Here is a 54,584-nt window from a genome sequence, read left to right on the forward strand (position 1 = left end):
AGCTGCGTTACTACCGCGCCACCGTGTTCGTGCCGCAGCCGGGACCCGACTCGGCCACCGCCAGGACACTCGCGGACGGTGTGTCGTATATCTGAGTGGCGCAAAAGGTCTCGAAGACCGCTACACTTTTCCATGTGCTGCTGCGGCGGCACGAGCATGGTGGGTGTAGCTCAGTTGGCAGAGCGCCAGGTTGTGGTCCTGGATGTCGGGGGTTCAAGTCCCCTCACTCACCCCAGGTGAGATGTCAGACCAGAAGGCCCGATCACTCCGGTGATCGGGCCTTCTGCGTGACCGGGTGTCCTGAGGTGGAAGCGGGCCGACCTCGACAACCTCGCCGGACGGCTCTCGCGGCCGCCTCGCCTCACTCGTCGAGCAGGACTCAAGATCTTCGACTTCGACGTGCCGGCCACGCCGCGGCGGGCCCGCCGCACGAGCTGACAACGGGAGCGCTGCTCAAGGCGGCGATGGTGACCTCGGCGCCAACAGGATCTCCCGTCGACGAGCCGGCCGGGCCGCCTGCACGTCTTCGAGTCCGTGGGCGACACCCCGCTCGACTGACACGAGACCCGCGTCGGCTGTCGCGTCCTCCGGAGAGGCGGTGACGGGACAGGAGCCTTGCCCGTTGAGTTCAAACGGGCAAGGCTGCCGTCCCTTCGGTGGACAAGGAAAAAAATAACGTATCCGCCTGCTCGATTGCATGGTCATTCGTTACGAGCCTCGAGTATCTCTGGAAACGTCAACCAGTAGCTTTCCAGCGGCCAGGAACGCGTCGCCGCGGTCTCCCGTGAACGCCAAACCGATACTGAAACGCGCATTCACTTGACAATTATCCGCCTGCTGGCGACAAACGCCCCGCGTGTCGCATGTGAGGGTTGCGGGGTAAAATTTTTTCCGGCGAAGGATCGCGTGGCGAACCGATGACCAGGAAAAGACTGGCGCTGGCCGCCGTCTTGCTTTTCGGCTCCATGGGAAGGGGGGTACGGGAGCGAGAACGCCGGCAACCGGGCGGTGAATGCCGCGCTGGAAACGCTCGGAACACCTTGTTCATGGTGCGGCGGCGGAGCGAACGGCCCGAGTTTCGGAATAGGGCGCGGCGCCATGACAGTCGGCTTCGACTGCTCGGGACTCATACAATACGCGTGGGCACAGGCCGGGGTGCGCATCGAACGCACAGCGCGCGATCAGTGGCGAAAGAGATGGCCGGTCCCTGAGGGGCAGGTGCAACCGGGAGATCTCGTCTTCTATGACAGCAATTTCGTGTCACCGGGACCCGAGCACGTGGCATCGCCGCGTCGACGGGGAGCGGATCGTGCACGCGCCGTCCACGGGGGGGTTCGTGACCTAGGCGCCGCTGGACAGGCGCGGATACATGGGAGCGGTCCGCCCCGCTGGGATGGCTCCGACGACGTCCGAGGACGCTACCGGATAACCGGAGATCCCGAGCGGGACGGACACGCCGACATACCGTTTCAGGTGACGGTGAATCACTCCAGCGATGATCGTCATCTCCTGAAACGCCTGGGTCCGGCCCAGGCGCGTGCCGTTCTGAACGGCGCATCCAGCCTCGTGCCATGCTGAGCGCGATGGGCGGCCCGCTCTGGAGAAGCGGACCGCCCAACTGACACCCGAAAGAACTGCGCCAGGAGGGGGATTGCAATTCATTTCATTGGGACGGATAAGTGTCAGAACAATTTCGCGTCCAACGAGCAGCGAGACTAGTCGTTGGTGCAGTGGTTGATCTCGTTGCCCAGCGCGAGGATGTTGATCTGGTTGTCGTTCAGGATGGGAAGCAGGATGCCACCGAGGATACCGGCCGCGGCGGTGTTGGTCCTGTCGCACCGGCGGTGGTCGTCCTTCTCCGGCTTGGTGTAGTCCGCGAAAGCGGCGCTCGAGCCGGCGAAGACGGTGCTGGCGATCGCTGCACCGATGAAAATGCGACGAAGCATGATTGTGTCCTCCGTTGAGATGGCCTGCGGATTACCGCTGCCGTCAGTTGTTTCTGGCAGAGCACCAAAGCGCTCGGCAATCATAATGTGCTATTCGTCGCCGGCTTTCAAGCAGAGTCCCGTCCTCCCCGAACCAAAGGTCAGTATTCTTTCGGTAGTCCCACGGCCCCTTCCCCAAAACCCAGAACCAGAGAATTTGTGTATGACGAAACATTCCTTACCTGCACTCGATAAGGGACCGCTGTTTGTTTGGCCGCTCTTGGGCTGCGGGAAACGCGGACGCAAGAGAGCGTCGGCGGGACGCTGACCCCATACTGGTGCCGAATTGACTAATTGGAGCATCCCCGGCATCGCGCGGAAGCCCCGCGAGATGGAAATAGGCGGAATTATCATCAGAAATCGGGCGATAATCTGACGACGGGCCGGCGAATTTCGCCGCATCGCTCCACTAATGCGCCGCCACTGCCCGATGTGGAGCAGCCGCCCGCTCAGGTGCCGAGCCCTGAGGATGTGCACACCACGGGCAGACCTGGCCGCCGCGCCGAACGCGCAGCGCCGACCGCTCCTACCCCTGACTGAACGAGGCGACCGGCAACAAGCCGCTGCCGCGCTCGACACTGTCGGACATATTCACCAACGGCTGGCCGAGCCGCGAGACGCTGGAGACGCTCCTGAGAGGTCCCCCGAGCGATGGGCGGCCCGGCAACACGCCCGCGAGCGCGCCTCGACCGAGGTACCCCCGAGCCTTGCTGGACTAGACGAGTAAGTCCTAAGTCGTTTCGGCTGCGGGAACGACGAAGGGTGTTGATGATCCGTTTGTGACGACAGACCTCAACACCCTTCTCACCGCACTGTACGTGAAGATCGACGACTGGCTCGGCAAAGCGCCCCGCCTCGGCCGCCCACCCAAGCTGACCGACGCCGAACTGCTGACCTTAGCGGTCGCCCAAGTCCTGCTCGGGATCGGCTCCGAGGCCCGCTGGCTGCGGTTCGTCCCCCGGCACCTGCCCGGCGCCTTCCCCTACCTGCCCGGCCAATCCGGCTACAACAAACGGCTCCGCGCGGCCCTGCCCCTGCTCCAGCGCGCCATCCGGGCCCTGGCCCTCGACACCGATCTGTGGGCCGACCCGGTCTGGGTGGTCGACTCCACCCCGGTCGAATGCGGCCGCTCCCGCCCCACCACGCAGCGCTCGGACCTGGCCGGCTGGGCCGGCTACGGCTACTGCCGCTCCCACTCCCGCTGGTTTTGGGGTCTGCGGCTGCACCTGGTCTGCACCCCGGCCGGACTGCCGATCAGCTGGGCCCTGGCCACCCCGAAGATCGACGAACGGCAGGTGCTGATGGCCGTCTTGGACCACGACCCGCATCTGCTCGCCACCCGACCCGGGCTGCTGATCATCGCCGACAAGGGCTACGTCTCGGCCGAACTGGACCACTACCTGGCCGAACGGGGCGTGCGGCTGCTGCGGCCGTCCTACCGCAACCGCACACCCCGCCCGGGCGAGCAGCTCCTCAAACCCATCCGCCAGCTCATCGAATCGGTCAACGACACCCTCAAAGGCCAACTCGACCTGGAACTCCACGGCGGACGCAGCCCTGAGGGGGTCGGCGCGCGCATCGCCCAGCGCATCTTGGCGTTGACCGCCGCTATCTGGCACAACCGCGCTACCGGCCAGCCCGTCACCCGGTCACTGATCGCCTATGACCACTAACCCGACTTAGGACTTACTCGTCTAGCGCGCCGACCTGCCTCCAGGATCGATGACTCGTTCGAATAAGCGCCGGCGTCACATGCCCTCACTCACCCCATGACTAAGGGCCGGTCCTCAGGACCGGTCTTTCGCTTTTCTCTGGTGACTTTGGCCCCAAATCCGGACAATGCGAGTTATGCTCGCTGTCAACCGCTTACGCCGGAAGCACGGGGGCCAATCGGCGATCTGACCGACTTCGCTGTCCCGGAGGCCGGATGAGAGTCGACGACGCCGCACGCCTGAGCAAGCGTGAGGCCGAGGTGATGGACCTGATCGCGACCGGTCAGTCCAACGGCGAGATAGCACAACGGCTGTTTCTCAGCGAGAAGACAGTCAAGAACCACGTCAACCGGATCTACGCCAAGCTGGGCGCCGACTGTCGCATGACCGCGATCGGCCTCTGGCTCAACCGCGACTCCTGATCGTCAATTCGTCCTGCGCCCGCCTGCCGTACGGACCGAAGGGGCGGCAGGCGGGCGCGCGCCTCACAGCGGGCGCGAGAGGGCGCGTGACAGCGCCGCCAGGCCGAGCTCTAGGTCGGCGTCCTCGATGTTGAGCGCGGGACGCAGGCGGACCGAGCGCTGGCCGCACGGCAGCACGAGCACGTCCTCCTCCTCCCGCAGCCTGGTGATCAGCGCGGTCCGCCGCACGCCGTCGGGCAGGTCGAAGGCGCACATGAAGCCCCGGCCCCGCACGTTGGAGACCAGTTCGGGCCGTTCGGCCTGGATCTTGGCCAGGCCCTCGAGCAGCCGGACGCCCGCCCTGGCGACGCGCGGGATGAGCGCGTCGCGTTCGATGATCTCCATCAGGCCGGTCGAGCGGACCATGTCGACCAGCCCGCCACCCCACGTGGAGTTGATGCGGCCGCTGACCTCGAAGACGTTGTCGGGGACGAGATCGACGCGGCGCCCCGCCATGATGCCGCCGACCTGCACCTTCTTGGCGAAGGCCACGATGTCGGGGGCGAGGCCGAGCTGCTGGTAGGCCCATGGCGTGCCGGTGGTGCCGCCGCCCGTCTGCACCTCGTCCAGCACGAACAGCGCGTCGTGCTCGTGGCACAGGTCCTGCATCGCCCGCAGGAACTCGGCACGCATGTGGTTGTCGCCGCCCTCGCCCTGGATCGGCTCGGCGATGAAGCAGGCGATGTCGTGCGGATGCCGTTCGAACGCGGCCCTGGCCTGGGCGAGCGCGCGTTCCTCCGCGGCCTCCACGTCGCCGAAGTGGATCGCGGGCACCTCGATGCGCGGCCAGTCGAAGGCGGGGAAGCGCTCGGTCTTGAGCGGCTCGGTGTTGGTCAGCGAGAGCGTGTAACCGGAGCGGCCGTGGAAGGCCCTGGTGAGGTGCATGACACGGGTGCCGAGCGCGCCGGAGCGGCCCGCGGCCTCGTTGCGGCGGCTCTTCCAGTCGAAGGCCGTCTTGAGCGCGTTCTCCACCGCGAGCGCGCCGCCCTCGACGAAGAACAGGTGCGGCAGGGCGGGATCACCGAGGACGCGGGTGAAGGTCTCGACGAAGTCGGCCAGCTGCTCGGTGTACATGTCGGGGTTGGCGGGCTTGTTCAGCGCGACCCTGCCGAGCGGCTCCGGGTCGAGTGGCGGGTTCACGCCCAGCGGGGCGGAGGCGAAGAAGGTGTAGAAGTCCAGGTAGCGGCGGCCGGTGCGGGCGTCGACCAGCCAGGAGCCCTGGCTGCGGTCGAGATCGAGCACCAGCCGGTAGCCATCGACGAGCAGGTGGCGGGCGAGCCTTTCGAGTACGTCCATATCCTCTCCCCCTCGAGCCGGATCACGACATACGTTCCCCCGAACTCGGCGCATATGTAAATACTTTTCGCCAGAATCGCTGATTCACGCGAGCTTCTTCATCTCGACCGACAGCACGATGATCGCGATGCCGTAGATGACGGCGAAGACCCCGATCAGCCAGGTCAGGGCGAGGGCGCCGGGGGCGGGCCAGATGAGCAGCAGGATGCCGAAGACCACCGAGAGGAGACCGCCGATGATCAGCATCCACTCGTTGTCGATGACCTTGCGCAGCCGGATCCCCGCGAAGATCTCAGCGACCCCCGTGAAGATCGCCCAGAAGGCGATGACGTAGAGCAGGGCGAGCGTCGTGATGCCCGGCCAGACGAAGGCCACGATTCCCGCCAGGATGCCGAGCACGCCGGAGATGATGAGCCACGCCTTGGAGCCGGTGTCATGGCGGAAGGCGGCGCCCAGGGAGAAGATGCCGCTGACGATGGCGTAGGCACCGAAGAAGATGACGAGGACCCACAGGGTGATGCCGGGCCACACGATCGCGAGGATGCCGAAGATGACCGCGCAGATTCCCCGGATGAGGATGAGCCACCAGGTGCTCGCCAATTGCTCCATAACGGTCTGCTATCCGCAATCATGGCGCGGGCAGCCCTGTCCAGGGTCAAATGTCGGTGATCCGCACGCCGACCGTCCCGGTCGCTCCCCTGCGCAGGCGGCTGCCGAGCAGCACCAGCCTGCCCTGCAGGCCGTACTTCCGGCGCAGCAGCGCACGGACCTTCGCGGTCTGCGCCGCGGACAGGATCTCCGCGCGGCCCTTGACCGGCTCTCCCCTCACGTTGCCGCGCAGGTCGCAGGGGGCGACCGTCACCTCGGGGTTGGCGCGGATGCGCTTGATCTTGCCGGAGGTGGCGACGGTCCAGATCACGACGGCCGCGCCGTCCTGCGCCACCCACACGGGCGTGGCCACCGGCGTGCCGTCCCTGCGGTAGGTCGTCACGGAGACGTACTGCTCATGCCCGAGGTTCACACATGGGAGTAGACCACGATCGAGACCGCGATGTACTGCACGAGGTAGGCGGCGACGGTGAAGGCGTGGAAGACCTCGTGGAAGCCGAACCAGCGGGGCGAGGGGTCGGGCCTGCGCAGGCCGTACACGATCGCGCCCGCACTGTAGAGGACGCCGCCGACGGCCACCAGCGTCACCGCGACGATGCCCGCGCCCCGCAGCAGCTGCGGCATCACGAAGATCGCGGTCCAGCCGAGCGCCAGGTACAGCACGGTGTAGAGCCAGCGCGGCGCCGCCATCCAGAACACTCTGAACAGCACGCCCGCCAGCGCGCCGCCCCAGGTCACGCAGAGCACCGCGATCGTGGGCCACCCGTCGAGCGCGAGCAGCGCGAAGGGCGTGTAGGTGCCCGCGATGATCAGATAGATGTTGGCGTGGTCGAACCTGCGCAGCACCTCTGCCAGGCGCGGGCCCAGCGTGCCCCGGTGGTAGGTCGCCGAGATGCCGAAGAGCAGGCCGGAGGTGATCGCGTAGACGGCGGAGGCGAGCCGGGCCTGCGTGGTCGGACCCAGGGCGACCAGGACGAATCCGGCGACGAGGGCGACGGGCAGGGCTCCGGTGTGCAGCCAGCCGCGGAGCCGCGGCTTGGTGAAGGTGGCGACACTCGTCATGTAACCTACGGTAGCGTAGGTTACAGCGCGCCGAGGAAGCGGGCGGCTATGGGAAGCGCCACTTTCGCGCCGGATCCCCCGTGCTTGACGAAGACGCAGAATGCCAGGTCGCCCCGGTAGCCGACGAACCAGGCGTGTGGCGGGCCGTCGCCGACCTCGGCCGTTCCCGTCTTGCCCGCCACGTCGGCGCCGAGCCCCGCGCCCTTGGCGGTGCCGTCGGCGACGACCTGCCGCATCATCGTCCGCAGCTCGCCCGCCATGTGCTGGTCGAGCGCGATCTCGGCGGGCGGGGCTCCGTCGAGCTTCCTGGCCGCCTTCGCGGTGACGAACCTGGGCGCGCGCCAGGTGCCGCTGCCGACGGCGGCGGCGAGCGTGGCCATGCACAGCGGCGAGGCCCTGACCGAGCCCTGGCCAATCGCGTTCTCTCCCACCATGTCGGGGTTGGCGGTCGGCTCGATGGCCCCGCACAGCCCGCCCACCCCTGTGGGCAGCACCCGCCTGCCGAAGCCCCACTCCTTGGCCACCTCGTCCAGGCGCGTCGCGCCGAGCCTGGTGACCGCCTGCTCGGCGAAGGTCGTGTTGCAGGACACCGCGAAGGCGCCGCCCAGCGTCGAGGCCGTCACGCTGTCGTCGGCGTTCTCGAAGGTCCTGCCGTTCGGGATCGTGTAGGACGGTGGGCAGGCCACGCCGCTGGAGGCGGACAGCCCGGCCCGCACCAGGCCCGCCGCCGTGACCACCTTGAACGTCGAGCCCGGCGGAAAGAACCTGACGAAGGCCGCCATCTGCCCCATCCGGTCGGCCACGGCCAGAATCTCGCCGGTGCTCGCCTTGATCGCGACGATCGCCGCCTCTCTCGGAACCCCGTCCAGCGCCCTGGCCGCGGCCGCCTGCACCGGCCGCGACAGCGTGACACGCACCTGCTTGCCGGGCGGCGGCTGGAAGACGACCAGCGTCTTTTCCTTCCCGCCGGACGCGGCGGCTCTGATCGCCCAGCCGGTGTTCACCTCGCCGAGCCGCTCCTTGAGCTCGTCGAGGTACGGCTCGGCGGCGTTGTCGTGCGGTAATTTCGCCCCCGACCTGGTGACCAGTTCGATCCCCGAGACCTCGACCTCGTCCAGCGTGAGGGCGCCGCCGTCCTTCAGCGCGGGGTGCAGCGTCTCAGGGCCCCAGAGCACCTTCCAGGCCCCCTCATGGACGGCCAGCCGCAACGTCCCGGAGAACCCCCACGGCCCCATGCCGGTCAGCTGCCTGACGCCGGTGAACGGCAGCTCCGCCGTCTCCTCGCCGGTCACCTTGAGCGCGCCCGCCCGCAGGGTCAGCGCGTTCACCTTGAACTGCTCGGCGAAGTCGAGGTGCTGGTCGGCGAAGTCCTGGGGCGGATCGGCCACCAGCCGCTCCATCGAGGCGATGTCGCTGCGCTGCCATGCGGCGAAGTAGGCGCCGGCCGTCGCCCCGGCGCTCCCGCTCACCCCCGAGGCCGCCACGAAGGCGAACGCGCCCGCCCCCGCCACCACGACAAGGGCGACAAGGAGTCCAACCAGCCTTCGCCTACGCATACGGTTCTCCCAGGAACAAGTTCCACCTCGTCTTACCAGAAAGGAAGCCGGACGTGACACGTGGAGCGCGGGAGCCGATGCCCGGCCGCTATCCGGTGACCTTCGGCGAAGTCGAGCTGCTGAGGGATCTTGACCGGCAGCACGGATGGATGCTGTCCAAGGATGGTGTACCGCAGTCGTACGTGGATCTGGAAGATCCGACATATCTGGATTTTGAGTATGTGCGACTCATGGCCGACGTGATCGACGTCCTGCCGGACGGCCCGCTGAACTGCGTGCACATCGGCGGCGGCGCCTGCACCATCCCCCGCTACATCGCCGCCACCAGGCCGGGCTCCAGGCACATCGTCGTCGAGCCCGACGCGGCGCTGGTCGAGCTCGTGCGCTCCCAGCTCGACCTCCGCTCGGTGCCCAAGCTCAAGGTGCGCCTCCAGGGCGGCCTCGAGGCCACCGCCGGCATCTGGGACGACTCCACCGACCTGTTCGTGCTCGACGCCTTCTCCGGCGCGACGATGCCCGTCGAGCTGGCCACCGCCGAATACATGGCCGACATCGCCCGGGTGCTGCGCGCCACGGGCACGCTGCTGATCAACCTGGCCGACGGCAAGGGGCTGGCCTTCGCCAGGCGGCTGGTGGCCACCGTCCGCGGGACGTTCAAGCACGTCGCGCTGCTGGCCGATCCCGGCATCATGCGCGGCAGGAGGTTCGGCAACCTGATCGTCGCCGCCTCGCCGTCCGAGCTGCCCGTCGACCTGCTCACCCGCCGCGCCGCGGGCGGCCTCACCCAGGCCCGCTGCGTGCACGGCGAAGCCCTGACCAACTTCGTGGCTGGCGCCCCTCCGATCCACCAGGGCGACGCCGTTCTCGCGCCCGCACCTCCCCCTGAGATCTTCGGCGCGGAATAGTTGAAATATAAACTTGGTTGCAGCGGACGAGTCCTCCAGGGAAGGAGCCCGACATGCCCGCCGTAACCGTAGAGAACCCGCTGACCCTGCCCCGCCTGCCGCAGTCCGACGGCACCGTGCCTGAGCGCAGGGTGCTCACGGTCGCCAGCGCGCCCAGCGGCTTCGAGGGCGAGGGCTTCCCCGTCCGCAAGGCCCTGGCCACGATCAAGCCGTCCTACCTCGACCCGTTCGTGATGATGGACCAGATGGGCGCGGTCGACTACGCGCCGGGCGAGCCCAAGGGCACCCCCTGGCACCCCCATCGCGGCTTCGAGACCGTCACCTACATGATCGACGGCGTCATCGACCACACCGATTCCCACGGCGGCGGCGGCACGATCACCGACGGCGACACCCAGTGGATGACGGCCGGTAGCGGCATCCTGCACAAGGAGGCCCCGCCCGAGTGGCTGGTCCAGAAGGGCGGCCTGTTCCACGGCATCCAGCTGTGGGTCAACCTGCCGGGCAAGGACAAGATGATGGCCCCGAAGTATCAGGACATCGGGCGTGCCAACGTCGTCCTGCTGAGCAGCCACGACGGCGGTGCGCTGGTGCGCCTCATCGCCGGTGACGTCGCGGGGCACCTCGGCCCCGGCAGCACGCACACCCCGATCACGCTGCTGCACGCCACGGTCAGCCCGGGCGCGCAGCTCGCGCTCCCGTGGCGCACGGACTTCAACGCCCTGGCGTACGTCCTGGCCGGCCGCGGCACGGTCGGCGCCGACCGGCAGCCGATCGAGAGCGGGCAGCTGGCGGTCTACGACGGCTTCGGCGCCAGGCCGGGGCTGACGACCGACGGGGAGTGGCTGCGGATCGCGGCCCGTCCGCGGGAGACGCTGGAGGTGATCGTCCTGGGCGGCCGGCCGATCGGCGAGCCGGTGGCGCACTACGGGCCCTTCGTGATGAACACGAGGGCGGAGCTGGTGCAGGCCTTCGAGGACTACCAGTCGGGCCGCTTCGGCAGCGTCCCCGCGGGCCACTGACCCCGCGGGATCGCGGGCGAAGGGCTTCCTAGCGCAGCGTGAGGCAGGCGACGCGGGAGCCCGCCGTGCCGTCGGGCGCGGTGGGCTCGGCGTGGATCACCAGGGAGCGAGGCAGGCGCTCGCCGTGGAGTGTCCAGGCGTGCCGGGCCGAGGACGTGCCCGCGCCCGTCGCGTCGGTCTTCAGGTCGAGCCAGACCTCGTTGGTCGCGTCGGCGTGGGAGTGCGCGTGCTGGTAGTGCGGCCCCGCGTCGTCGGGCTTGGCGCCGCAGGGGTTGACGTGCAGGTGCACGCCGTACGACCGGTTGGGCAGCAGGCCCTCGGCGACCAGCGAGGAGCGCGTCTGGCCCGCCACCGACTCGACGGTGGCGCTGGCCTGCGCGCCCTCGGGCGCCAGCTTGCGGTCGTAGACGATGACGGCGCCGGAGGCGGCGAACTCGCCGCCGCCGGAGATCCGCACCCCGTTCGGCGTGGGACCACCGGCGACGCTCGGCGCGCAGGCCACGGCTGTCGGCGCGGCGGCCAGGAGTGCGAGCAGCAGGGCAGGCAGGCGCATCAGGGAACTCCCCAGAGGTGGCGACAGGCCGTCCACTCTAGTGAGTAATCAGCCGTTCACACCCCGTGTTTACCCGCTATCTCGTCGATGATGGCCGCCAGCTGGTAGTCGAGGTCGGTGAGACCACCGGCGTCGTGGGTGGTCAGGGTGAGGTGAAGCGTCCGCCAGCGGATGTCGATGTCCGGATGGTGGTTGAGCTCCTCCGCCTTGACCGCGATCTCGTCCACGATGCGGATGGCCGTGGGAAAGTCCGGCGCGGTGATGGTGCGGCGGATCTCCTCGCCTTCCTTCTTCCATTCGCTCATGCGGCCCACGTTACTTCAGGGCGCCCGCTCCGAGCCCGGACTGGATCTGCCGCTGGAAGATGATGTAGACGACCAGCACGGGGATGATCGCCAGGTTCAGGGCGGCGAAGAGCGCGGGCCAGTCCGCCTCGTAGCCGGCGATCGTGGAGATGTCGGCGATGCCCTGCGTGATGACCCACTTCTCCTTGTCTCCCGGCACGAGCGCGAGCGGCAGCAGGTACTGGTTCCACTGCCCGAGCACGTTGAAGATCGTGATGCTGATGATGCCGGGCTTGGCCATCGGCAGCATGACCTGGAAGAACGTCCGGGTGTGGGAGGCGCCGTCGATCTTCGCCGCCTCCGCCACCGCCTCGGGCAGCGTGCGGAAGAACGCCGCCAGGAAGAAGACGGTGAACGGCAGCGAGTAGGCGATGTAGACGATGACCAGGCCGACGTGCGAGTCGAGCAGGCCGAACTGCTTGACGACGAAAAACAGCGGGCCGATGGCCAGGAAGACGGGGAAGGCCATGCCCGCCACGAACAGCAGGTAGATCAGGCGCTGGCCGGGGAAGGTGTAGCGGGCCAGCACGTAGGCGGCCATGGAGCCGAACAGCATGGTGCCGGCCGTCCCGAAAAAGACGACGACGACCGTGTTGATCATGTACGTGCCGACGTGGGCCTTGTCCCAGGCGCGCGCCCAGTTCTCCCAGCGCACCTCGGCCGGCAGCTGGAGCGCGTCGCCGAAGATCTCGGTGTTGTTCTTGAAGGCGGCCAGGAACGTCCAGAGCAGGGGCAGAATGATCAGCAGGGCCCAGATGACGAGGGCCAGATGCGAAAGGCCGCTGAAAACGCTGGGCTTGGGCTTGTTCCGCATGTCAGAGCTCGATCTTCTCGCGCCTGGAGACGCGCAGGGTCAGCACCGCGAAGGTGATGGTCAGGAAGAACAGGGCGACGCCCATCGCCGAGGCGTAACCGACCTTGTTGTAGGAGAAGGCGGTCTTGTAGATCTCGACCGGCAGCACGGTGGTGGCGCCGTCGGGGCCGCCCGCGTCCACCGACAGCACCTGGATCAGGGCGAAGCAGTCGAAGGCGGCGATGCCGAGATAGACCCAGCCGACCTGGATCGTGTCGCGCAGCAACGGCAGCGTGATGGAGAAGAACAGCCGGAAGCGGCCCGCGCCGTCGAGCGCGGCGGCCTCGAAGTAGTCCCTGGGGATGGCGGCCATGCCCGCGGAGAACAGCACCACGTAGAAGCCGACCGCCTGCCAGATCATCACGGCGAGCAGCGACCACAGCGCCAGGCTCGGCTCGGTGAGCCAGCCGACGGGGTCGAGCCCCATCTTGATCAGCGCGCCGTTGACGACGCCGCTCTCGTCGGGCCGGAAGATGGCCTTCCACAGCACGCCGACGACGGCGACGGCGAGCACCTGGGGGGCGAAGAAGACCACCTTGTAGAAGGTGGAGCCCCAGACGCCCCGCATGCCCGCGCCGCGCGATCCGCCGCCCAGGTTGAGCAGGAAGGCGAAGAACAGCGCGAACGCGATGGTCAGGAGCGGCAGCACGAGCAGGATCACCGCGTGGTTGCGTATCGCCTGCCAGAAGACCTCGTCATCGAAGAGCTTGCCGAAGTTGGCCAGGCCGACGTACGTCGGGTTCCGCTGGTACCCGTTCCAGCTCGTCAGCGCCAGCTGGAACGCCTGGATGTAGGGGCTGATGACGAAGACCAGATAGAGCGTCAGCGGGACGACGAGGAACCCGGCGACGAACCCGTACTTGCGCAACCGCTCTGTGCTCACCGGTCGCTCACCACTCCTCATTCGCTACGCGGACCCGCTCGTCCCTCACGGGCCCACTCCGCTCACTGCGTCGGGTTCGCTCCATCGAACTAGGCGTTCCTCGTCTGCTTCGCGATCGAGGAGTCGGCCTTGATGTCGTCGGCCTTCTTCTGGACCTTGTCCAGGTACTCCTCGACGGTCATGCGGCCGGCCATCAGCGTGTTCTGCTGCTGCCAGGCGTAGTCGAACAGCTCCTTGTACCAGCCTTCGAAGCGCGCGTCGGTGATGATGTTCTGGCCGGCGGCGTCCTGCGCCTTGGCGGCGCTGACCAGGCCGGGGGTCAGGTCGAGGCCCTCGGCCGCGCCGTTGACGACGGTGAGGTTCTTGGTCTTCTCCGTAAAGCCCTTCGCGCCCTCCTTGGAGAGCATGAGGCGCAGGTACGCCAGGCCGCCCTGCGGGTTCTTGCCCTTGGCGGCGACGATGAAGTTCTCGCCGACGCCGACCTGGATGGCGCCGTAGGGCATCTTGTCGGCGGCGGTGACGCTGGGGATGGGCGCGATGGCGTACTCGAAGTCCTTGGGCTTGTCCTTGACCATCTCGTTCTCGAGCCAGGAGCCGCAGGGGTAGAACAGCACCTTGTGCTGCAGGTGCTTGATCTGGGTCTGGGTGTGGTCGAGGCCGAGGTAGGACTTGTCGCCGAAGGCGGTCTGCACCTCGAGCCACGCGGTCACGGAGGCCTTGACCGCCTCGGACTTCCAGGCGTTGTCGACGAGGTTGTCGATGTCGATGATGACCTGGTTGCCGCCGATCTTCGCGGCGGTGTAGAGCATGTTCCAGAGCTGGTAGTACGGGCCCTTCTGACCAGGGAAGGCGAAGAGGGCGATGCCCTCCTTCTTCGCGGTCTCGCCGAGCGCCTTGAACTCCTCCCAGGTGGCCGGGAGGGTCCAGCCCTTGTCGGCGAAGAACTTCGAGTCGTACCAGAGGGCGCGGTGCGACACGATGTAGTTGAGGACGAGGTCCTGGCCGTTGAGCTTGGCGTTCTCGAGGGCGGCGGGGGTGATGGTGTCGCGGACCTTCTTGCCGGGGTCGTCGACGGAGGGCGCGTCCCACAGCGGGGTGAGGTCGGCGAGGTGACCCTCGGCGGCCAGGGCGGCCAGGTCGAGCGCCTCGGGGCCCGAGTTGTTGACCACGTCGGGCACGTCGCCGCTGAGGAAGCGGGGACGCAGCTGGGTGCCGATGTTCTGGGTGCCGACGTGCTTGATCTGCACGCCCGCGTGGGCCTTGGTGTAGAGCGGCTGGTGGACGCCGGTGGCATAGGCGTCGCCGAGTCCGCCGCTGAAGATGACGACCTCGAGCGGCTTCTTGGCGTCGACGCCGAGCGGATTGGCGGCCGAGACGAGGCTGGAGATCGAGGCGCTGGCGCTGGCCGAGGCCGCGGGCTCGGCTCCGCCGCCGGTGGCGCAGGCGCTGAGGAGGCCCGCGCCGGGGCCGGCGACGAGAGCGGTCAGGCCGATCCGGCGCAGCATCTGGCGCCTGGTGATCTCTCCCGGGTTGGTCATGGGGGCTCTCCTCATGAAGGATCAATTAGGAAAGTTTCCTAAACGTTCGCCTGAACGTACGGAGGGCCCGCGACCTCGGTCAAGTCCTTGAGACGCAGCTGTGACCTTGAGATGTCACACCGTGACCCTTGCCTAGAACCTTGTTCTACTGTGAGGCTGCTTCCATGATTGAGGAGTACGCGGACCGCGTCTGGCGCGGCGAAGAGGCTGACAGCATCGTCGACAACGGCATGGACGGCAAGGGCGTCCAGCCGATCGCCGACGGACTCGGCTGGTGGCCCGGGTTCGGCAACGTGATCGCCTTCGAGACCGAGGGCGAGCTGGTGCTCTTCGACACCAGCAGCGGCTACTCCGCCGCCCGGATGCACCAGGACGTGCGCGCGTGGAGCGGCGCGCCGCTGACGACGGCCTTCTTCTCCCACGGCCACTTCGACCACGTGTACGGCCTGGGCCCCTTCGAGGAGGAGGGCCGCAGAGCCACGGTCTACGCCCATGAGGCGGTCGGCGCCCGCTTCGACCGCTACATCCTCACCAACGGCTACAACGCGGTCATCAACCAGCGCCAGTTCCAGGCGCCGAACCTGCGCTGGCCGAGCGACTACCGCTACCCCGACGTGACCTACCGCGACTCCCTCACCGTGCGCAGGGGCGGGCTGACCTTCGAGCTGTTCCACGCCAAGGGCGAGACCGACGACGCGACCGTCGGCCACGTCCCCGAACATCGGCTGCTGCTGCCCGGCGACCTGTTCATCTGGGTGACGCCCAACTGCGGCAACCCGCAGAAGGTGCAGCGCTATCCCCGTGAGTGGGTGCACGCGCTGCGCAGGATGGCCGCGCTGGACGCCGAGATCATGCTGCCCAGCCACGGCGCGCCCGTCTTCGGCGCGGACCGGGTCAGGCAGGCGCTGCTGGAGACCGCCGAGTGGCTGGAACACCTGGTCACCCAGACGCTGGACCTGCTCAACGCGGGCGCCCGCCTGGACGAGATCGTGCACACCGTCAGGCCGCTCGACCGTTACGCCGACCGGCCGTACCTGCGGGCCCGCTACGACGAGCCCGAGTTCGTCGTGCGCAACATCTGGCGGCTGTACGGCGGCTGGTACGACGGCAACCCGGCTCATCTGAAGCCCGCCCCCGACGCCGTGCTCGCCGCGGCGGTGGCCGAGCTCGCGGGCGGACCCGCCGCGCTGGCCGACGCGGCGCTGAAGGCGCTGGGCGAGGGGGACGAGCGCCTGGCCGGCCACCTGGCCGAGATGGCCGCGCTGGCCGCCCCCGGCGACGCGGGCGTGCACCGCGTGCGCGCCGAGGTCTTCGGCACGCGCGCGGCCCACGAGAGCTCGCTGATGTCCAAGGGCATCTTCACGTGGGCCGCGTCGGAGTCCGCCAAGATCGCCGAAGCCTAGTCTTGTGGCCTGCGGCTGCGGGCGGGTGTACCGGATCGATCGGCGGATCGTGAACTCCTCGTGCAACGCCCTTCAGGAGACCACAGCGGGGCTCCTGGTGCCCGAGGTGCTGATCGAGGCCGAGCCCGGCATCAAGGTCACGCCCCCGGCCGATGGGGCGTGCCCGGCGGTGTGGCGGGTCGGTGTCGACGCTGCATGGGCACAGACCGGGACGCTGACCTTCAGCCGCAATCTCGCAGGCGCAGACCGAACATACGAGCAGGTCACGGAGGTCCCGGCGGTGACGATCCCACGCGCAGGGGCGTGGGCTCTACTGGGCAGACCTGTGCCGTTGGCTCCCAGGTTGGCTCCCACAGAGACGGAAGAGACCGGTTAGCCCAGAAAGCAACAAGGCCCGTGACGGCATTTCGCCTGTTCACGGGCCTTTGAGCTTGTGTGCGGCCGGAGGTACTCGAACCCGACCTTCTGATCCGTAGCCAGTTCGAGATCGCGAGCGTCCAAAGATCGCTTCCCACGCGAGGAGTGATCGTTTCCCAGAATCGCCGGGTGGCCTTACACGTCAGGCATTCAGCGATCTTCGCACGGCGGCGTCCACCAGCTCGTGGATCTCCTGCTCGGTGAAGATGTCGGGCAGTGTCAGCCGCTCCACGATGAGCCAGTTCAGAGCGAGGTAGAGGAGAACCACCGAGGTCGAGTCGCCGGGCAGACCCGAGGCGGCGTGGTAGCCGATGTTGGCGTCGATGTCCTCGCGGATGCGCTTGGTCAGCACGGCGCGCAGCTCAGGGCGCCGAGTGGACTCCAGCCGGAGCTCGAGCAGGGCCAGGTAGCCGGAGTTGAAGGCGGAGACCCGATCCACCAGTTCGTGCATGAGCTCGGCGTAGCGGGTTTGGTCCTGCACGCCCTCCCGGCTGCGGGCGATCGTGGCCTCGTCGGGCAGCAACCGCTCATAGATGCGCCCGCCGACCTGGGTGAACAGGTCGTCGCGGTTGGCGAAGTAGTTGGAGGCCGTGCCCGGGGGCACGGCCGCCTCCGCATCGACGGCCCGGAAGGTCAGCCCCCGCGCTCCTTCCCTGGCCAGCACCTCGATGGCCGCGTCGATCAGCGCCTGCCGCCGCTCGGGATTCCTCCGCACTTGACACCACTCCGTCTGTAGTACTACGTTTTGACCACTCCAAACAGAGTACTACATCGAAAGTTGATCGATATGCGAAAGCTTGTCTACTACATCGCCGCCTCACTCGACGGCTACATCGCCGGCCCCAACGCCGAGTTCGACTTCTACCCCGTGTCGGACCAGATGGCCGCCTGGATCAACGACCGTTACCCCGAGACGCTCCCCACCCACGTCCGCAAACTTGTCGGCCTCGAGGGCGTGCCCAATAAGGTCTTCGACACACTGGTGATGGGCCGCGGCACCTACGAGCCGGCCCTGGACGTCCCCACCACCAGCCCGTACTCCCACCTGCGCCAGTACGTCGTCTCCAGCACGCTGACGATCGACGACCCCACGGTGCAGGTGGAGGCCGGCGACCCGATCGAGCTCGTCCGGCGGCTGAAGGCCGAGAACACCGGCATGGACATCTACCTCTGCGGCGGCGGCAGGCTCGCCGCCTCCCTGCTCCCGGAGATCGACGAGATCATCCTCAAGAGCTACCCCGTGGTGGCGGGCGCGGGCATCCCCATGTTCTCCGGACAGTTCAGCCCCACCCTGTTCACCCCCACCCGGCGCGAGTCCTTCGACAACGGCACCCAGGTCACCTGGCTCACCAGGGCTTAGCACCCCAAGGAGGAAGCATGCATATCAACCTCCCCGCCACGATCACCCAGGCCAAGACCGAGCACCAGGCCCGATCGCCGCACCGGCACGACCAGCCGGCGCGCGACCTCAAGCCCACGGGCCGGACCAATCTCTCTGCGTTCCAGGAACAGGGCGCCTCGATCGCGGCTCTCGCGCGTACGCACGGGGTGAGCCGGGTCGCCATCCGGACCGCGCTGGCCGGGCTGCTGCCTGACCAGGCGATCCCGCCCCCTCGGTCAGGATGATCAAGGGGGCGGAGAAGGGGGCGCCCGTCCCTGGGCGACTCCATGCCGCCGGAGCCGCCCAGGGGGCGAGAGGGATTCCGCGCGGATCCTTGAGAGGGGAACGCGCGCCGCGGCTACATCCCGCTAGTCCTCGGCCATCACGGTAAAGGTGAACCCGGCGCTCGTCGGACGGCGTAGCGGAATGTCGCACTTGATCCGGCGCAGCACCTCGTTCCTGCTGAGGCCGAGCCTGTGCGCGATGAGCCGGTCCGGGCGCACGGGTACCGGATCCTCGAAGACGACCTCCACCTTGACCGGCCACGCCTCGTCGAGCCATGCCGACGGGGTGTCCAGCCGCCAGGCCCCCTTCCAGTCCAGGGTGAAGCGGTTGCGCCGGGCGAACAGCGGATCCAGCAGCCTGGACGCCACCAGCTCCGGATCGTTGGCGTGGTAGCCGTCGAGCTCGGCCGGATCGAAGGAGGTGACCGGCGCTCGCTCGTGCACGGCGAGCTTGCTCGTCCGATTGCAGGACACGCAGCGCACCAGCAGCCACACGTGCAGCAGCTTGCCGTTGGCGTTGACGCGGAACCTACCCTCGCCGGTGGTCGCTGACTCCGACCCGCAGTCCACGCACAGCAACGACAGCAGAGGCAGCCTGGTCCGACGAACGACCCAGGGCAGCACAGTATGAGGTTGTGAAGACATGATCTCTCTAGACCTGACACGAGGCCGATCGCGCGCGGCCTCAAACGCTGTAGGACCGGGCGCACACGGGCAGCCCGGCAGAGCCGACGGGAGGGTCGGCTTGAAGGTGAGCGGAAGAAGGTGTCAGGTCTAAAGAGCAGGCGGGGTCACGCGGTTTTGTCCTCTGTCCTCACTACGACGGGGCCGCAGGCAACTTAGCGGAACACCGAAGGAAGGCTCAAACGGTTTTCCGGCGGAGGCGGTCAGGCTGCGGGGCCGCCTCGGTCTCGCCGTGGCGGCCGCCGTCGGCGACCCGCTTGATCCCCACGTTCGTGCCGAGTGCGTACAGGACCAGCAGCAGGCGTTTGCGGATCACCTCCCGCGGGGTCGCCTCTCTGGTCGCGACCGTGGTGAACGCGTCGGTGAAGTCGGTGACGAAGTCGGACTCCTTCAGAAACTCCAGTAGGTCGATGATCCCCCAGCGGGCGGCGACCTCGGTGTGCAGCGCCCGCAGGTTCTCCGGGACCTTCAACCTGCCCAGGTCGGGGATGTGCCAGCGCGGCTCGCCATGGTGCGTCTCGCGGCGGCGCAACGCGTCCTTCAACGACACGATCACGCACAGCTCGTTGGAGGCCCGCTCGATGACCCCGTCGGCGTCCACGACCGCCTCCAGCCAGCCGTCCGGCACCACACCCAGGATCGGGACGTTCTCCGAGGCGTCGTAGCGCCGGGTCGTGTTCGGGATGTCGGCGTACCGCCGCAGCAGATCCAGGGCGTCCATCACCGGCCGGTAGGCGGTGTTGTTGCAGCTCGATTGGGCAGCATCCGCCGAGCACGAGGGCCGCGGGCCAAAGATCCGCAAAGCCCGGCAGGAAGGCCTTGAACAATCCCGGCAACACCGCCTGAGGTGGCACCGCGCGAACCGGGGCGGTTCACATCTATTCGACGAGGTGAGAACAGCCAGGGCCCGGCGAACCCGCTGCGCGGACAGTCGCCGTGCACGGCGACTGCGGGGTCGATCTCATGGTGTTCGCCCTCCCGCCAACCGTTCCACGCCGGGCCGGTGGAGGTCGTAACTAAGCATCCCGTTCACCGGTCCTCCCAGGTCGTGCACGGACGACCGGAGGGCGCCGGCGACATTGGCTTCATAGTCACACGCTGCGGTACAGACCACACGAGACGTCTCTGCATCTCCCTTATCTGAGCTCGTCGGCTTCGAGGTACAGAGCGGCTCCGGTCTCCAGATTCACCTTGACTTCACGGTGACCTCGCGTGCCGGGCATCAGAATGAGAGTGCCCACGGCCCGTTCGTGATCGCGCAGCCGCTCCTCGGGATTATCACGACGGCCGTCGATCTGCAACAGCGATACCCGACCGTCGCCCACGTCAAGCGCACGAGGCGTTCCTGGGCTGTCGGCCGTGGTAACGGTCAGCTGTACGGGGAGCACCTGGTCGAAATCCGGCCGGGCAGTGATCTCGTGAGCCAGCCAGAGTTGAGTGGGCGAGCCGAAACACAGATAGGTCAACGGGCGCTGGCGGTCGTGCTCAGCCTGCGGATCAAGCGCGCGGAAGTATTGAACGCGACCGACCTGCACCGTCGTGTTCTTCACGATCGGAGTGCCTCCGCGCTCGAAATGTCCCTGGACCAAGGTCCCTGCCATGGAGTTCCGCTCGCTGTCCGCTTGGGGGTCGAGCTCCGTGATCGGGAACGGCTTGGGCTTGAAAGTGTGGAAGGCGCCATTGGCTGTGTGGAGACTGGCCCTGTAGGTCGCCTGTGCTGTCGGGTCCAAGCTGACCTGGAGCAGTACCTGGAAGCAGTGTTCGGGCATGGAGAACATCGGCAGGTGCGACAGGTAGATCCGGTCGTCGCCGAAGACCAGCATGCCGTGGACGCCCATCGTGTCAGCGTGGTGATGGTGGTCACCGCCGTGGTCGTGGTGGTTACTCATGGCCACTCCCTATGAAGAACACGACAGAGCGCAATGATCGAAACCTGTGGATCTGACGGGAAGGGTGTACCTAATGATGCCCCGTTCCTGCTGATGAAGGCTCCTCCTAATGCGGAAGATTGGGTCCCGGGATGTCACCGGCGTTGAACACCCGGCCGGCGGCCATGATCGAGTCTGCCGGGCCGCCGACCAAGGTCCAGGAATTCGGCGTGCCGTTGTAGCGATAGACAGCGCTTTTATCCGGAGTCAGCCCGTAGACCGTGTCCGAGGTGACGGCGAACGAGTGACCAGGCCCGCCGATGTGCTCCCAGTTGTCGGGGCTGCCGAGATAGTGATACAAATCGCCGCTGTCAGGGGTCTCACCCACCAACCCCCAAGGACCCGCATTGATCCGGCCCGCGGCATTCCCCACCTTGGTCCAGGACATCGGAGTCCCGTCATACCTGTACACCTGAGCCTTGTCCGGTGTCAGCGCATAAACGCTTTCCGCCGTCACCACGAACGAGGCACCAGGCCCGCCGATCTGCTCCCACTGGAACGGGGAACCGAGATAGTGGAACACTGCGCCCGTCGTGGGGTCGGTCGCGACCAAACCCCAAGCCCCGCCGTAGATCTGCGCGGCAGCAGTCCCGATCTGGGTCCAGGACATCGGAGACCCGTCGTACCTCCACACCTGAGACCTATCTGGCGTCAGCCCGTAAACACTCTCCGCCGTCACCGCGAACGAAGCACCGGGATCGCCGATCTCGTCCCACTCGGGGAACAGGCCTATCGCGGTCTTCGACACTCTCCGCAGGTAATGCACGTGACTGTCAGGGTTCATCGTGGCCGCCAGCCCGAAGACACCCCCGTAGAGTTCGACTGTGGAGCGATCACTGATCATGCTCCAGTTCATCGGCGGCCCGTCATACCGGAAAGCGGCGCTTTTATCCGGAGTCAACGCGCAGATGGTCATTGGAGTAGCCACCTGTAGTCCCATCAGCCTTGCTCCTTTCTCTCTCGCCCCGCGATCCCCGGACAGTCGTCGGTCAGAGCTGGCCCGCGACTGAACAACGACTAACTACGGCGCCCGAGCTTGTTAGGCAGGCGAACACTACTGATATCTGCTGCTATCTGCGGAGTTACCCAGCCGCAGCGCTGCGTCATCTCTCGCGTCGGCGGGCCCGCACCGAACCAGCCGCAAAGGGCCCCCACCCACAGACCGTGTCCGTATCACGTAGCCACCGGGCCCGCTTCATTCGCGGGTTATTATCCTTCACGTACCTCGAATGCCCATCCGAAGGCGAATTTCCCCGTACTTTTCGATACGCACTGGATCAGTCTTCGCGAATGCCTATGATCCGACAGGCGTCAAACTCAACAACGCCTCCTCACCCACCGGGCCCACGGACCAGGCGACCTCCTCAGAAGAGAGGCCGACATATCTAATATGCCATCTTCCACGAAAGCCGACTCGAGCGCGGGGAGTCAACACACTTAGACCGACTTTCCTGGTTGATGGCTGAACTCAAGGGACCTGCCGTCACGGGCAACGCCAACCCTCAGCCGATCTACGCGGTCATGTGTTCCAGATCAGCTTCTGTTTACCGGCACGAAACAATCTCGACTGGTCGTCCTGGATACCACTACGAGAGAGTCTCGACGGCGCACGTGGGGCTTTACCCCCGCGACCTGCGTACCGTTCTACGTGTCATCCCATACCGACACATCCAGCGGCGCCGACGCCGTACCCGAGGCCATCAGATGCGGACCCTGGGCGGTATCGCGCGACTGCCGGGCGTGGACGGCAAGACGATCAGCCAGTACCGGGTCGCGATCGAGGCCCCGCGTGCAGGACCGCGAGCAGCGGGGCAGCCGGACCCCGGCTCGGTCGCGGCGCTACGACAAGCACGAGCGCGCCGGCGGGGAGACGGGCAACGGCGCAACGGGACTTGGTCCAAGGCCGTCGTCACCGCTGTCGGGCCGGTGGAGATCACTGTGCCGTGTAGCCCCCGAGGTGTGCCCGCGTCTGCGCGAAGGCCCGGTCGGTGCCTTCCAGGGCGCGGTCGACGTCGTCCTCGGTGTGGGCGGCCGACAGGAACCAGTTGTGCCACGGGTGGAGGTAGACGCCGTTCCTGAGGCAGGCGTCGCTCCAGTACATCGCGGTCGACAGGTCGGCGTCGCCGTCGAAGCTCAGCCAGGGGATGGTCACGGGGCCCGTCTGGTTGACCGTGAAGCCGTGCGCCTTGGCCTGGGCGTGGAGGCCCTCACGCAGCCGGGTCCCCGAGCGGAACATGGTCGCGATGCCGTCGGTGTCGCGCAGCGTCTCGATGGTCGCCTTGGCGGCGGCCATCGCGACCGCGCTGAACCAGAACGAGCCGGTCGAGTAGAGCGTCTGCGCGGGGCCGCGGAGCGCGTCCGTGCCGGTGACCGCGGCGATGGGGTAGCCGTTGGCCATGGCCTTCGACCAGGCCGTCAGGTCGGGTCGCACGCCGTACTGCTCCCATGAGCCGCGCAGGTCGATGCGGAAGCCCGCGCGCACGTCGTCGATGACGAGCGCGGCGCCGAGGCGGTCGGCGAGGGCGCGGGCGCCTCGGGCGAAGGCGGGCTCGACGAGTTCCTGGTCCTCGAAGGAGTCGTGCTTGAAGGGGGTGACGATGATCGCGGCGACGTCGCCCTCGACGGTCGCGGCGGCGGCCTCCAGCGACTCCAGCGAGTTGTAGGTGAACTCGACCAGGTCGGCGCGCTCGTTGGGGGTGGTGCCCGCAGGCGATGGCGTGCACCAGGGATCGGCGCCGTGGTAGGCGCCGTGCGCCATCAGCACCTTCGTCCGGCCGGTCGCCGCGCGCGCCACCATGAGCGCCTGGGTGGTGGCGTCGGTGCCGTTCTTGGAGAACATCGCCCAGTCGGCGCTCGGGATCGTGTCCACGAGCAGCTCGGCCAGCTCCACCATGATCGGGCCAGGGCCGTTGAGGCAGTCGCCCTGGGCCAGCTGGCGGGCGGCGGCCTCCTCGACGACGGGGTGGCGGTGGCCGAGCACGACGGGCCCCCACGAGCACATGAAGTCGATGTACTCGCGCCCGTCCACGTCCCACTGCCGGCAACCTTCGCCACGGGCGAAGAACTGGGGGTAGCCGGGGGCGAAGATGGCCGCGTTGAGATGGCCGTACATGCCGCCGGGGATGACCTGCCGCGCGCGCTCGCGCAGCTCAGCGTCCTTCATCGAAGATCCCTTCCAGATCGCCCGCGTCGGAGCCGAGCCCGGTGGCGACGCGGGCGGCGGCCGCCGTACCCCAGTGGGCGGCGGTGACGACGTCGTGACCGCGCAGCAGTCCGGTGAGGAAGCCCGCGCAGTAGGCGTCGCCGCAGCCTGTGGTGTCGTTGACCGGCACCTCCAGCGCGGGCACCCGCGTCGAGCCCTCGGCGGTGACGACGAGACTGCCCTCCTCGCCGAGCGTGACCAGCACGCTGGAGACGCCGTCGGCCAGGAGGGCCGCGGCGGCCTCCGCCACCGTGGCCGCGCCGGTCATGGCCAGCGCCTGCGCGGCGTTGGGCAGCACGTGGTCGACGTGTGGGAGGAACGCGCGCGCCATGCCCAGCAGGTCGGGCAGTTCCGACAGCGGGTCCATGGTGATGATCGTGCCCTGCTCCCTGAGGGAGTCGAGGAGGGAGAAGAAGGCGGGGTCGCCGAGGCCGAAGGTGACGTCCATGCCGCCCAGGTGGACGGCCCGCGCCCGGCGCAGCACCTCGACGTCGAGGTCCGCGAGGCTCACGCTCAGGTTCGCGCCGGGCACGTGGAAGCTGGGCCTGCCGCCGTCCGGCCTGATCGGCAGGATCGAGGCGGCGGTCTGCTCCCCCTTGCGGCGGGCCAGGCGCGACACGTCCACCCCGTGCCTCGACATGGTCATCAGCAGGAAGTCGCCGAGCTCGTCGTCGCCGATCGCGCCCATGGACGTCACCTCGTGGCCGAGGCGCACCAGGTCGACGGCGGTCCCCGCGGCCGCGCCCGCGGCCGTGAGGCGGATCTGGTCGACCAGCACCGTGTCCTGCCCCGCAGGGATGGTCTCGACCGGACGGGTGAGGATGTCCACGATGTGCACGCCTACGGTCACCACGCTCATGGACCGGTAGTAGACAGACGTCCGAATAAAAAGTCAATATGCTGGTGCCATGCCGAAGATCGTTGACCACGACGAGCGCCGCCGTGAGGTGCTGTCCGCCGCGAGCACCGTCATCGTGCGCGACGGCATCGACGCCGCCACCAGCCGCGCGATCGCCAAGGAGGCGGGCTACTCCAACGGGGTGCTGGCCCACTACTTCGCCGACAAGGACGACATCCTGCTGTCGGCGCTGCGCGACTCCCACCGCCGCATCCGCGCGCGCATCACCGAGCGGGTGGGCGCCGCGCGGGGGCTGGCGGCGCTGCGCGAGGTGCTGATGGACAACCTGCCGCTCGACGCCGAGCGCGCCCAGGAGACACGGCTCGAGGTCAGCTTCTGGAGCAGGAGCCTGGCCGTCGAACGCCTGGCCGAGGTGCAGCGCGCGGAGGCGGCCGAGCTGCGCGCCGCCGTACGGCACCTGCTGGAGGAGGCGCGCGTGGCCGGGGAGATCCGCGCGGACGAGGGCCTCGACGACCTGACCGAACGCCTGCTGGCCCTGGTGGACGGCCTGAGCCTGCGCTCGCTGCTCTACCCCGACCGGCTGGGTCGCGCCGAGCTGGAGCGCATCATGACCACGACCTTGGAGGCACTGTGACCGCCGTCGACCTGCTCAGGCAGCAACTCTGCGAGTACGGCAGGCGCGCCGTCGAGCTCGGCCTGGTGCTCGGCACCTCGGGCAACCTGAGCGCGCGGCACGGCGACCTGGTGGCCGTCACGCCCTCCGGCGCCGCGCTCGACCGGCTGACGCCCGAGATGTGCCCTGTCGTGGACGTCGAGGGGTACCTGGTCGAGGGCGAGCTCCAGCCCTCCTCGGAGACTCCCATGCACCTGGCGATCTACGAGAGCACCTCCGCGCTGGCCGTCGTGCACACGCACGCGGTGTTCGGCACGGTCGTGGCGACCACGATGACCGAGCTGCCGCCCGTCCACTACAACGCGCTGATGCTGGGCGGCGTGGTGAAGGTCGCCGAGTACGCCACCTACGGCACGCCCGAGCTGGCCGCCAACATCAGGACGGCGATGGCGGGCAAGCAGGCGGCGCTGATGGCCAACCACGGGGGTGTGACCATCGGCGCCACGCTGGAGCAGGCCTTCGAGGCCACCCGGCTGCTGGAGTGGCTGTGCGAGGTCTACGTGCGCGGCCTGTCCGTCGGCAAGCCGGTGGTGCTCACCGACGAACAGCTGACCGCGGTCGTCGAGCGGATGGCGAACCCGCCCGCCTTCCCCAGGCGCTGAGCCTTCAGCCGCCGAGGGCGGCCTTCTCCGCCAGGCCGAGCGGCAGGCTGCCCGAGCCCGCGATCCTGTCGTGGAACTCCTTCTGCGTCCCGGTGAACGCCTTGGCGATCCGCTCGATCTCGATCGCGCCCGTGAGGTAGGAGGGCGCCTGGGTGGGCCACGCGCAGTACCTGTTGACCTCGCCCTTCGCGGTCTCGGGCGACAGCGACGAGTTGGCCAGCATGTACGCCTCGGCGTCCGCGATGGACATGTCCTCGCAGTGCAGCGCGGTGTCGACGACCATGCGGGCGGCGCGGAAGATGCGCGCGTCCAGGTAGCCGAGCTCGGTGGCGGGGGTGTCGAAGTAGCCGTGCTCGTTGATCATCTTCTCGACGTAGAGGCCCCAGCCCTCGTTGAAGTACGGCGTGCTGAACACCTTGCGGATGGTCCTGGGGTTGCCCGCCTTGTGCGCCAGGTGCCAGTGGTGTCCCGGGTAGGCCTCGTGCACGGCGATCGCGGGCATCTGGAACCGGCTGTTGGTGCGCAGGCGCTGCCGTACCTGCTCGTCGGTGAAGCCGTCGGGGGTGTAGGGCACGAAGAAGTACCCGCGCCTGGAGCTGGTCAGCGGCGGCGGGGAGATGTAGTGCGCCACGGACAGGATCGGCCTGTTGTACTCCGCCGACGGCAGGACAAGGCACTCCTCGCCCTCGGGGAAGGTCACGAGGTCGCGTTCGCGGACGAACTCGCGGGCGCGCTGGGTCTCCGCCTCGTACTCGGCGCGCATGGCCTCGAGGGTGGGCGGGTGGTCGTCGGCGAGCGTGGCCAGCGCGGCGCGCCAGTCGCCCGAGCCGTCGAGCCTGCGCGCCGCCTCCCGCATCTCGGCGTCGAGCAGCGCCACCTGCTGCCTGCCGCGCTCGTGCAACCCCGCCGCGCCGTACCCGAGCAGTTCCCTCTCGGTCAGCAGCGTGCTGTAGAGCTTCTCCCCCATCCGCCAGCTGCCGTGGGCCTCGAAGCCCTCGAGGAAGGTGACGAAACCGTCGAAGGCGCGCGCGGCCGGCTCGGCCGCCACGGCGAACCTGGAGCTGAGAACGGCGTCCTCGATCATCGAGGGGATGGTCCGCGTCAGCAGGCCGCGGGCCGTGCGGGCCTGACCGAGGGCGCGCTGCACCAGCAGGTCGGCCGCCAGGTCGGGGTCGAGGTTGGTACGGCAGGCCGCCAGCACGTCAGGCACCTCGCCGAGCTGCGCGATCGCCGCCTCGACCAGTTCCGCCTCAGGCTTGAGCGCCCGCTGGAACGGCACGAACAGGGAGGCGAAGACACCGCCCAGGTAGCCGGTCGGGTCCCTTCGCCACCACGGCCACGTGGCCATCGCGAGCTCGCCGCGCAGCTGGGAGACGGCGAGGTCACGGTCGATGGCGTCGTCGACGGTGGGGGTCTCCCACGCCGTGAGCCGTTCGAGCCACCCTGCCTGCTCACGCTCGTAGGTCAGCAGGCCCTCCTCGGTGTAGTCGCCGAGGGTGCGGTCGTACCCTTCGGCGCCGAGCAGCGTCGCGGAGACGGGGTTACGGGAGAAATACCAGGTGAGAAACTCGTCCACGTCCGCACCATATCCTGAGGAAATGCCGCTTCAGATCACCGGTGCGCTCGGCGACCCGGACCTCATCCGGCTCCCTTGGGAGCTCCCCCTGGAAGAGTGGCCGGCCCGCCATCTGGTGGACCTGCCGCGCGGTATCTCCCGCCACGTGGTGCGATTCGCCAGGCTCGGCGGCAAGGTCTACGCGATCAAGGAGATCAGCGAGCGGTACGCCAAGCGCGAGTACCGGCTGCTGTGGGACCTGGCCAGGCTGGACGCGCCCGCCGTCGAGCCCGTGGCGTACGTGACGGGCAGGGACGAGGGTCTCGACTCCGCGCTCATCACCAGGCACCTGCAGTTCTCGCTCCCCTACCGCGCCGTGATGTCCGGCACCCTGCGCCCCGACACGCTCACCCGCCTGCTCGACGCCCTGGCCGTGCTGCTGGTGCGGCTGCACCTCAACGGCTTCTACTGGGGCGACTGCTCGCTGTCCAACACGCTGTTCCGCAGGGACGCGGGGGCCTTCGCCGCCTACCTGGTCGACGCCGAGACCGGCGAGATGCACCCGATGATCAGCGAGGGCCAGCGGCTGCACGACATCGAGGTGGCCTACACCAACCTGTTCGGCGAGATGCTGGACCTGGAGGCGGGCGGGCTGCTGCACCCGTCCATCGACCCGCTCGACACCGCCGAGCAGATCACCACCCGCTACCACCGGCTGTGGGAGGAGATCACCCAGGACGAGATCATCGAGGAGGTCGACTGGCACAAGGTGGAGAACCGCATCCGCCGCCTCAACCTCCTCGGCTTCGACGTGGCCGAGATGATGGTGCGGCGCAAGGTCGGCACCGGGCGGCTGATCGTGCGGCCCAAGGTCGTCGACGCCGGCCACCACCAGCGCCGCCTGCTCCGCCTGACCGGCCTCGACACCGAGGAGAACCAGGCGCGGCGGCTGCTGAACGACCTCGACGGCTTCCGCGTGGCCAGGGGCCTGCGGCACGAGGACGAGGCGATCGTCGCGCACCGGTGGCTGGCCGAGGTGTTCCAGCCGACGATAGAGGCCATCCCCGACGAGCTGCGCCGCAAGCTGGAGCCGGCCCAGCTCTTCCACGAGGTGCTCGACCACCGCTGGTACCTGTCGGAGACGGCCGGGAGCGATGTGGGGCTCCCGGCCGCGGTGAAGTCGTACGTGGACACCGTCCTGGTCCACAAGCCCGACGAGAAGGCGCTCCTTCCCGACAAGGATCAGTAGGCGACGGAGATCCTGCGCCTCGGGTTCTCGGCCTTCTCGACCTCGTCGGCGATGGCCGCCGCGAAGTCCTCGGCGGAGATGAAGCTCCTGCCGTCGGCGTCGGTGAGCAGCTGGTCGCCGCCCACGCGGAAGACGCCCGTCCGGTCGCCGGGGGCGATCTCCGCGGCGGGGGCCACGAAGGTCCAGTCGAGGTCGTCGACCTCCCGGTAGAGGCCGAAGGCGGCCCGCGCCGCGAGGGCCTCCTTCTTGTAGATCTCGGGGAAGCCGGGCGTGTCGACGAGGCTGACGCCCGGCGCCACCTCGAGCCCACCGGCGCCGCCCACCGTGATCAGCCGCCGCACGCCTGCCTCGCGGACGCCGTCGATGAGGGCCCGGGTGGCGGCCAGGAAGGGCGCCTCGGGCTCTGTGCCGTCGCGTGGCGGGGCGATGGCCGAGACCACCACGTCGTAACCCCTGGCGAGCTCGCCCGCCTGCGCCACGTCGCCCTTGACCGGGCCCGACCTGCTCACGCCGGTGACCTCGTGACCGCGGTCGCCCAGCTCCGTCGCGATGCGCTGACCGATCATGCCGGTCGCGCCGAAAAGTAGGATCTTCATGAGCTCGATGGTATCCATTTGATACTGGTTACTTCATCGTGCTATAGATACCTCATGGATACCGGCGATGCCTTCGACCCGAACTGCCCGACCAGGCTGGTTCTCGACCGCATCGGCGACAAGTGGTCGGTGCTGGTCCTGCTGAGCCTCGCCGACGGCTCGATGCGCTTCACCGAGCTGCGCAACCGCATCGGCGGCGTCACGCCGAAGGTGCTGACCCAGACGCTGCGCGCCATGGAGGGCGACGGGCTGCTCACCAGGAAGGTCTTCGCCGAGGTGCCGCCCAGGGTGGAGTACACGCTCACCGAGCTCGGGCACTCGCTGCACGGGCCGGTCGCGGCCGTCACCCACTGGGCCGAGCAGAACATCGGGCGGATCATGGAGAGCCGCGCGGCCCTCGATCACACACGGTGATCTTTTCTATACGGTGAGCCTTTTCTCCTCCCGAGAGGAACATATCCCTCACCGGCCCCTTCCGGTCCGGCCGAACCCTCCATAGCCTGGCTCGGTGCGTCCGCTGGAGAGCCTCCTCACCGGGCTGGCGGGGGTCTGCTCGTCGGGTGCCCTGCGCGTGGGCAGATCCGGCGTGGTCTACCTGCTCGAAGGCAAGGTGACCTACATGGAGAGCGCCGAGACGCCCGGCGTCGAGGAGCTCCTGACCAGCGGCGGCAGGGTGAGCACCGCCGACATGGAGCGGGCCGTCACCAGGCGCGAGGGCGGCGAGCCGCTGTTCAGCGAGGGGCTGCTGACCCGTGAGGAGCTGGCCGAGGCCCTGCGCAGGACCGTGCTCGACTCGGCCCTGCTGCTGTTCGGGCTCGACAACACGCGGCCCAAGTTCCGGCCGAGCGAGCGCCACTGGCTGGGCCCGCACTGGCACTTCGAGGTCGACGAGCTGATCGAGGAGTGCGGGCGCAGGACGGCGGAGCTCGATCAGGTCTGGCCGTCGGACGAGCTCGACACCGCCCCCGTGATGCCGGTCCCCCGGCTGCCCGGCGAGCGGGTCTCGCTCACCGACCGTCAGTGGGAGGTCCTCGTGCACGCCGACGGCGCCGCCACGCCGCTCGAACTGGCCAGGCGGCTCGACCGGACGGCGTTCACCGTCCTGCTGGCCGTGCGGGAGCTGGCGGCGGCCGATCTACTGGTCAAGCCGCGGCGCACCGCCGCGCTGCCCAGGCGCGTCTCCAAGCCGCCCGGCACCGAGGTGCGCCACCAGCCCGCCGACCTCAGCCTGCTGCTGCGGCTGAAGGCCGGGCTTGAAGGGCTGTGACCGCGTCCATGATCTCTCCCCACAGCGGGCGCGGCAGGTCGTGCCCCATGCCGGGATAGGTGAGCAGCGTGGCGCCGGGGATGGCGGCGGCGGTGGCCCTGCCACCGGAGATCTGCACCAGCGGGTCGGCCTCGCCATGGATCACCAGGGCGGGCAGGTCCAGCCCGCCCAGCCTCTCGGTACGGTCACCGGAGGCGAGGATCGCGGCGAGCTGGCGGGTGGTCCCCGCGGGGTCGTAGGAGCGGTCGTAGGCCAGGCCCGCGACCTTCGCGACGCGCTCGCGGTCCATCTCGTAGCCGGGCGAGCCGATCACCGCCCAGATCTCCAGCGCCCGCTCGACGGCGGTCGCCCTGTCGGGCGCGGGCGGCGAGAACAGCGCGGCCATGGCCTCGGGCGTGGGCGGGCCCGCCTCCGGGCTGGGCGTGGACATGATCGAGGTGAGCGTGAGCACCCTGCCGGGATGGCCGATGGCGAGCGCCTGGGCGATCATGCCGCCCATCGAGACGCCCAGCACGTGGGCGGCCTGCCAGCCGAGCGCGTCCATGAGGCCGGCCGCGTCGTCCGCCATGTCGCTCAGCAGGTACGGCGCGGCCGCGCCTGGAGCGGGCTCGGGCACCCCCGCGTCGGTGAGATGGGTGGAGAGCCCCACGTCGCGGTTGTCGTACCTGACGACCTGGTTCCCCCTGGACGCCAAAAGCTCGCAGAACTCCTCGTCCCAGTGGACGAGCTGCGAGCCGAGCCCCATGATCAGCAGGAGCGGGCGGTCACCAGGGGTGCCGAAGGTGTCGTAGGCGATCTCGATGCCGTTGCTCTTCGCCATGAGCGTCATGCGGAACAGAATGACATTCTGTTCCGCATGACGGCAAGGCTGTCCGGCGGCGGTCCTAGCGGCGGACGGCCTTGCGGATCCGGCCGCGGCTCAGGAAGCCGGCGCCGCCCACGACCGCGAGGCCGCCGACGAGGGCGAGCGCGGTGCCGGTGTGGGAGGTGTCGGTCTCGGCCGCGGCGGCGGCGACGTTGGCGTCCAGCGTGGCGGGCGCGGCGGCCACGGCCTTCTCGGCCGCCTTGGCCTCCTCGGCCTTCTTCGCCGCCGCGACCTTCAGCGCGGCGACCTTCTCGGCCTCGGCCTTCTTCTTGGCCTCCGCGGCCTTCTCGGCCTCGGCCTTCTTGGCCGCGACGGCGACCATGTCCACGGGGGGCTTGGCCGGGTTGGTGTCCTTGCGGCCCCACGCGCCGGTGGAGAAGGCGACGGGGTGGTTCTTCTTGCCCACGCCGTTGCCCCACTTGGTGATGACGTACTGGACCTTGATGTGGCCGGCGCCGCCGTTGCCGTCCACGCCCAGCGTGCTGGAGTTGAACGTGCCGCCGGTCAGGTCGGCGAAGGTCTTGGCGTCGAGATCGAGCATGATGCCGTTGTTCGAGGGGTTGCCGGGACCGCGGTCACCGATGAAGAACGGGGCCTTCTTGCCCTTGTAGATGACGTAGCCCTCGGTCATGAGGGGCCAGCTCGGGCTGGCGGCCAGGCCCTTGCGCATCGAGATGCCACTGGCGGGCAGACCGGTGTCACCGGCGCGGCCGGAGGCGTCGTCCCAGTAGTAGGAGGCGGTGGTGGATCCCTTGAGGAGGGTCCGCTGCTCGGTGGCCTGGCTGATGTCGGGAGCGGTGGGCTCGGCGAAAGCGGCGGTGGCGCCGGCGCCGACGGTCAGGGCGGTGGTGACGAGCAGGGCGGAAACGCGCATGCCGAAGCGGGCGGTCATGAAAGTCCTTTGGTTGAGGCAATGGGAATGCCGCGCTCAAAGAGAGATCAGGCAAAGGCGTAGCCGGGCACAGGCCGAACGGACGCTACGCGGAGCGCGGAAAAGGGGGGAAGTGAAAGGGGGGCCGCTCTAGCAGGCGGCAGGCGTTATCGCGAAGGGGGCGTGGCGGTAGTGCATGGGGGTCTGGTCCTCTCCATCTCGCCTACCGGGTTAGCTGACGGGTTCGGGCGTGGAGATGCCCTACCGGCCCGTGGGCCGGATTCACCCCAATGAGATGGGTCCCCGGTTCCCGCACTGCGGGATTCGGCGCCAGCCGGCCTGCCTTCCTGGTGAAGGGCAAGGTCACCAGCTGGTAACGCAATGGACTCTAGGGGCAAAACACCCCAAAGGCAAAAGCAAACCCATGAATTGGGTAGAAGATCTACCCTTTATCGTCATGATTCGACAGGGTTGCTGTCGCCCGAAACCCCTGGGAAACCATGGAATGCGCGCATTCTGATCATTAATACGATCTAGCAAGGAAAATCATGAAATTCCTTGGCGAACGGCAGCCTGTTGCGCCCGCCGTACGGGGGGAACGGGGTGCGCGAGGTCACACTTCGGGGCGCTTTTCGGCCGCCCGCGCGCCATCGCCGGGTTGACCCTCGCTCGGCCCAGCGGGAGGTAAAGGACTCACTCCGGCGGCAGGTAAAGGGAGCACCTCATGCCGCCCCTGCCGTGGTCGGCCACTCGTCTCGCGACCCTCCAGCCGATGGGCGAGGGTCCGGCGAGATCCGGGGAGGGTACGGCAAGCCGTACCCTCCCCTGGAGACCAGGCGTCAGCCGCCGCTCTTACGACGGAAGGTCCGCTTGTTCGAAGCGGGACCGTGGGCGCCATGGATCTTCGACGGATCCTTCCCCCTGCCGCCCGCGACCGAGTCGGCGTGCTGGTTGTTCTTGCGCTCCAGCGCCTCGCGGAACTTCCGCTTCAGCTCATCCTCGGGGGCCTCGGTGGGCTCGGGTTCCGCAGGTGTTTCAGCCATCAGGACCTCCTGGTCTTGGGGACAGAGACAGCTTCGCACGACCGCGCGCACGCCGCGAAACCGGCTCGTCCCATGAGAACCTCGCCGAGGCCGGACCGACGGCCCCGGTCCCGCGCTCCGAGGGGTCAGCAGCCGACCACGGCCACCGGACAGCGCGCGTGGCGCAGCAGCGTGTGAGAGGCGGGCGTGGACAGTCCGACGAGCCCGCCGTGCGCGCCGACCACCACCATGGCGGCCCGCTCGGACGCCTCGACGAGCAACCTCTCGCGATCGCGCTCGTGATGCGTGTCCTGGATCACCAGGACGTCGGGGAAGGCCTCCTTCCACCCGCCGAGGACCTCGGCCATCAGGCGGCGTTCCTCCCGCGAGAGGTCCTCGTGCGGGCGCGGCCTGGGGTGCGACCAGGGATGCACGGCTCTGAGCGGAGTCTCGCGGAGCGCGGCCTCCTCGAAGGCGAAGGCCAGGACGCGGTCCTGCCCCTTCGCGCCGGTGATCTCTACGACGACCTCGCCGTGGGCGGAGGGTTCGCGGACCACGACGGTCGGGCACGGCGGCCGGGCCGTCAGCGCGCGGCTGGTGGAGCCCATGAGCAGCGAGGCGAACTCGCCGGCGCCCCCGCTTCCCAGGACCAGCAGCTGGGCGTCTGCCGCGCGTTCGGCGAGCGCCTCCTCCGGCCTGCCGTCCAGGATCTCCGTGGTGACCTCGAGCCCGTCGTACCGCGCCCCTGACACCGACACCACGTCCGCCAGCATGATCCGGGCGCGCTCGTCGGCCTCGACCGACTGGTTCACCGGGATGTCGACCGCCCAGCGCGGAATGGCGTGCGCGACGACCAGGGGCGCGCGCCGGTAGACCGCCTCCTCGGCGGCCCATTCGACCGCCCGCAGCGCGGCCGCCGATCCGTCGGTTCCCGCGATGACAGGGCCTCGCATGCTCCCTCCCCGTCTCAGGGCGCTCACCACCCGCCCAGCTGCCCTCAGCGCGAAGGAGAAAACGGTCCCATCCAGCGGTATGGGGATGGGCTTCCACTGTGATGAGCGCCACATCGAGGGTAAGGGATGGCCCTCAGGAGAAGGAGGCGCAGCGATGAACGAGAAACGCTGGGTGGTGGAGATCGACATCACCGAAGAGGGCGATCTCACCAAGGCCCACGCCACGCTGTCCGGTGGACGGCTGGCCGGCTACGGCGAGGCGCACCGCAACCCGATCGACCCGCCCGCCCCCGAGATCGGGGACGAACTGGCCGCGGGCCGGGCCCTGCAGGACCTGACCCACCAGCTGCTCGGCACGGCCAACATGGACGTGGCCCAGAACGCGGCCACCACGCCCAGCTGAGCCGGCGAGCATCACGCCCGGACGCGGGCGCACGAATGGGAGGCATCCCATGATGCAGAAGGTACGAGAGATCATGACACCGGCGCCGGTGTCACTGCCGTCGGGGGCGACCCTGGCCGAGGCGGCCAAGCAGATGCGCGATCACCACATCGGGGATGTGCTCGTCGTGGACGACGATCGACTCATGGGCATCGTCACCGATCGAGACATCGTCGTCCGCGCCGTCGCGGAGGGCAGCAACCCGCGGCAGACCTCAGTGGGCGAGGTCTGCAGCAGGGAGGACCTGACCTGCGTCAGCCCGCAGGACGACGCCGAGGAGGCCGTGGCGCTCATGCGGAGGAAGGCGATCCGCCGCATCCCCGTGCTCGAGGACGGCAGGCCCGTGGGCGTGGTGTCGCTGGGCGACCTGGCCCTCGAACGCGACTCCAGGTCGGCCCTCGCCGACATCAGCGCCGCTCCCGCGAACAACTAGCACGCCATGTTCGCCGATCGCAGCGAAGCGGGACGGCGCCTCGCTGAGAAACTGCGCCCGCTGGCCGGCGAGGACGTCGTCGTCCTCGGTCTGCCACGCGGTGGCGTGCCCGTCGCCTTCGAGGTGGCCGACGCCCTCGCGGCGCCGCTCGATGTCATCCTGGTGCGCAAGCTCGGCGTGCCGATCAGGCCGGAACTGGCGTTCGGCGCGATCGGCGAGGACGGCGTGCGCGTCCTGAACCACGACATCGTCAGGGGCGCCGCGCTCCGGCAGGAGGACATGGCGGCCGTGGAGGCCCGCGAGCGAGCCGAACTCCAACGCCGCGCCGAACAGATCCGCAGCGGGCGGCCGAAGATCGATCTCACCGGCCGGACCGCCATCGTGGTCGATGACGGCATCGCCACGGGAGCCACGGTCCGAGCCGCCTGCCAGGTGGCCAGGGCCCAGGGCGCGGCCCGCGTCATCGTCGGCACGCCGGTCTGCCCGCCCGAGACCGCGGTGCGGCTGCGGCAGGAAGCAGCCGACGACGTCGTGTGCGTGCTCACACCCGCGGCGCTCACCGCCATCGGCCAGTGGTACGCCGACTTCACGCAGGTGAGCGAGGAGCACGTGGCCGAACTGCTCTCCTGCGGCACGGGGTTGTCGGAGGAGGTGTGGATCGAGGCCGGCGACGCGGCGCTGCCGGGCGAGCTCGTCGTTCCGCGCGGCGCCCACGCGGTCGTGGTGTTCGTCCACGGCAGCGGCAGCAGCCGCTCCAGCCCGCGCAACCGCTACGTCGCCACGGCCCTGAACAAGGCGGGGCTCGGGACGCTGCTGTTCGACCTGCTCACCTCCGCCGAGGAGACCGACAGGGCCAACGTCTTCGACATCTCCCTGCTCGCCGGCCGGCTGAGCGAGGCCACCGAGTGGCTGCGCAAGTACCTGCCGCACGTCGTCATCGGCTACTTCGGGGCGAGCACGGGAGCGGCGGCCGCCCTGTGGGCCGCGGCCGTCCCGCAGGCCGGCATCACGGCCGTCGTCTCCAGGGGAGGCCGGCCCGACCTGGCCGAGTCGCGTCTCGCCGGGGTGGCCGCGCCCACGCTCCTGATCGTGGGCGGCAACGACACGCAGGTGCTCGAACTGAACCGGGCCGCGCAGGCCCTGCTGCGCTGCGAGAACCGCCTCGCCGTCGTCCCGGGCGCGGGGCACCTGTTCGAGGAGCCCGGAGCGCTCGAGGCCGTCTCGGCCCTGGCAAGGGAGTGGTTCACCAGGCATCTCTAGGCGATGACGGGCTGCTACACGTACCGGGGGCGGCCGGCGAGGGCGCCGAAGCCGATCTGCACCACCAGCACGCCGATCAGCAGGAGGAAGGGCACCGTCCAGCCCCCGGTGACGTCGTGCAGCAGTCCGAACAGGAACGGGCCCGCGGCGGCCAGCAGGTATCCGAACCCCTGCGCCATGCCGGAGAGCTTCGCGGTGTCCTCACTCGTCCGCGCCCGCAGCGCGATGGTGGTCAGCGCCAGCGAGAAGACGCTCATCCCCAGGCCGAGCAGCACCGTCCACAGCAGCGGTGAGAAGGACGGCGCGAGCAGCAGGCCGAGCAGCCCCGCCAGCCCGCACGCGCCCAGGCCCACGATCCATCCGCTCTGGCTGCCCCGCCTGGCCGCGAGCGCGGGCACCACCAGGCTGATCGGCAGCGCGAGCAGCGCCAGCAGCCCGAGCAGCAGCCCCGCTTCACCGCGGCTGACCCCTCCGACGTCCATGAGAACCCGGGGCAGCCAGCCGATCACCACGAACGCCAGGAGAGCCTGCAGGCCGAAGAAGACGGTGATGATCCAGGCCAGGCGGTTGCGCAGGAGCGAGCGCCCCTGCCGGTCCGCCTGCGCGGCGGCCCTGAACCCGCCCCTTCTCGCGGCGGCCGTCCACACCACCAGCGCCAGTACGGCAAGCGCGGCCCAGCTGGCCAGTGCCGGCCGCCAGCCCCCGAGCGCGGTGTCGAGCGGCGGGGTCAACGCCGACCCGAGCGTGGCGCCGAGCTGCAGCGAGGCGGTGTAGACGCCGGTCATCAGGCCGATGAGGGCCGGGAACGACTCCTTGACCACCACGGGGATCAGAACGCCCGCGAAGGCGATGCCGGCGGCGGCGACCAGCGTCCCCCCGATCATGAGGAGCGGGCCGTCCAGCACGCGGACCACGAGTCCGCCCGCCAGCATGGCCAGCGCGATGCCGACCGCGGCGCCCACGCCCGCGCGGCGGGCGAGCAGGGGCGCGACCAGGCCGGCGATCGCGAAGCACAGGACGGGAACGGTGGTGAGCAGCCCCGCCCAGGTCTCGCTCGCGCCGAGCGACCCGCGCGTCTCGTCCAGCAGCGGGCCGACGCTGGTCACCGCCGGGCGCAGGTTCAGCGCGGTGAGCGCCACCGCGACCGAGAACAGCACTCCCCCTGCCGCCACTCCGGGAGCGCGGTCCTGACATTCGACAGACATCTCGCTCCTTCGGAACGCCCAAGACGGCCATCCAAGCACACGCGTCATCGCTGCCTTCACCGGCATCGGCTGGCTGGACAGATCGGACCATTCCCCTGGTTGTTCGCCGGCGTTTGGTTCGGGGACACTTGCGGCCCCTTGAATTCCCTGACACAGCAAGCGAACGACGAAGGACGCAGATGAGCCGTAAAGCCATACTGTCGGTGTCGGTGTCGGTGTCGGTGGCCGTGACGATGGTGACCGCGGCCATGGCCGGGCCCGCCGCAGGCGCGACACCGCCCGCCCCCGAGACCACCACCGTGACCCCCGGAGTGACACTGACCTCGCTCTCCCTGGGCGCGAAGGACGCCGACGACTTCTGGACCGTCCACGTGTACCTGCCGGCCACGATCGACGGTCCGCTCGACGTGGCCGGCACGGCGCTCGGCTCGAGGGAGATCGCCGACCGGGTCGCCGCGGCGGTGCGCGACAAGGGCTTCGAACCGCGGATCGAGCAGGTCGACGCGCCCGGCTACGCGGATCACCCCGCGGGTGTGCTCGGCTGGATCGTGCGGGTCGGGCAGTATGCGACCAGCGCCGACGCGTCGGCCATGCTGAGGCGGATCAGGGCGGCCGGCTTCGCCGGCGGCACGCGCTACACCGCGCAGGACGGCGCCGACGCGGGCGCGCCGCAGCGGGTTCACGTGCTCCGCGTCGACTTCCGCGAGTTCCGCGGCACCGTGGGCACCGACTTCGGTCCGGCACTCAACGGCACCGAGAAGCTGACCGACCTCGTCGCCGCGACGGGCGCCCTGGCAGGCGTCAACGCCCAGTGGTTCTACAACAGCGCCCCCGGCGGTCTGTACGTCAAGGACGGCAAGCTGCTCGGCTCGGCGACGCAGGGCCGCGGCGGGATGAGGATCACCCACGGTGGACGCCGGGTCGACGTGGACGCCTACACGGCACACGTGACGGTACGCGCAGGCGGCGAGTCCATGGAGATCGACGGCGTGAACCGCGTGCCTGGCGAGGTCTGGAACTGCGGCGGCGTCGGTGGCGATCTCCCGACCGAGAAGCCGCAGCACGACCTGAAGTGCACCGACGCCAGCGAGCTGGTGCGCTTCACCCCCGAGTGGGGAACGCCACCGGCCGGTGCGGGCGCCGAGGCCGTGCTCGACGCCCGCGGCAAGGTGATCGCGCTCAACACCTCGCGCGGCGCGAGCGTCCCGCCCGGCGGGTCGACGATCCAGGCCATCGGCGACAGCGCGAGCTGGCTCCTCGACCACGCGAAGCCCGGCACCAGGCTGACCGTCTCCGAGCGGGTCGAGGACAGCGCGGGCCGCCTGGTTCCGCTCACCCCCGACACCACGATCCTGCAGGTGGGTCCCACGCTCGTCCGTGACGGGCAGGTATCGGTCAACGCGGCCGCGGACGGGCTGATCCGCGAGGGCACGGATCAGACGTTCACCTACAACTGGGCCGTCCGCGCCAACCCGCGCTCGATGATCGGCATGGATGACCGCGGCAGGCTGATGCTGGTGGTCGTCGACGGGCGGCAGGCCGGCTACAGCGAAGGTCTCGGCATCGCCCAGACCGCCGCGTTGATGCGGCGGCTCGGCGCCGTCGAGGCGATGAACCTCGACGGCGGCGGCTCGAGCGTCATGGTCACGTCGGGCGCCGGCATCGTCAACCGGCCGTCGGACGCCACGGGCGAGCGCTCGCTCGGCAACGTCGTACTGGTCCGCCCGTAGATCTGCCGGACGCTTTCCGGGGAGCAGGTGGAGGACCGCGCCTGCCGGATCGACGGGATCGACCCGGAGACCGGCAGGCGCCGGAAGCAGCGTGTCCGGCACGATCAGGGGGCTCCACGTCCGCCCCGGCGATCTCCACCGGCAGCGAGGAAGATCGACGAGTCGTTCGATCGGCCCGCCAACGAAGAAAACCCCAGCCCGGTATACCGAGCTGGGGGTTTCGTGCTGTGCGCCGCCAGGGACTCGAACCCCGGACCCGCTGATTAAGAGTCAGCTGCTCTAACCAACTGAGCTAGCGGCGCCTGCGGGAAGAAATATACCCGGCTTCTCCACGCAGGTCGAATCAGCGCCAATCAGGGCCACTACCCCTTGCCGGCCAGCCTGGCGTAGATGACCGTGTTGTCGACGTAGTGCCTGGTGCCGGTGTCGAACGCGCCGCCGCAGGTGATCAGCCGCAGCTCGGCACGGCCCGGGTCGGCGTACACCTGGTCGCCGGGAAAGCGGTCCTTCCCACGGCGAGGGCGGCGAGGGAGGCCACCACGCATACGGCGGCCTGTGGCGCGTCCCATCATGGCTATCGGGCGAAGACCTTGGCCATTCCGCCGCCGCCCGTGTGCGGGCCGCGGTGGCAGAAACGGTGGCCATGGTCCCAGCCGTGACCCCCGCCGCAGCCGTGGTCGTCGCCCCAGCCGTGGTCGCCGTCGTGGTCGCCCCAGTGACCGTCGTCGCCCATGGTGATCACGGTGGCGGGCGGGGGCTGTGCCGAAGCGGCGGTCGCTGTAGCGGGACGCCGACGCCGGAGGCCAAGATGAGGCCGGCGGCGACAACTGCGATACGCATCGCGTTTCCTCCTTCAGTGACTGAGAAGTCATGCGAGGAAATCCCCTTATGTCTCGGCCACCGAACCGCGGAACCTGCTTCTTGTCCCGGTCATTACCGCAATAAGGCGGAGCGTCCATTATTGACGCGTTTCGTCACGATTCACAAATCCGCCTAATTCAGGATTTATTGTCATCAGTGCTAGAATAAAGTTCGGTCCCCGCAGACAGGAGCATCGATGTTCAACTCGCCCGCCGACGTGAGCGAGCGCCTCGCCGCCGTTGACTACCTCTCCGACGACTCCATCGCCACCTCGGTGTTCCTGGCCGCCGCCCTCGGCAAGCCGCTGCTCGCGGAGGGCCCCGCCGGTGTGGGCAAGACCCAGCTGGCCAAGGCGGTCGCGCAGGCGACCGGCGCGAACCTCATCAGGCTCCAGTGCTACGAGGGGCTCGACGAGGCCAGGGCGCTGTACGAGTGGAACTACAAGAAGCAGCTCCTGCGCATCCAGGCGACGAGCTCGGACGACGACATCTTCTCCGAGGAGTTCCTGCTGGAGCGGCCGCTGCTCAAGGCGATCAGGAGCGCGGAGCCGACGGTGCTGCTGATCGACGAGACCGACAAGGCCGACGTCGAGGTCGAGGGGCTGCTGCTGGAGCTGCTGTCCGACTTCCAGATCACCATCCCCGAGCTGGGCACGATCGAGGCCACGCTGAGGCCGTTCGTGGTGCTGACCTCCAACGCCACGCGCGAGCTGTCGGAGGCGCTGAAGCGGCGCTGCCTCTATCTGCACATCGAGTACCCGACGCAGGAGCGCGAGCGCGACATCGTGCTGGCGCAGGTGCCGACGCTGCCGGGCGACCTGGCCGAGCAGCTGGCCAGGACGGTGGCCACGCTGCGGGCGCTGGAGCTGAAGAAGGCGCCCTCGGTCGCCGAGACCATCGACTGGGCGCGCACGCTGCTGGCGCTCGGCCGCGAGGAGCTCGACGAGAGCACCGTGGCGGGCACGCTCGGCGTGGTGCTCAAGCACGCCTCCGACCAGGCCAGGGCCCGGAAGGAGCTGGGCCTGTGAGCCTGGTCGACAGGCACGTCGGATTCGTGCACGCACTACGCGAGGCGGGGCTGCCCGTCTCGCTGGCCGAGGGGCTGGACGCGGCGCGGGCGCTGCGGGTGATCGACCTGACCGAGCGTGAGTCGCTGCGCGCCGCGTACGCGGCGACGCTGGTCAAGAAGCCCGCCTACCGCCCGGGCTTCGACATGCTGTTCGACCTCTGGTTCCCGTCGTCGACGTCCGGCATGGACGGCAGGCCCGCCGACGACGCGCCCCTCCCCGACCTGCGGGAGCACCTGTCCAGGCTGCTGGCGGGCGCGACCGATCCCGAGATGAGGGAGTTCGCCAGGGCGATGGTCGAGCGGTTCGGCCGCCAGCCCGCCGCCGAGGGCCGCCAGAACTGGTTCTCCTACAGCGTCATGCGCGCCCTGTCCCCCGAGACGCTCATGGCGCGCATCCTGCAGGGCGTGCCCCGAGGCGGCCTGGAGGAGAAGAGCACGCGCCAGCGCGTCACCGCCAACATCAAGCGCTTCGAGGACGCCGTCGCCACCGACGTGCGCCGCAGGATCGCCGAGGACTCGGGCATCGAGCGCATCGCGCGCTCCGCCGTACGGCCGCCCCTCGACCAGCTGGACTTCCTGCGGATCACCAGGGCGGACCTCGTCAGGCTGCGCAGAGAGGTCCATCCGCTGGCCCGCAGGCTGGCGGCGAGACTGACGATCAGGCAGCGGCACGGCAGGCGGGGACGGCTCGACTTCCGCAGGACCGTGCGGGCCTCGCTGTCGACGGGCGGGGTGCCGATGGACCCCAGGTTCCGGCCGCCCCGCCCGCACAAGCCCGAGCTGGTCATCCTCTGCGACACCAGCGACTCGGTCTCCTCCTTCGCCCATTTCACGCTGCTGCTGACCTACGCGCTCAGGGAGCAGTTCACGAAAGTCCGGGCGTTCGGATTCGTGGACACCGTGGATGAGATCACCCGATTCTTCGCCCCGGGTGGTGACGTGAGCGAGGCCCTGGCAAAACTCGCGACAGAAGCCAATATGTCACGCTTTGGTCGGACAAATTATGGGCGGGCATTCGAGGAATTCGCCGAGAAAGACGTCATCGGCCCGAAAACGAGCCTGCTCATTCTGGGCGACGCGCGTTCCAACTACCAGCCGCCCGCGCTCGACACGCTCAAGCGGCTGGTCAAGGACGCCAGGCACGCCTACTGGCTCAACCCCGAGCCGAGGCGGCAGTGGGACAGCGGCGACTCGCTCGCCACGTCCTACGGCTCGATCGTGCCGATGCGGGAGTGCCGCAACATCGCCCAGCTGGCGGAGTTCATAGAGCGGCTCGCCTAGCCAGCTCCCGCGCCGCGGTGCGGGCCAGCAGCTCGATCTGCTCCTCGGTCAGCACCACCCGCTCCGAGCGCCTGATCAGCTTGGCCGCCATCGACGGCTTGAGCAGCGTGATGCCCTCGCCGTTCACCACGCCGCCGCGCGGCAGCCGCCCGCAGTGGACGGCCAGCATCGGCTGGATGGTCAGCTTGATGCCGGTCTCCTTGCCGAGCAGTTCGGCGAAGGCGCCCGCGGCGGCGACCAGCGGCTTGGCCACGTGCGAGCCGAACTTCTCGCCGAAGAACAGCCGCCCGCCGTACGCGGCGATGTCGGTGTCGGGCGGCCACGACTCGTTGTCGATGATCCAGACCCCGCCGGGGCCGATGACCAGATGGTCGATCGAGGCCTGGCCGCGGATGGCCCTTCCCTGCAGGATGTGGTAGCCATGCCTGCTCAGGCCGCGCTTGAGCTTGCGCTGGGTGATGACCTCACCGTGGCGGCGGCCCCGCCAGACGGAGGTGGCGTTGAAGTTGTGCCACACGATCGCCCAGTCGAGGGCGGCCACGAGGCCGGCGAAGAGCAGTCCGAAGACCGGTGACCACGGCAGGTCGAAGCGGATGGCCAGCGCCACGCCCGCGACGAATCCGAACCCTGCCTTGATCGCCCTGGAGCGCTGCCGGTTCTTCGCGTCCTCACGCCAGAACTTCTCGTACCACCACTGCGGGGACGAGCCAGTGAACTTCTCGTCCTGCTGCACGTAGATTGAACCACCGGGCACGGCAAACTCCCCGAGTTCAGTAGGTTAAACATGGATCTGCCACGCCGAAGATCCCTCGCCGGTCATGAGATACCCAAGGCAACCCTAACTTAGGCGTGATGAGCCCCTACCGGACACTCAACCGACCAGTCGGTATGCTGGTGACCATGGCACAGGATGAACCGGTCAGACAGCGACTGCTCGCGGAGGCGACGCGACTGTTCGCCGAACGCGGCTTCGAGAGCACGTCGGTGCAGGAGATCGTGGTCTCAGCCGGGGTCACCAAGGGGGCGATGTACCACTATTTCGACTCCAAGGATGATCTGCTGCACGAGATCTATGCCCGCGTTCTCCGGATGCAGATGGACCGGCTGACGCGGATCGCCGACGGACCCGGCACCGTGTCCAAGCGGCTGTACGCGGCCGCGGCCGACGTCGTGGAGACGACGGCCGACAACCTCGACGACTCCAAGATCTTCTTCAGGTCCATGCATCTGCTGGCCCCCGAGACGCAGAAGACCGTGCGGGCCGAGCGGCGCCGCTACCACGAGCGCTTCCGCGACCTCGTGGCCGAGGGGCAGCGCGAGGGCGTCTTCCGCGCCGACGTGCCCGCCGACATCGTGGTCGACTACTTCTTCGGCTCGGTGCACCACCTGGGCAGCTGGTATCACGTCGAGGGCCCGCTGACCGGCGCCCAGGTGGGCGCGCAGTTCGCCGACCTGCTGCTCACGTCGTTGCGGCCATAGGGCGCGCGCCACTTCCCCGGTCGCGGGGTCAGGCGAACAGGGCGCGGCCCCAGTGGTCGCCGCCGTCCCGCACCCCTGGCGGGATGGCGAACAGGCCGCTGGAGATGTGCTTGATGTACTCGTTGAGCACGTCGTTCTTTGCCAGCGCCCGCTGCACCGGCACGAACTGGCGATGCGGGTCGCGCTGGTAGGACATGAAGAACAGCCCGGCGTCCAGGCGGCCGAGGCCGTCGGAGCCGTCCACGTAGTTGTAGCCGCGGCGCAGCAGCCTGGCGCCCCCGTTGTGGGCGGGATGCGCCAGCCGGACGTGGGCCACCTCGCCGATCACCGGCGCGCCGTCGGGGCCCTTCCTGGCGAAGTCGGGCTCGTCGAACTCCTTTTTCAGGCCGAGCGGCGCGCCTTCGCGCTTGTCACGGCCGAAGATGGCCTCCTGCTCGGCCAGCGACGTGCGGTCCCAGGTCTCGATGTGCATCCGGATCTTCCTGGTGACCAGGTAGGTGCCGCCGCGCATCCACGCGGGACCGTCCGCCTGCGCGACCCACAGGTGGTCGCGGAGCATCGTGGTGTCCTCCAGCTTCAGGTTGGCGGTGCCGTCCTTGAAGCCCATGAGGTTGCGCGGCGTGGCCTGCGCCCGGGACGTGGACGAGGTGCGGCCGAAGCCGAGCTGGGAGTATCGCACCGACACCCGGCCGAAGCCGATCCTGGCCAGGTTGCGGATCGCGTGCACGGCCACCTGCGGGTCGTTCGCGCACGCCTGCACGCACAGGTCGCCGCCGGACAGCTCAGGCAGCAGCGCGTCGCCGGGGAAGCGCGGCAGGTCGCGCAGCGCCTCCGGCTTCCTGTCCGCCAGCCCGAACCTGTCGTCGAACAGCGAGGCGCCGAACCCGATGGTCAGCGTGAGCTCGGCGGCGGGCAGGCCGAGCGCCTCGCCCGTGTCGTCGGGCGGGGCCTCCGGCACGCCGCCGACCGCGCCGAACGTCCCCGCCTCCTGCCCCTGGGTCATCCGGGCGGCGGCCGCCGTCCACTCCTGGAGCAGCGCGTCGAGCTCGGCGCGGCTGGTGGTGATCACGTCGAACGCGGCGAAGTGCAGCCGGTCCTGGGCGGGGGTGACGATGCCCGCCTGGTGCTCGCCGTAGAAGGCGACGGAGTCGATGGTCGAGGACGCGCTGACGGGCGCGGCCGTGGGCGCGTCGAGCAGCATCCTGGCGCCCGCGACGGACGCTCCCGCCGCGGCGACGCCCGCCGCGCCGAATCCGAGCAGTTTCCTGCGGCTGACCCCGCTCATCGCGTCCTCACCTGGCCACGACCGCGGCGATCTTGCTGACCGGTTCGGCCAGCGCGTTGATCGCGTCGGACAGCTTCTTCAGATCGGCCTTCGACAGCTCGGTGTGCAGCTTCCACCCGTCGCCCTTCCGGTGCACCTCCAGCGCGGCCTCAGCCGCGGCGAACTGCGCGTCGAGCGTCTTCACCAGGTCGGGGGCGCGCTCCTCGAGCACGGGACGCAGCGACTGCACGGCCGCCTTGGAGCCGGCCAGGTTGGCGGCGAAGTCCCAGAGGTCGGTGTGCGAGTAGCGGTCCTCCTCGCCGGTGATCTTGCCGGTGGCCACCTCGTCCAGCAGTTCCTTGGCGCCGTTGCCCAGTTGGAGGGGCGAGAGTTTCTCGCTGTTGGCCTTCTGCACGATCAGCTTCACGTCGGCCATCAGCTGGTCGGCGATCGGGCCCGACTTGCTGACGTCCTTGTCCACCCAGAGGTCGCGCTCGAGGCGATGGAAGCCGGTGAACTCCATGCCCTCCTCGATGACCTCCTCACGACCGTCGATCTTCGGGTCGAGGTCGCCGAAGATCTCCGCGACGGGCTCGATCCGCTCCCAGTAGGTGCGCGCGACGGGGAAGAGCGCCTTGGCCTTCTCCTGCTCGCCCGCCTTCACCGCGTCGACGAACTCCTGCGTCTTGACCAGCAGGGCGTCGGTCTGGCTCTTGACATAGCGCTGGTAGCTCGCGGTCGCGGCGGCGAGCTTGGCGTCGGCGCTGAGCGGCTTTGACTCACCGGTGACCTTCAGCGGCCCGCGGATGCCCCTGCCCACCATGCCCGGCTTGCAGGCCGTCTCGTACACGCCCGCGGGCAGCTCCACGATCAGCTCGCGGGTGAGTCCCGGCACGATGTTCTCCACCTCGGCCATGACCCTGTCGCCCGGCGCGTAGACGTAGAACTCGGTGACCTTGGTGCCGCCATTTGTCACGGCGAACGTGGTGGTCCCCGCGGCAACCTCGGACGTGGCGACGGTGCAGGCCGTGTCACTGGCCGCCACCTTGATCGGTCCACCGGCTGCGGCGGCGGTCCCCGCACCGCTCGGCCGCGTGGTAGGCCCCTCCTGGGAGCAGCCCGCGAGAGCGGCGAGTGCGAGCGCGCCCGTGACGACGAGAGAGGAAGTACGCATGTCGGGTGTCTCCTACTACGAAACGGGTGCGGCGGCCTTGGGCGCGGCGGCCGGGCGGAGGAAGAGGATCAGCACAGGGATCACGTAGACCGCCCAGGCCACCGTCTCGAGAACGCTGGGCGCCGGGGTGATGTTGAACATCCCGGCCAGCAGCGCCGAGTACCACGCTCCGGGGTCGAGCACGCCGGAGATGTCGAAGGCGAGCGTGTTCAGGCCGGGGAGGATCCCGGCCTCCTGCAGGTCGTGCACGCCGTACTTGAGTATGCCGCCCGCCACCAGGATCAGCAGCAGGCCCGTCCAGGTGAAGAACCTGGTGAGGTTGACCCTGATCGCGCTCGCGTAGATCCCCCAGCCGATGACGATCGAGGTGAGCACGCCGAGACTGATGCCGATCAGCGGCTGCGCCGTGGCGGCGGCGCCCTGCGCCGAGGCGTAGAAGAGCAGCGACGTCTCCAGGCCTTCGCGGACCACCGCCAGGAACGCCATCACCGCGACGGCGACCCCGCCCACCTTGAGCGCCTCGCCGAGCTTGGCCCGCAGGTCGCCGGCGATGGTGCGGGCGGCGCCGCGCATCCAGAAGATCATCCAGGTGACGAACACCGTGGCGGCGATGGATGTCAGCGCCTCGAACAGCTCCTGCTGCTCGAAGGAGAGGTTGGCGGCGGTGAACGACAGCAGCGCGCCGAACCCGACCGACAGCGCGACCGCGAGGCCCACGCCTGTCCAGACGAGGGGCAGCTTGTCCCTGCGGTCGCTCTTGACCAGGAAGGCCACCAGGATGGAGACCACAAGAGTCGCCTCCAGGCCCTCCCGCAGTCCGATGAGAAAGCTGGCGAACACGTCGATCCCCTAGGTGAGGCATACCTAATTTAGGCCAGGTTTACCTTACCCACGTCGGTGACAATCCACTCATAGCGGGGTGACATACCGGCCACGCCTGGACGGCTCTCCGTCAGGCGAGGCCGGTTCAGCTCAGGCCGGCCCGGTTCAGCTCAGGCCGGTCCGGTTCAGCTCGGACCGGCCCGGGAAGGTCGGCCAGTTCGGCGAGGGCGTCCCGGTGGTCGCCGGGGGTGCCAAGGGCCAGTTCGGTGGACTTGGCGCGCTTGAGGAACAGGTGGAGTGGATGCTCCCAGGTCATCCCGATTCCGCCGTGGAGCTGCACCGCCTCCTCCGCCACGTGGACCGCCACACCCGCGTTCCACGCCTGCGCGACCGCCGCCGCCAGCGCGGTGCCGTCCGTCGCGGCGCGCGCGGCGGCCCTGGCACGCACGACGTCCAGCCACAGATCGGCGAGCCTGTGCTTGATCGCCTGGAAGGACCCGACGGGCCTGGCGAACTGGTAGCGCTCCTTCACGTAGGCGAGCGTCGTCTCCAGGCACCACTCGGCCACGCCGAGCTGCTCGGAGGCCAGGAGCCCGGCCCCGAACCGCAGCGTCCGCCCCACATCGACCGCGCCCAGCGGCTCGGCGACCGAATCGGCGAACGTGACCGTGGCGATCGGCCTGGTGAGATCGAGCGAGGGCGTCACCTCCACGGTGGCCTCCGCGGCGGGGACCGCGTGCAGCGTCCCGTCCACCGGCACGAGCAGCACGTCTGCCACGTCCGCCCCCGCCACCGCGCTCACGACGCCGGTCAGGCGCCCGTCCGTGACGGTGACCGCGCCCCCGACCTCCCTGTACGGCGAGACGGAGAAGGGCACGACGAGCGCGACCGTGAGATCGCCCTCCGCCACCCCGCGCAGCAGCTCGCCCGCTCCGGCCTGGAGCAGGGCATGGGTGGCGAGCACCGAGCTGGTGAAGAACGGGACCGGCGTCACGGCCCTGCCGAGCTCCTCCAGCACGACCGCCGCCTCGCGCGCCGAGGCGCCCGCTCCGCCGTACTCCTCGGGGATGAGCAGCCCCGCCACGCCGATGTCGCGCGCCAGCGTCTTCCACAGATCCAGGTCGTGCGGCTCGTCCTCCACCCTGGCCAGCACCGCGGCGGGAGGGCAGCGGTCGGCCAGCAGGTCGCGCACGGCGGCCCGCAGCTCGTCCTCGACGTCGGTGTAGAGCAGCGTCATCGCGGCAGGTCCTTCCAGGGCACGTCCTTGTCGACGCGGGGTTCGGAGGGCAGGCCGAGCACCCGCTCGGCGATGATGTTCCGCAGGATCTCCGAGGTGCCGCCCTCGATGGAGTTGCCCTTGGCCCGCAGGTAGCGGTAGCCGGGCCCGCGGCCGAGGAAGTCGACGGAGTCGGAGCGGCGAAAGGCCCAGTCGTCGTAGCCGAGGTCGCGGTTGAACTCGACCTCGAACCCGGTCAGTGCCTGGTTGAGCTTGGCGAACGACAGCTTCATGCCCGAGCCCTCGGGGCCCGGCTGGCCCGCGGCGAGCTGTTCGCGCAGCCGTACCCCCGACAGGCGGGTGACCTCGGCCTCCACCCACAACGCGAGCAGGCGCTGGTACAGATCGTGGGTGCGCAGCTCGGGTCGCTCGCGCCAGGCGTCGGCGACCAGGCCGATCATGCCGCCGCCCCTGCGGACGGGCGCGCCGCCGATGGCCACGCGCTCGTTCATGAGCGTGGTCTGCGCGACCCGCCAGCCGTCGCCGACCTCGCCGAGGCGCAGGTCGTCGGAGAGCCGCACGCCGGTGAGGAAGACCTCGTTGAACTCGGCCTCGCCGGTGATCTGGCGCAGCGGGCGCACGTCCACGCCGGGGGCGTGCATGTCGCAGATGAAGTAGGTCAGGCCGCGGTGCTTGGGCAGGTCGGGGTCCGTCCTCGCGACCAGGATGGCCCAGCGCGCGTGGTGGGCGCCCGACGTCCAGACCTTCTGCCCGTCGACGACCCACTCGTCGCCGTCCCTGACCGCCCGCGTGGCCAGGGTGGCCAGGTCGGAGCCGGCGCCCGGCTCGCTGAAGAGCTGGCACCAGATCTCCTCGCCGGTCCACAGCGGACGCAGGAAGCGCTTCTTCTGCTCCTCCGTGCCGAAGGCGAGGATCGTCGGGGCCGCCATGCCCAGGCCGATCGCCTGGACGCCGGTGTCGAGCTGCGGGGTGTGCGCGAGCGCGCGCTCCACCTCCTGCTGCATCTCTCGCGGCGCGCCGAGGCCGCCGAGGCCCACGGGGAAGTGCACCCACGCCAGGCCCGCGTCGAACCTGGCCCGCAGGAACTCCAGCCGGTCGGAGGGAGCGTTCTCGAGGAACCTGTCGACTACATCCACTTCTTGAGCTCCCTGTGCGCGAGCGACCTCTTGTGCACCTCGTCGGGGCCGTCGGCGAAGCGCAGCGAGCGCACTCCGGCCCAGAGCCCGGCCAGCGGGAAGTCCTGGCTGACGCCGCCCGCGCCATGGACCTGGATGGCCTTGTCGAGGATCCATTCGACGGTCTGAGGTGTGGCGATCTTGATCGCCTGGATCTCGGTGTGCGCGCCCTTGTTGCCGACGGTGTCCATCAGCCACGCGGTCTTGAGCACCAGCAGCCTGAGCTGCTCGACGCGCACCCTGGACTCGGCGATCCAGTCCTGGACCACGCCCTGCTCGGCGATCGCCTTGCCGAACGCCGTGCGGGCGAGGGCCCGCGTGCACATCAGCTCGATCGCCCGCTCGGCCATCCCGATCATGCGCATGCAGTGGTGGATGCGGCCGGGCCCGAGCCTGGCCTGGGCGATCGCGAAGCCGCCGCCCTCCTCGCCGATCAGGTGGTCGGCGGGCACCCGCACGTCCTCGAAGACCACCTCGGCGTGGCCGCCGTGGTCGGCGTCGCTGTAGCCGAAGACGTGCATGCCGCGCTTGATGTGCAGGCCGGGGGCGTCGCGCGGGACGAGCACCATGCTCTGCTGGCGGTGCTTGGGCGCGTCGGGGTCGGTCTTGCCCATGACGATGAGGATCTTGCAGTTCGGGTTCATCGCACCGGAGATGAACCACTTGCGACCGTTGATGACGTACTCGGCGCCGTCCTTGACGATCCGGGTGGAGATGTTGGTGGCGTCGGACGAGGCCACGTCGGGCTCGGTCATGGCGAACGCGGAGCGGATCTCGCCGTCGAGCAGCGGGCGCAGCCACTCCTTGCGCTGCCACTCGCTGCCGAACCCCGCCAGCACCTCCATGTTGCCCGTGTCGGGCGCGGCGCAGTTCGTCGCCGTCGGGGCGATCCTCGGACTGCGCCCCATGATCTCGGCCAGCGGCGCGTACAGCAGGTTCGTCAGCCCCGCGCCGTGCGCACCGGGCAGGAAGAGATTCCACAACCCCCTCTTGCGGGCCTCCTCCTTGAGGTCGGCCATCAGCGGCGGGCTGCCCCAGCCGCTGGTCGCCGCCTGCTCCTCGAAGGCCTCCTCGGCCGGGTAGACGCATTCGTCCATGAAGCGCAGCAGTCGCTCGCGCAGGTCCTCGGTGACGGTGTCGAAGGCGAAGTCCATGAACCGACCCTACCGACCGGCCGGTATGGCTGTCGACAAGTGGTCGCCCGAAATTCTCCCCGGGTGGCCATAAGCGCAGGTGGGGGCGTTCGATACGGTGTGCCGCATGACCGCCAAGCTCCCCTCTCCCGTCGTGCTCGAGAACTCCGTCGTACGGCTGGAGCCGCTCACCTATGACCACGTCCCCGACCTCTTCCTCGCCGGAGGAGCGGACGACGAGGTCTGGCGCTGGCTGTCCGTCCCCACGCCCCGCACCGAGGAGGAGCTCGCGGCGGTGGCCGGCGAGGTGATCGACAACCCCAAGTACGCGGCGCACGCGGTCATTCTGAAGGAGAGCGGCAGGGCCGTCGGGTGGACGACCTACCTCGACGTGCCCGGCTTCGACCAGAGCGTGGAGATCGGCTGGACCTGGTACGGCAGGGCGGTGTGGCGCACGGCGGTCAACACCTCGTGCAAGGTGCTGCTGATCGACCACGCCTTCGAGATAGGCGGTTACAACCGCGTGCAGCTCAAGACCGACCACCTGAACACGCGGTCGCAGGCGGCGATCAGGCGCATCGGCGGGGTGCACGAGGGCACGCTGCGCAGGCACCGGCCGAGGCTCGACGGCACGTGGCGCGACACCGTGGTATTCGGCATCCTGGACGACGAGTGGCCCGCCCACCGCGTCCGCCTCACCCGACACGAGACCCCCTGAGGACGACCGGGCCTGCCCACCCCAGGCGGCTCGCCCGGCGCGAGGCCGCCGATCGGGTCTGCCCAGCGAGCCTTCTCCACGCGAGGCCATCTGAGGGTGACCGGCACGGCCGCGCGTTCAGTGGCCGGGGCCGTCAACGCAGCATGCCGGACAGGAACTCCCTCAGCCCCGCCCTGAGGTCGTCGATCGTGGGCGTCACCCCGGCGCCCGCGATCGCGTCGAACATGATGCCCTCGCCATAGGCCACCAGCTGCCGCCCGTGCCGTACGGGGTCCGCCGAGCCGGCCGCCGCGAGCAGCGCGGCGGCGGGGTCGCGGAACCTGGCGCCCACCCTGTCGTAGATCTCCCGCAGCTCGGGACGGCGCGTCGCCTCCAGGGCCAGCTCGTAGCGGGCGAGCGTGCGCCGCCTGTCGCCCAGCTGGACGGCGAGCACCTCGGCCAGCAGGTCCGCCAGCTCACCGAGCTCCATGCCCTCCGTTCCGAACGGTCCCGCGCTCGCGCCATTCCCGAGGACAGCGCGGGCGTCCCCCGTCGCAGGGGCGAAGGCGTTCTCCTCCAGTTCCGTCAGCCGGTGCAGGGTCAGCTCCAGCAGCGCCGCCCGCGTGCGCGCCAGGTTGGAGGTGGACCCCGGCGGCAGCCCCGCCAGTTCGTCGACCGCCCGGTGGGTCAGCCCGCGCATGCCGCGCTCGGCGAGCAGGGTGATGGCCGCCTCCGCGACGGCCTCCGAACGTTTCACATCACAAAGACTACACTTGTAGTGACACTACGTCTGTAGTAACGTCCGCACTACAGACGTAGTGAGGAGTGACGGCATGTCCAGAGCTGTGGTGATCGGGGCAGGCATCGGCGGGCTGACGGCCGCCGTCGCGCTGGAGCGGCGCGGGTGGCAGGTGACCGTCCTGGAACGCGCGGAGCGGCTCGAAGCCGTGGGCTCGGGCCTGGCGGTCGCCGCCAACGCCCTGAAGGCGCTCGACACGATCGACCTCGGCGACGAGGTCCGCAGGCTCTCCAGGATCCAGGGCACGGGCGGCCTGCGCACGCCGCACGGCAGATGGCTCATCCAGACCAGCGAGCAGAGCGCGGCGGCGCGCTACGGCGACTCCATCGCCATCATGCTGCGCGCCACCCTCGTGGACCTGCTGGCCGACCGAGTGCGCGACCTGCGCCTCGGCACCCCGGTCACCGGCGTCGACGCGGAGAACGGCGTGGTGCGCACGCAGGGTGGCGAGTTCGAGGCCGACCTGGTGGTCGCGGGCGACGGCATCAACTCCGCCACCCGCGCCGCGCTCTTCCCCGGTCATCCCGCGCCCGTCTACTCGGGCGTGACCGCGTGGCGGGTGCTGGTCCCCCAGCCGGGCGGCGTCGTGCAGAGCACCGAGACGTGGGGCAGGGGGCTGGTCGCCGGCGTCCACCCGCTGGCCGACGACCTCGTCTACCTCTATGCCACCGACCTGGCCCCTGCCGGGGAGCCGCACGGCGATGAGCGGGCGGGGCTGCTGCGCAGGTTCGGCGACTGGCACCAGCCGATCCCCGCGCTGCTGGAGTCGGCCAGGCGGGAGGACGTCATCCGCAACGACGTCTACTACCTCGGCACTCCGCTGCCGGCCATGCACAGGGGCAGGGTGGCGCTGCTGGGCGACGCCGCGCACCCCATGACGCCGAACCTGGGGCAGGGGGCCTGCCAGGCTATCGAGGACGCGATCGTCCTGGCCGCCACCGCGCCGGACCTGACCGCCTACACCGAGGCGCGGCTGGCGCGCACCGCCAAGGTGGTGGCTCAGTCGACGAAGATCTGCAGGGCCACCAAGGTGCGCCACCCGCTGGCCGTACGGCTGCGCGAGACGGGAATGGCGCTGGCCGGCAGGCTCAGCTCCGATCTGATGTTGCGCTCGATGGATGAGGTACTGGGATGGACACCTCCGGAGTCGGCCGCGACTGGTCAGGGGCGAGCCGCCCGAGCGTGATCGTGCCGCCGATGGTCAGCGCCGCGGCCAGCAGCGCGGGCACGGCCGTCGAGGGCGAGGTGGGCAGCGGCTCGCCGAGCAGGATCGCGCCGGCGAGCACGGAGGTGATCGGGTCGATGACCTGCACGCCCGCGTATGCGATGCCGAAGTAGCCGACCGCGTAGGACCGCTGGAGCAGCACCACCGCGCAGACCAGCAACGTGGGGATGACCAGCGTGAACCAGTGGACGAGCCGGGAGAGGTCGCCCTCCATGCCGCCCCCCACGACGCGCACGAACGTGGACACGCTCGCGGTGACCACGCCCGCTCCCACCGACAGCAGCAGCGCCTTGGCCGGACCTCGTGACCTGCGCGCCGCCGCGTTCGCGACCAGCACGATGGCCCCGATGACCGCGATGAACCCCAGCGCGGCGGTCGAGGACAGCTCCGGTTTCACGTCCGTGTGCGGCACCAGCAGCGTCAGCCAGAGCAGGCCCACCGCCACGGCGATGGACCCGAGGATCTCCGCCCGGTACGGCTTGCGGCCGTACAGGTAGGCGGCCAGCGGGACCGCGAACACCAGCGTCGCCACCGACACCGGCTGCACGACCACCAGGGGCGCGAAGCTCAGCGCCACCGCGTGCAGGCTGGCGCCGGTGAAGCCGATGACGCCGCCGATCCACCAGCGCGGGCGCCTGACCAGCTTGAGCGAGGCGCCCTCGGCGACCGCCTCGAACTGCTGCAGCGCGGCGCCGACCGCGTATCCCAG

Annotated in this window: 59 protein-coding genes, 2 tRNA genes and 1 riboswitch (2 of these 62 cut by a window edge); of the genes, 24 read left to right on the forward strand and 37 right to left on the reverse strand. The window is 69.3% G+C overall.

The window, feature by feature from the left end; translation table 11 throughout:
* From orn to H4W81_RS27300, 3 genes are all read left to right on the forward strand, one after another.
* Positions 1–95: the end of an oligoribonuclease gene (orn, locus tag H4W81_RS27290; protein ID WP_192777433.1), read on the forward strand. It extends 502 nt beyond the left edge of the window; only the last 95 of its 597 coding nucleotides appear in the window; the start codon falls outside the window, past its left edge; its stop codon occupies positions 93–95.
* A 64-nt stretch (positions 96–159) separates the two neighbouring features.
* Positions 160–235 (forward strand) — tRNA-His (locus tag H4W81_RS27295).
* 773 nt (positions 236–1,008) lie between these two features.
* On the forward strand, positions 1,009–1,578 hold the full coding sequence (locus H4W81_RS27300) for a C40 family peptidase (RefSeq protein WP_318781992.1): 570 nt from the start codon (positions 1,009–1,011) through the stop codon (positions 1,576–1,578).
* Positions 1,579–1,715: 137 nt separating this feature from the next.
* Here H4W81_RS27300 and H4W81_RS27305 read toward each other — a convergent pair whose 3' ends face one another.
* Positions 1,716–2,030 (reverse strand): hypothetical protein, encoded by a 315-nt coding sequence (locus H4W81_RS27305; protein ID WP_192777435.1) that lies wholly within the window; start codon positions 2,028–2,030, stop codon positions 1,716–1,718.
* Between the two features lie 734 nt (positions 2,031–2,764).
* Here H4W81_RS27305 and H4W81_RS27310 point away from each other — a divergent pair.
* Both H4W81_RS27310 and H4W81_RS27315 read left to right on the forward strand, forming a co-directional pair.
* Complete coding sequence (locus H4W81_RS27310; RefSeq protein WP_192773486.1) at positions 2,765–3,658, forward strand: IS982 family transposase; 894 nt, start codon at positions 2,765–2,767, stop codon at positions 3,656–3,658.
* Between the two features lie 254 nt (positions 3,659–3,912).
* A complete protein-coding gene (locus H4W81_RS27315) occupies positions 3,913–4,119 on the forward strand; it encodes a helix-turn-helix domain-containing protein (protein ID WP_192777436.1) in 207 nt (68 codons plus the stop codon).
* Between the two features lie 63 nt (positions 4,120–4,182).
* On the opposite strand, the gene lat is transcribed toward H4W81_RS27315, so the two are convergent.
* The 5 genes from lat to H4W81_RS27340 form a co-directional block, all read right to left on the reverse strand.
* Positions 4,183–5,454, reverse strand: coding sequence for an L-lysine 6-transaminase (lat, locus tag H4W81_RS27320; protein ID WP_192777437.1), 1,272 nt, complete (start codon positions 5,452–5,454; stop codon positions 4,183–4,185).
* 84 nt (positions 5,455–5,538) lie between these two features.
* Positions 5,539–6,063, reverse strand: a complete 525-nt coding sequence (locus H4W81_RS27325; protein WP_192777438.1) for an HdeD family acid-resistance protein — start codon at positions 6,061–6,063, stop codon at positions 5,539–5,541.
* Positions 6,064–6,109: 46 nt separating this feature from the next.
* Positions 6,110–6,475 (reverse strand): PPOX class F420-dependent oxidoreductase, encoded by a 366-nt coding sequence (locus H4W81_RS27330; RefSeq protein WP_192777439.1) that lies wholly within the window; start codon positions 6,473–6,475, stop codon positions 6,110–6,112.
* Positions 6,472–7,125, reverse strand: coding sequence for a PAQR family membrane homeostasis protein TrhA (gene trhA, locus H4W81_RS27335; protein ID WP_192777440.1), 654 nt, complete (start codon positions 7,123–7,125; stop codon positions 6,472–6,474). The genes H4W81_RS27330 and trhA overlap by 4 nt, the downstream gene beginning before the upstream one ends.
* A 20-nt stretch (positions 7,126–7,145) precedes the next feature.
* Entirely contained in the window at positions 7,146–8,681 is a 1,536-nt protein-coding gene (locus tag H4W81_RS27340) for a penicillin-binding transpeptidase domain-containing protein (RefSeq protein WP_192777441.1), read from the reverse strand.
* 53 nt (positions 8,682–8,734) lie between these two features.
* On the opposite strand from H4W81_RS27340, the gene H4W81_RS27345 reads away from it, so the two are divergent.
* Together H4W81_RS27345 and H4W81_RS27350 are read left to right on the forward strand one after the other, a co-directional pair.
* Positions 8,735–9,586 (forward strand): spermidine synthase, encoded by an 852-nt coding sequence (locus tag H4W81_RS27345; RefSeq protein ID WP_318781993.1) that lies wholly within the window; start codon positions 8,735–8,737, stop codon positions 9,584–9,586.
* A 53-nt stretch (positions 9,587–9,639) separates the two neighbouring features.
* Positions 9,640–10,608 carry a pirin family protein gene (locus tag H4W81_RS27350; RefSeq protein WP_192777442.1) on the forward strand — a complete coding sequence of 323 codons (969 nt, stop codon included), beginning with the start codon at positions 9,640–9,642 and terminating at the stop codon, positions 10,606–10,608.
* Between the two features lie 28 nt (positions 10,609–10,636).
* On the opposite strand, the gene H4W81_RS27355 is transcribed toward H4W81_RS27350, so the two are convergent.
* From H4W81_RS27355 to ngcE, 5 genes are all read right to left on the reverse strand, one after another.
* Complete coding sequence (locus H4W81_RS27355) at positions 10,637–11,161, reverse strand: superoxide dismutase family protein (RefSeq protein WP_192777443.1); 525 nt, start codon at positions 11,159–11,161, stop codon at positions 10,637–10,639.
* Between the two features lie 56 nt (positions 11,162–11,217).
* On the reverse strand, positions 11,218–11,466 hold the full coding sequence (locus H4W81_RS27360; protein ID WP_192777444.1) for a 4a-hydroxytetrahydrobiopterin dehydratase: 249 nt from the start codon (positions 11,464–11,466) through the stop codon (positions 11,218–11,220).
* A 10-nt stretch (positions 11,467–11,476) separates the two neighbouring features.
* The gene (locus H4W81_RS27365) at positions 11,477–12,319 is read right to left on the reverse strand and encodes a carbohydrate ABC transporter permease (protein ID WP_192777445.1); all 843 of its coding nucleotides are present in this window, start codon (positions 12,317–12,319) and stop codon (positions 11,477–11,479) included.
* Position 12,320: 1 nt separating this feature from the next.
* A complete protein-coding gene (locus H4W81_RS27370) occupies positions 12,321–13,241 on the reverse strand; it encodes a carbohydrate ABC transporter permease (protein WP_318781994.1) in 921 nt (306 codons plus the stop codon).
* Positions 13,242–13,330: 89 nt separating this feature from the next.
* Positions 13,331–14,779: an N-acetylglucosamine/diacetylchitobiose ABC transporter substrate-binding protein gene (ngcE, locus tag H4W81_RS27375; protein ID WP_192777447.1), complete on the reverse strand. Its 1,449-nt coding sequence runs from the start codon at positions 14,777–14,779 to the stop codon at positions 13,331–13,333.
* A 164-nt stretch (positions 14,780–14,943) separates the two neighbouring features.
* Between ngcE and H4W81_RS27380 the strand changes: the two genes are divergently transcribed.
* Positions 14,944–16,182, forward strand: coding sequence for an alkyl sulfatase dimerization domain-containing protein (locus H4W81_RS27380; RefSeq protein WP_192777448.1), 1,239 nt, complete (start codon positions 14,944–14,946; stop codon positions 16,180–16,182).
* A gap of 559 nt (positions 16,183–16,741) precedes the next feature.
* Here the strand turns inward: H4W81_RS27380 and H4W81_RS27385 are convergent.
* Positions 16,742–17,314, reverse strand: a complete 573-nt coding sequence (locus H4W81_RS27385; RefSeq protein WP_192777449.1) for a TetR/AcrR family transcriptional regulator — start codon at positions 17,312–17,314, stop codon at positions 16,742–16,744.
* Between the two features lie 72 nt (positions 17,315–17,386).
* Between H4W81_RS27385 and H4W81_RS27390 the strand changes: the two genes are divergently transcribed.
* Together H4W81_RS27390 and H4W81_RS47650 are read left to right on the forward strand one after the other, a co-directional pair.
* Positions 17,387–17,959, forward strand: a complete 573-nt coding sequence (locus H4W81_RS27390) for a dihydrofolate reductase family protein (RefSeq protein ID WP_192777450.1) — start codon at positions 17,387–17,389, stop codon at positions 17,957–17,959.
* Between the two features lie 17 nt (positions 17,960–17,976).
* Entirely contained in the window at positions 17,977–18,225 is a 249-nt protein-coding gene (locus H4W81_RS47650; protein WP_225958816.1) for a hypothetical protein, read from the forward strand.
* 123 nt (positions 18,226–18,348) lie between these two features.
* On the opposite strand, the gene H4W81_RS27400 is transcribed toward H4W81_RS47650, so the two are convergent.
* From H4W81_RS27400 to H4W81_RS27425, 6 genes are all read right to left on the reverse strand, one after another.
* A complete protein-coding gene (locus H4W81_RS27400) occupies positions 18,349–18,888 on the reverse strand; it encodes a DUF1062 domain-containing protein (RefSeq protein WP_318781995.1) in 540 nt (179 codons plus the stop codon).
* A 238-nt stretch (positions 18,889–19,126) separates the two neighbouring features.
* The gene (locus tag H4W81_RS27405; protein ID WP_192777452.1) at positions 19,127–19,669 is read right to left on the reverse strand and encodes a Tn3 family transposase; all 543 of its coding nucleotides are present in this window, start codon (positions 19,667–19,669) and stop codon (positions 19,127–19,129) included.
* A gap of 415 nt (positions 19,670–20,084) precedes the next feature.
* Positions 20,085–20,837: a hypothetical protein gene (locus H4W81_RS27410; protein WP_192777453.1), complete on the reverse strand. Its 753-nt coding sequence runs from the start codon at positions 20,835–20,837 to the stop codon at positions 20,085–20,087.
* A 106-nt stretch (positions 20,838–20,943) separates the two neighbouring features.
* Positions 20,944–21,816 (reverse strand): tectonin domain-containing protein, encoded by an 873-nt coding sequence (locus H4W81_RS27415; RefSeq protein ID WP_192777454.1) that lies wholly within the window; start codon positions 21,814–21,816, stop codon positions 20,944–20,946.
* A 993-nt stretch (positions 21,817–22,809) separates the two neighbouring features.
* On the reverse strand, positions 22,810–24,039 hold the full coding sequence (locus H4W81_RS27420) for an aminotransferase class III-fold pyridoxal phosphate-dependent enzyme (RefSeq protein ID WP_192777455.1): 1,230 nt from the start codon (positions 24,037–24,039) through the stop codon (positions 22,810–22,812).
* Positions 24,026–24,937, reverse strand: a complete 912-nt coding sequence (locus H4W81_RS27425) for a carbohydrate kinase family protein (protein WP_192777456.1) — start codon at positions 24,935–24,937, stop codon at positions 24,026–24,028. Before H4W81_RS27425 ends, H4W81_RS27420 begins: the two co-directional genes overlap by 14 nt.
* 49 nt (positions 24,938–24,986) lie before the next feature.
* Between H4W81_RS27425 and H4W81_RS27430 the strand changes: the two genes are divergently transcribed.
* Together H4W81_RS27430 and H4W81_RS27435 are read left to right on the forward strand one after the other, a co-directional pair.
* Positions 24,987–25,571, forward strand: a complete 585-nt coding sequence (locus H4W81_RS27430; protein ID WP_192777457.1) for a TetR/AcrR family transcriptional regulator — start codon at positions 24,987–24,989, stop codon at positions 25,569–25,571.
* On the forward strand, positions 25,568–26,212 hold the full coding sequence (locus H4W81_RS27435; protein ID WP_192777458.1) for a class II aldolase/adducin family protein: 645 nt from the start codon (positions 25,568–25,570) through the stop codon (positions 26,210–26,212). The genes H4W81_RS27430 and H4W81_RS27435 overlap by 4 nt, the downstream gene beginning before the upstream one ends.
* A 4-nt stretch (positions 26,213–26,216) precedes the next feature.
* Here the strand turns inward: H4W81_RS27435 and H4W81_RS27440 are convergent, their stop codons facing one another.
* The gene (locus tag H4W81_RS27440) at positions 26,217–27,788 is read right to left on the reverse strand and encodes a DUF885 domain-containing protein (RefSeq protein WP_192777459.1); all 1,572 of its coding nucleotides are present in this window, start codon (positions 27,786–27,788) and stop codon (positions 26,217–26,219) included.
* Between the two features lie 22 nt (positions 27,789–27,810).
* Here H4W81_RS27440 and H4W81_RS27445 point away from each other — a divergent pair, with 22 nt between their 5' ends.
* The gene (locus H4W81_RS27445) at positions 27,811–29,016 is read left to right on the forward strand and encodes a DUF4032 domain-containing protein (protein ID WP_192777460.1); all 1,206 of its coding nucleotides are present in this window, start codon (positions 27,811–27,813) and stop codon (positions 29,014–29,016) included.
* Here the strand turns inward: H4W81_RS27445 and H4W81_RS27450 are convergent.
* Positions 29,010–29,612, reverse strand: coding sequence for an NAD(P)-dependent oxidoreductase (locus tag H4W81_RS27450; protein WP_192777461.1), 603 nt, complete (start codon positions 29,610–29,612; stop codon positions 29,010–29,012). The genes H4W81_RS27445 and H4W81_RS27450 overlap by 7 nt on opposite strands.
* Positions 29,613–29,666: 54 nt before the next feature.
* Between H4W81_RS27450 and H4W81_RS27455 the strand changes: the two genes are divergently transcribed.
* Both H4W81_RS27455 and H4W81_RS27460 read left to right on the forward strand, forming a co-directional pair.
* The gene (locus tag H4W81_RS27455) at positions 29,667–30,026 is read left to right on the forward strand and encodes a winged helix-turn-helix transcriptional regulator (RefSeq protein ID WP_192777462.1); all 360 of its coding nucleotides are present in this window, start codon (positions 29,667–29,669) and stop codon (positions 30,024–30,026) included.
* Positions 30,027–30,120: 94 nt separating this feature from the next.
* Positions 30,121–30,879: a hypothetical protein gene (locus tag H4W81_RS27460; protein WP_192777463.1), complete on the forward strand. Its 759-nt coding sequence runs from the start codon at positions 30,121–30,123 to the stop codon at positions 30,877–30,879.
* Here the strand turns inward: H4W81_RS27460 and H4W81_RS27465 are convergent.
* The 4 genes from H4W81_RS27465 to H4W81_RS27480 all read right to left on the reverse strand — a co-directional run bounded on the left by H4W81_RS27465 (position 30,836) and on the right by H4W81_RS27480 (position 34,590).
* On the reverse strand, positions 30,836–31,708 hold the full coding sequence (locus H4W81_RS27465; protein WP_192777464.1) for an alpha/beta fold hydrolase: 873 nt from the start codon (positions 31,706–31,708) through the stop codon (positions 30,836–30,838). The genes H4W81_RS27460 and H4W81_RS27465 overlap by 44 nt on opposite strands.
* A 55-nt stretch (positions 31,709–31,763) precedes the next feature.
* The gene (locus tag H4W81_RS47655) at positions 31,764–32,636 is read right to left on the reverse strand and encodes a hypothetical protein (protein WP_225958817.1); all 873 of its coding nucleotides are present in this window, start codon (positions 32,634–32,636) and stop codon (positions 31,764–31,766) included.
* Positions 32,637–32,820: 184 nt separating this feature from the next.
* Positions 32,821–32,955: riboswitch (cyclic di-AMP (ydaO/yuaA leader) on the reverse strand.
* Between the two features lie 499 nt (positions 32,956–33,454).
* Positions 33,455–33,658, reverse strand: a complete 204-nt coding sequence (locus H4W81_RS27475; protein ID WP_192777465.1) for a DUF5302 domain-containing protein — start codon at positions 33,656–33,658, stop codon at positions 33,455–33,457.
* Positions 33,659–33,783: 125 nt separating this feature from the next.
* Entirely contained in the window at positions 33,784–34,590 is an 807-nt protein-coding gene (locus tag H4W81_RS27480) for a universal stress protein (protein ID WP_192777466.1), read from the reverse strand.
* A 154-nt stretch (positions 34,591–34,744) separates the two neighbouring features.
* Here H4W81_RS27480 and H4W81_RS27485 point away from each other — a divergent pair, with 154 nt between their 5' ends.
* The 3 genes from H4W81_RS27485 to H4W81_RS27495 are packed head-to-tail and all read left to right on the forward strand — an operon-like array spanning position 34,745 to position 36,725.
* Positions 34,745–34,993, forward strand: coding sequence for a DUF1876 domain-containing protein (locus tag H4W81_RS27485; RefSeq protein ID WP_192777467.1), 249 nt, complete (start codon positions 34,745–34,747; stop codon positions 34,991–34,993).
* A gap of 49 nt (positions 34,994–35,042) precedes the next feature.
* The gene (locus H4W81_RS27490) at positions 35,043–35,465 is read left to right on the forward strand and encodes a CBS domain-containing protein (protein ID WP_192777468.1); all 423 of its coding nucleotides are present in this window, start codon (positions 35,043–35,045) and stop codon (positions 35,463–35,465) included.
* 6 nt (positions 35,466–35,471) lie between these two features.
* Positions 35,472–36,725 carry a phosphoribosyltransferase gene (locus H4W81_RS27495; protein ID WP_192777469.1) on the forward strand — a complete coding sequence of 418 codons (1,254 nt, stop codon included), beginning with the start codon at positions 35,472–35,474 and terminating at the stop codon, positions 36,723–36,725.
* A 14-nt stretch (positions 36,726–36,739) separates the two neighbouring features.
* On the opposite strand, the gene H4W81_RS27500 is transcribed toward H4W81_RS27495, so the two are convergent.
* A complete protein-coding gene (locus H4W81_RS27500; protein ID WP_225958818.1) occupies positions 36,740–37,930 on the reverse strand; it encodes an MFS transporter in 1,191 nt (396 codons plus the stop codon).
* 179 nt (positions 37,931–38,109) lie between these two features.
* Here H4W81_RS27500 and H4W81_RS27505 point away from each other — a divergent pair, with 179 nt between their 5' ends.
* Positions 38,110–39,660 carry a phosphodiester glycosidase family protein gene (locus tag H4W81_RS27505; RefSeq protein WP_192777471.1) on the forward strand — a complete coding sequence of 517 codons (1,551 nt, stop codon included), beginning with the start codon at positions 38,110–38,112 and terminating at the stop codon, positions 39,658–39,660.
* A 228-nt stretch (positions 39,661–39,888) separates the two neighbouring features.
* Here H4W81_RS27505 and H4W81_RS27510 read toward each other — a convergent pair.
* The 3 genes from H4W81_RS27510 to H4W81_RS27520 all read right to left on the reverse strand — a co-directional run bounded on the left by H4W81_RS27510 (position 39,889) and on the right by H4W81_RS27520 (position 40,393).
* Positions 39,889–39,962: transfer RNA gene (locus H4W81_RS27510), tRNA-Lys, on the reverse strand.
* 60 nt (positions 39,963–40,022) lie between these two features.
* Positions 40,023–40,205, reverse strand: coding sequence for a class F sortase (locus H4W81_RS27515; protein ID WP_192777472.1), 183 nt, complete (start codon positions 40,203–40,205; stop codon positions 40,023–40,025).
* Positions 40,206–40,234: 29 nt separating this feature from the next.
* Entirely contained in the window at positions 40,235–40,393 is a 159-nt protein-coding gene (locus H4W81_RS27520) for a hypothetical protein (RefSeq protein WP_192777473.1), read from the reverse strand.
* Between the two features lie 324 nt (positions 40,394–40,717).
* Between H4W81_RS27520 and H4W81_RS27525 the strand changes: the two genes are divergently transcribed.
* The gene (locus H4W81_RS27525; protein WP_192777474.1) at positions 40,718–41,548 is read left to right on the forward strand and encodes an AAA family ATPase; all 831 of its coding nucleotides are present in this window, start codon (positions 40,718–40,720) and stop codon (positions 41,546–41,548) included.
* Positions 41,545–42,870, forward strand: coding sequence for a vWA domain-containing protein (locus H4W81_RS27530; protein WP_192777475.1), 1,326 nt, complete (start codon positions 41,545–41,547; stop codon positions 42,868–42,870). The genes H4W81_RS27525 and H4W81_RS27530 overlap by 4 nt, the downstream gene beginning before the upstream one ends.
* Here the strand turns inward: H4W81_RS27530 and H4W81_RS27535 are convergent.
* Positions 42,851–43,624, reverse strand: a complete 774-nt coding sequence (locus H4W81_RS27535; RefSeq protein WP_192777476.1) for a nuclease-related domain-containing protein — start codon at positions 43,622–43,624, stop codon at positions 42,851–42,853. The two genes, H4W81_RS27530 and H4W81_RS27535, sit on opposite strands and share 20 nt — an antisense overlap.
* A 146-nt stretch (positions 43,625–43,770) precedes the next feature.
* On the opposite strand from H4W81_RS27535, the gene H4W81_RS27540 reads away from it, so the two are divergent.
* Entirely contained in the window at positions 43,771–44,349 is a 579-nt protein-coding gene (locus tag H4W81_RS27540; protein ID WP_192777477.1) for a TetR/AcrR family transcriptional regulator, read from the forward strand.
* Between the two features lie 28 nt (positions 44,350–44,377).
* On the opposite strand, the gene efeB is transcribed toward H4W81_RS27540, so the two are convergent.
* From efeB to H4W81_RS27570, 6 genes are all read right to left on the reverse strand, one after another.
* Positions 44,378–45,634: an iron uptake transporter deferrochelatase/peroxidase subunit gene (gene efeB, locus H4W81_RS27545; RefSeq protein WP_192777478.1), complete on the reverse strand. Its 1,257-nt coding sequence runs from the start codon at positions 45,632–45,634 to the stop codon at positions 44,378–44,380.
* Positions 45,635–45,641: 7 nt separating this feature from the next.
* A complete protein-coding gene (gene efeO, locus H4W81_RS27550) occupies positions 45,642–46,787 on the reverse strand; it encodes an iron uptake system protein EfeO (protein WP_192777479.1) in 1,146 nt (381 codons plus the stop codon).
* 15 nt (positions 46,788–46,802) lie between these two features.
* The gene (gene efeU / locus H4W81_RS27555; protein WP_192777480.1) at positions 46,803–47,627 is read right to left on the reverse strand and encodes an iron uptake transporter permease EfeU; all 825 of its coding nucleotides are present in this window, start codon (positions 47,625–47,627) and stop codon (positions 46,803–46,805) included.
* Positions 47,628–47,754: 127 nt separating this feature from the next.
* Positions 47,755–48,846 carry an acyl-CoA dehydrogenase family protein gene (locus tag H4W81_RS27560; RefSeq protein WP_192777481.1) on the reverse strand — a complete coding sequence of 364 codons (1,092 nt, stop codon included), beginning with the start codon at positions 48,844–48,846 and terminating at the stop codon, positions 47,755–47,757.
* Complete coding sequence (locus H4W81_RS27565; RefSeq protein ID WP_318781996.1) at positions 48,843–49,982, reverse strand: acyl-CoA dehydrogenase family protein; 1,140 nt, start codon at positions 49,980–49,982, stop codon at positions 48,843–48,845. The genes H4W81_RS27560 and H4W81_RS27565 overlap by 4 nt, the downstream gene beginning before the upstream one ends.
* Positions 49,973–51,175, reverse strand: coding sequence for an acyl-CoA dehydrogenase family protein (locus H4W81_RS27570; RefSeq protein ID WP_192777482.1), 1,203 nt, complete (start codon positions 51,173–51,175; stop codon positions 49,973–49,975). The genes H4W81_RS27565 and H4W81_RS27570 overlap by 10 nt, the downstream gene beginning before the upstream one ends.
* 106 nt (positions 51,176–51,281) lie before the next feature.
* Between H4W81_RS27570 and H4W81_RS27575 the strand changes: the two genes are divergently transcribed.
* Positions 51,282–51,872, forward strand: coding sequence for a GNAT family N-acetyltransferase (locus H4W81_RS27575; RefSeq protein WP_192777483.1), 591 nt, complete (start codon positions 51,282–51,284; stop codon positions 51,870–51,872).
* 133 nt (positions 51,873–52,005) lie between these two features.
* Here the strand turns inward: H4W81_RS27575 and H4W81_RS27580 are convergent, their stop codons facing one another.
* Positions 52,006–52,608 carry a TetR/AcrR family transcriptional regulator gene (locus H4W81_RS27580; RefSeq protein ID WP_318781997.1) on the reverse strand — a complete coding sequence of 201 codons (603 nt, stop codon included), beginning with the start codon at positions 52,606–52,608 and terminating at the stop codon, positions 52,006–52,008.
* A 76-nt stretch (positions 52,609–52,684) separates the two neighbouring features.
* On the opposite strand from H4W81_RS27580, the gene H4W81_RS27585 reads away from it, so the two are divergent.
* Positions 52,685–53,836 (forward strand): FAD-dependent oxidoreductase, encoded by a 1,152-nt coding sequence (locus tag H4W81_RS27585; RefSeq protein WP_192777484.1) that lies wholly within the window; start codon positions 52,685–52,687, stop codon positions 53,834–53,836.
* Here the strand turns inward: H4W81_RS27585 and H4W81_RS27590 are convergent.
* A protein-coding gene (locus tag H4W81_RS27590; RefSeq protein ID WP_192777485.1) for a DMT family transporter crosses the window boundary here: on the reverse strand, positions 53,739–54,584 show its 3' portion. It continues 39 nt past the right edge of the window; 846 of the gene's 885 nt are visible here — the last part of the coding sequence; its start codon lies off the right edge, out of view — the gene reads right to left on this strand; it ends in the stop codon at positions 53,739–53,741. The two genes, H4W81_RS27585 and H4W81_RS27590, sit on opposite strands and share 98 nt — an antisense overlap.

Origin of the sequence: Nonomuraea africana (assembly GCF_014873535.1) — a bacterium.
Lineage (GTDB): Bacteria > Actinomycetota > Actinomycetes > Streptosporangiales > Streptosporangiaceae > Nonomuraea > Nonomuraea africana.

Coding starts and splice junctions, on each gene's coding strand:
- H4W81_RS47650 (WP_225958816.1), top strand. CDS start 17,977: ATGCATATCAACCTCCCCGCCACGATCACCCAGGCCAAGACCGAGCAC.
- H4W81_RS27480 (WP_192777466.1), bottom strand. CDS start 34,590: ATGCGAGGCCCTGTCATCGCGGGAACCGACGGATCGGCGGCCGCGCTG.
- H4W81_RS27570 (WP_192777482.1), bottom strand. CDS start 51,175: ATGGACTTCGCCTTCGACACCGTCACCGAGGACCTGCGCGAGCGACTG.
- H4W81_RS27560 (WP_192777481.1), bottom strand. CDS start 48,846: ATGACGCTGCTCTACACCGACGTCGAGGACGAGCTGCGGGCCGCCGTG.
- ngcE (WP_192777447.1), bottom strand. CDS start 14,779: ATGACCAACCCGGGAGAGATCACCAGGCGCCAGATGCTGCGCCGGATC.
- H4W81_RS27525 (WP_192777474.1), top strand. CDS start 40,718: ATGTTCAACTCGCCCGCCGACGTGAGCGAGCGCCTCGCCGCCGTTGAC.
- H4W81_RS27495 (WP_192777469.1), top strand. CDS start 35,472: ATGTTCGCCGATCGCAGCGAAGCGGGACGGCGCCTCGCTGAGAAACTG.
- H4W81_RS27420 (WP_192777455.1), bottom strand. CDS start 24,039: ATGAAGGACGCTGAGCTGCGCGAGCGCGCGCGGCAGGTCATCCCCGGC.
- H4W81_RS27450 (WP_192777461.1), bottom strand. CDS start 29,612: ATGAAGATCCTACTTTTCGGCGCGACCGGCATGATCGGTCAGCGCATC.
- H4W81_RS27500 (WP_225958818.1), bottom strand. CDS start 37,930: ATGTCTGTCGAATGTCAGGACCGCGCTCCCGGAGTGGCGGCAGGGGGA.
- H4W81_RS27390 (WP_192777450.1), top strand. CDS start 17,387: ATGCGAAAGCTTGTCTACTACATCGCCGCCTCACTCGACGGCTACATC.
- H4W81_RS27430 (WP_192777457.1), top strand. CDS start 24,987: ATGCCGAAGATCGTTGACCACGACGAGCGCCGCCGTGAGGTGCTGTCC.
- H4W81_RS27425 (WP_192777456.1), bottom strand. CDS start 24,937: ATGAGCGTGGTGACCGTAGGCGTGCACATCGTGGACATCCTCACCCGT.
- H4W81_RS27485 (WP_192777467.1), top strand. CDS start 34,745: ATGAACGAGAAACGCTGGGTGGTGGAGATCGACATCACCGAAGAGGGC.
- H4W81_RS27355 (WP_192777443.1), bottom strand. CDS start 11,161: ATGCGCCTGCCTGCCCTGCTGCTCGCACTCCTGGCCGCCGCGCCGACA.
- H4W81_RS27365 (WP_192777445.1), bottom strand. CDS start 12,319: ATGCGGAACAAGCCCAAGCCCAGCGTTTTCAGCGGCCTTTCGCATCTG.
- H4W81_RS27455 (WP_192777462.1), top strand. CDS start 29,667: ATGGATACCGGCGATGCCTTCGACCCGAACTGCCCGACCAGGCTGGTT.
- H4W81_RS27315 (WP_192777436.1), top strand. CDS start 3,913: ATGAGAGTCGACGACGCCGCACGCCTGAGCAAGCGTGAGGCCGAGGTG.
- trhA (WP_192777440.1), bottom strand. CDS start 7,125: ATGACGAGTGTCGCCACCTTCACCAAGCCGCGGCTCCGCGGCTGGCTG.
- H4W81_RS27305 (WP_192777435.1), bottom strand. CDS start 2,030: ATGATTGCCGAGCGCTTTGGTGCTCTGCCAGAAACAACTGACGGCAGC.
- lat (WP_192777437.1), bottom strand. CDS start 5,454: ATGGACGTACTCGAAAGGCTCGCCCGCCACCTGCTCGTCGATGGCTAC.
- efeO (WP_192777479.1), bottom strand. CDS start 46,787: ATGCGTACTTCCTCTCTCGTCGTCACGGGCGCGCTCGCACTCGCCGCT.
- H4W81_RS27515 (WP_192777472.1), bottom strand. CDS start 40,205: ATGCGTGGTGGCCTCCCTCGCCGCCCTCGCCGTGGGAAGGACCGCTTT.
- H4W81_RS27350 (WP_192777442.1), top strand. CDS start 9,640: ATGCCCGCCGTAACCGTAGAGAACCCGCTGACCCTGCCCCGCCTGCCG.
- H4W81_RS27490 (WP_192777468.1), top strand. CDS start 35,043: ATGATGCAGAAGGTACGAGAGATCATGACACCGGCGCCGGTGTCACTG.
- H4W81_RS27465 (WP_192777464.1), bottom strand. CDS start 31,708: ATGACGCTCATGGCGAAGAGCAACGGCATCGAGATCGCCTACGACACC.
- H4W81_RS27445 (WP_192777460.1), top strand. CDS start 27,811: ATGCCGCTTCAGATCACCGGTGCGCTCGGCGACCCGGACCTCATCCGG.
- H4W81_RS47655 (WP_225958817.1), bottom strand. CDS start 32,636: ATGACCGCCCGCTTCGGCATGCGCGTTTCCGCCCTGCTCGTCACCACC.
- H4W81_RS27410 (WP_192777453.1), bottom strand. CDS start 20,837: ATGAGTAACCACCACGACCACGGCGGTGACCACCATCACCACGCTGAC.
- H4W81_RS27415 (WP_192777454.1), bottom strand. CDS start 21,816: ATGGGACTACAGGTGGCTACTCCAATGACCATCTGCGCGTTGACTCCG.
- H4W81_RS27585 (WP_192777484.1), top strand. CDS start 52,685: ATGTCCAGAGCTGTGGTGATCGGGGCAGGCATCGGCGGGCTGACGGCC.
- H4W81_RS27505 (WP_192777471.1), top strand. CDS start 38,110: ATGAGCCGTAAAGCCATACTGTCGGTGTCGGTGTCGGTGTCGGTGGCC.
- H4W81_RS27380 (WP_192777448.1), top strand. CDS start 14,944: ATGATTGAGGAGTACGCGGACCGCGTCTGGCGCGGCGAAGAGGCTGAC.
- H4W81_RS27575 (WP_192777483.1), top strand. CDS start 51,282: ATGACCGCCAAGCTCCCCTCTCCCGTCGTGCTCGAGAACTCCGTCGTA.
- H4W81_RS27475 (WP_192777465.1), bottom strand. CDS start 33,658: ATGGCTGAAACACCTGCGGAACCCGAGCCCACCGAGGCCCCCGAGGAT.
- H4W81_RS27340 (WP_192777441.1), bottom strand. CDS start 8,681: ATGCGTAGGCGAAGGCTGGTTGGACTCCTTGTCGCCCTTGTCGTGGTG.
- efeB (WP_192777478.1), bottom strand. CDS start 45,634: ATGAGCGGGGTCAGCCGCAGGAAACTGCTCGGATTCGGCGCGGCGGGC.
- H4W81_RS27520 (WP_192777473.1), bottom strand. CDS start 40,393: ATGGGCGACGACGGTCACTGGGGCGACCACGACGGCGACCACGGCTGG.
- H4W81_RS27360 (WP_192777444.1), bottom strand. CDS start 11,466: ATGAGCGAATGGAAGAAGGAAGGCGAGGAGATCCGCCGCACCATCACC.
- H4W81_RS27325 (WP_192777438.1), bottom strand. CDS start 6,063: ATGGAGCAATTGGCGAGCACCTGGTGGCTCATCCTCATCCGGGGAATC.
- H4W81_RS27540 (WP_192777477.1), top strand. CDS start 43,771: ATGGCACAGGATGAACCGGTCAGACAGCGACTGCTCGCGGAGGCGACG.
- H4W81_RS27405 (WP_192777452.1), bottom strand. CDS start 19,669: ATGGACGCCCTGGATCTGCTGCGGCGGTACGCCGACATCCCGAACACG.